Source organism: Caballeronia sp. AZ10_KS36, from assembly GCF_023631105.1.
GTDB lineage: Bacteria > Pseudomonadota > Gammaproteobacteria > Burkholderiales > Burkholderiaceae > Caballeronia.
In genome coordinates, this window is record NZ_JALQDQ010000037.1 from 1 (window position 1) to 55,675 (window position 55,675).

Here is a 55,675-nt window from a genome sequence, read left to right on the forward strand (position 1 = left end):
CCGGCGCTGCGATCTTCGCAAGCGAGCCGCCGAATTTGCCGACCGCGGTGCGCGCGGCCGATACGATCACTACGTCATTCATCTTCAATCCTCGTTGAACAGCAGAACTCGTGAATCACGGTTTTCATGCGCTTCGTCCACGCATTCAATCACGCGCTTTCGATGCAAACGACGCAGCCCATTTACATGGGCTTTTAATAGACTCTCAGGTCGAACAGCGGCCTTCTCCCGGTGCATTCAAGCGCGAATAATGCGCAAGCGCAGATTCACCGCATGCGGTGTTGCAGGCGTGAATGGCATCTGGTCCGGGGAAGTAAGTCAGTGCGTACGCTTGTGCGCCGCACCAATGAGAAGTCATTCTAAACGGAAACTAGCGACAAAAGTTTGCATATTCCTAGGTAATAACCCTAGCCTCAGTAAGAACTGCCGCATGAAAGATACGCCGACATTGGGAAAACGTCGAACGGACGTGCAATACAGCTGCTGTTTAGCAAGGGAAATTGCGTGGATAGTCTGACGAATGCTTTTTGAAAGATTTCGCCGTCGGCTGCGGGAAGCCGTCGGCGGCGGCGCGCGAAGCGCCTGCCGTTTCCCCGAAACACCGAACCAATTCAATGCCAGCTATTCATTATCTACTTAGTATTAGACGATTTTGTCCGCGTCGACTCAGCAACGTCTAACACGTTTATGACGCGCGAATGTATTGCGGCAATTTGTCCCTGCAGGTTTAAATCGCCAATACCAGTCTGATACCTTTGGCTCGTGAACAACACGCCATCATTCTGGTATTCGTTAATCGCTCTTCTTTGGTCAATACAACATCGCGATGATCGACTTCACCGTCCAGCACGCGAATCTCGCACGATCCGCATAGTCCTTCTTCGCAATCGCTTTGGATATCGATGTTCGCGCGCCTGAGCGTGGTGAGAAGCGTCTGATCGGGCGGAACAGTCAACGTCACGCCGGAATCCCGCAGTTCGACTTCGAATGCGTGCTCCGTGGACGGGTCCAGCGCGCCCAGCGTGGATTCAAAGTGTTCGATCTTCAGCGCGCCTTCGGGCCACCGGGCGCTTGCGGCCGACAGCGCGTCCATCATGCGCGCCGGGCCGCACGCATAGACTTGCGTGTCGTTCTCGATGCGAAGCGCCGAAAAGTCGTTGCGCGCGCCCTCCTCCGATACGTACAGGCGCAGCCGTTCGCCATGCAGCGCGCGGAGGTCGTCGAGGAACGCCATCGACGCGCGGCTGCGACCGCTATAGTGAATCTCGTATTCGATGCCCTGCTCGCGCGCGTGGCGCGCCATCGCGCTGATCGGCGTGATGCCGATGCCTCCGGCAATCAGCACGACCCTGCGCGCAGCGGGATCGAGCCGGAAGTGATTGCGCGGCCCGCGAATGCGCCAGTGCGCGCCCGGCTTCACGGTGTCGTGTACCCATGCCGAGCCGCCGCGGCTCGCGGTCTCGCGCAACACGGCGATCTCGTAGGCGGCCGAATCGGCCGGATCGCCGCAGAGCGAATACTGCCGGGAGAGGCCGCTGTCGCCGCAGATGACGTCGATATGCGAGCCCGGCGTCCAGCGCGGCAGCGCGCGGCCATCGGCCGCGACGAGGCGAACACGCGCGATGCGATCCGCGCACATCGACACCGATTCGACGATCACCGCGCGGCTCACCGCATGCGACGACGGCTCGCCGATGCGCACCGTCGCGCGCGGTTCGCGCACCGACGGATTCGTGCGCTCGGGATTCAGCGCCGGGTCCCATTCGACGTAGAGGTGCTCGGGCCCGCGAAACGACGTGTTCGGCACGTACGTAAAGCGCTGCTCGGCGAGGCGCATGTGCGGCAGGCGGCGCGTGAGTTCGTCGAGAAAAATCTGCATCTCCATGCGCGCGAGATTCTTGCCCATGCACTGATGCGCGCCGTAGCCGAACGTCAGCTGATCGCTGGCATTTTCTCGGCGGATGTCGAGGAGGTCGGCGTCCGCGAATTGATGCGAGTCATGGTTGGCGGATGACGTCACGATCAACAGCTTCGCGCCCGCCGGAATGTCGATGCCGCCGATCTTCACGTCGCGCGTCGCGAGCCGCCGCCACGCCGCGACCGATCCGTTGTGCCGCAGGCACTCTTCGACCGCGTTCGGAATCAGGCTCGGGTCTTCACAGATGTCGCGCCACGCCTGGCCGTCTTGCAGCAACAGCTTGATCGCGTTGGCCGCCGCGTTGGCCGTGGTCTCGTGCGCCGCGACGATGCCCGCCATCATCATCGAATGCAGATAGGAGTCCGTAATTACGTCGGGCAGTGTCTGCTGCTTGCGGATGCCGTACTGCATCCAGCCGGGGCCGGACGGGTCCTCGCGCATGTTGTCGAGCACCTTGCCCGCGTACTGCCAGAACTTGCCGACCGCGTGCGCGACCGCCACCTGCTCCTCCGGCTTCGGCCGGCCCCACGTATTCACCGTATGCGCGATCGAATATTCGCGCAGCGTGTCCATGTCCTCCTCGGGCACGCCGAGAAAGTGCAGCGCGACGGTCAGCGGCACTTCCCACAGCATCTGATCGACGAGATCGGCGCGGCCATCGTCGATGAAGCGATCGACATACTCGCGCGTGAGCGCGCGCACCATCGGCTCGTGATGCGCGAGCGCCTCGGGCGTGAACGGGTCCATGAGCGCGCGGCGGCGCGGCATGTGCGCCGGTTCGTCCTCGTTGACGAGCGTGCGGTTGAGCGCGAAGCCGTACGACGCGAGCACCGCGTTCGCTTCCGGCCCGGTCGGCGTGATCTTCTCCAGCGCGATCGACGGGCTGAACGTGAGGTTGTCGCGAAAGATCGCCTTGATGTCGTCGTAGCGCGTGACGACCCAGTAGCCGAGCTTCGGGCTGTAGAAGACCGGCTCCTGTTCGCGCGCCCAGCGCACGTACTCGGGCGGGTCTTGCTGATAGCCGTCGCTGAACGGATCGAAGTCCGCGGCGCGCGCGCTCACCGGGCAGCCGTTCGGCGCGGTCGGATGGAAGGGGCATTGCGTCGCCGGTGTCGTCCCGGATGTCGCGGTGTTTGCGTCGGTCATCAGTTCGTCTCCTTATTTATATATTTGTGTGTCAGACCGGCTTTCCTTCGCTCGATGCCCAGTTGCGCATCAGCGTGTTGCTCGGCCGCGTTTCGTCGATCATCTTGCGCGCCGTTTCGCGACCGGCGACAGGCAAGCCGGTCGGATCGAGCACGCCGATCTGCACCAGCACCGACGCCTGATCCCAATAGATGTGTTCGTTATAGAGCTTGTCGCCGCGAAAACGGACCACCGCGAGCATCGGCACTTCGAAATAGCGGCCCGTGGGCGCGAGGCCCGGCAGCAGCCAGTCGATTTCGCGATCATGCGTCGCGCAGAACACGAATTCGTCGACGATCCGGTCCGCGCCGATCGTGCGCGAAACCGGAATCAGCTTCGTGTCTTCCGGGTTCGAGTGGACGAAGTGGTATCGGTAGAAGCGTTTGAGCTCGGCGTAGCCGACGCCGCCCGTCATCGTCGGAACATGGTTGACGTACGGCTCGGCGACCATGGTCGGCATGACGGCGTCGACATCGCGCGTCGCGAATTCGAAATAGCAGTGCTGTTCCCACAGGCGGTCGAGGTCGTAGACCGGACCGAGCACCTCGCGCAGCAAACCGAGCGTGCGCGAGTAGGCCATCAGCGCGGCGGGTTTGTCGTACGGCGACTCTGCGGACGTGGCGGACGTGGCGGACGTGGCGGGCGCGGCGAAACCGGGCGCGCAGCTGCTATATATATAGCGCTGTATCTGAGGCTTGCCGGCGAAGGCGTCGCTGGCTTGCGTTTCCGCGAAATGGAAGACCATCGGGCAGCGGATGGTGCGCAGGTCGTCGAGGCAGGCGGCGAGGTCGTCGGGATAGTAGGCCACCGCGCAGTCGATGTCCGCGTTCGCCGCCGCCTGCACGGCAAGCCCCCCGCCCGCGCCGAAGCCGACCGCGCCGACTTTGCCCGCATGTTCCGGCAGCGCGCGCAGGGCTTCGATGACCGCCGCCAGGTTTTCCATCGACACGCCGCCGCCCCGAAGCTCGCGCCCCGCCAACTCCGGCGCCAGCACGACATAGCCCTCTTCGGCGAAGCGCTCGGCGGTCGATTGCGCGAAGTCGTCGAGGCCCGCGGCATCGTGCAAGAGTATCAGTCCCGGTCCGGAGCCTTGCGCCGGGCGTGTCACGTACGCGCGAATCGGGCTGCCTTCGCGGATGGCGATGTCAATGAAAGTCCCAGCCATGTCAGGCGTCTCCGGAATCGTCGGTCAGGAAAGCAGCGTATCGGCAAGCAGCTTCACATTCAACACGACAATCACGCCCGCGACCAGCCACGCGAGCGCCGCCAGCCATCGGCCGATCACGAGGACGCCCATTTTCTGGCGGTCGGAGACGAAGCGCACGAGCGGCACGACGGCGAACGGCAGTTGCATCGACAGGATCACCTGGCTCAACACGAGGAGTTGGCCGGTAGCTCTTTCGCCGTAGATCGCGGTGACGGCGATCACGGGCGTGATGGCGATCGAGCGGGTCAGGAGGCGGCGCGCCCAGTTCGGCAGGCGCAGCCGGAGGAAGCCTTCCATCACGATCTGGCCGGCCAGCGTGGCCGTCACCGTTGAATTCAGACCCGACGCGAGCAGCGCGACCGCGAACAAGGTCGACGCGATACCGAGACCGAGCAGCGGCGACAGGAGATGGAACGCATCGGCGATTTCCGCCACCTGATCGTGACCGCTCGTATGGAAGACGGCCGCCGCCACGACGAGGATCGCGGCGTTGATGAACAGCGCGAGCGTCAGCGCGAGGGTGCTGTCGATCGTCGCCCAGCGGATGGCGTCGCGGCGCGCATCCACCGAAGCGCCATAGGCGCGCGTCTGCACGACCGACGAATGCAGATACAGGTTGTGCGGCATGACCGTCGCGCCGAGAATGCCGATCGCGAGGTACAGCATCTCGCGGTTCGTCACGATTTGCGGCGACGGCACGAAGCCGCTCAGCACCTGCGCGACCGGCGGCGCCGCCGCGGCGATCTGTAACGCAAAGCAGACCGCGATGACGGCCAGCAGCGCGATGACGAATGCTTCGAGGAAACGGAACCCTCGGTTGACGAGGAGCAGTAGAAGGAAGGCGTCGAGCGCCGTGATCAGCGCGCCGAGCACGAGCGGAATGTCGAACAGCAGCTTAAGCGCGATGGCGGTGCCGATGACCTCGGCGAGATCGCACGCGATGATCGCCATTTCGCACGCGAACCACAGCGCCAGATTGACGGGCCGGGAGTAATGATCGCGACAGGCCTGCGCGAGATCGCGCCCCGTCGCGACACCGAGCCGGACGGCCAGTGCCTGCAGCAGAATCGCCATCAAGTTCGACAACAGGATGACCGCGAGCAAGGTGTAGCCGAAGCGCGATCCACCGGCGATGTCCGTCGCCCAATTGCCGGGGTCCATGTAGCCGACCGAGATCATGTAGCCCGGGCCGGCGAACGCGAGGAGTCGCCGAAACCAGCTGCCGCCAGCAGGCACTCGCACCGACGCGTAGACCTCCGGCAAACTCGGGCGCAAATCGTCCTGTCGAGCATCTTTGTACGCGGGGCGAGGGTCGCGCATCGGCACGTGCCTCCAGTAAGGCGCTTGTCAGTGAACGAATATGCGCCGGGCGGATAAAAGATACAAGCTCCGGGCGGTTCGTCGACGTCGGCTGCTGATAATGCGACTTATCAGACGTAGCGATTTAGGTTGTCAATTTCAGACGGAGTTGATAACCTCGCCGCAAATGGCTGATATCAAAGACAAAATTTCTCGTTCTCAAGTCCCGCTGCACGACGGCTCGGCGTCGCAACGACTCACGCGCCAGCATTTCGCCCTGTATCGCGGGTATCTCGACGGCGTGTCGGAAGCGCAGCTTCACGCATCGTATGGCGACTCGGGCGGCGACGTGCGCAGCACTCGCCGGCTCATCGCTGCGCTGCGCGACATGCTGTCTGTGCTCGCGCGCCGCGCGCAGGATATCGAAGCCGCCCATCTTCTTCGGTTGCGTCCGGGGAGCATTCCGTCGACGCCCGCCGAACTCGCCGCGAGCGCGCCTTCGCTCGAGGCATTCCGCGAGCGCGTCGACCCGGATGGTGTATTCGGTGAAGCCGAGTTGCTCGCGTTGTACCGCGAGGCGCATCCCGCGGACGCGTCGCCCGCCGTGGACCGGCGGACCGCGCGAAACATGCGCCTGCGTCGGCGTCAGGCGGACGCGCTCGCGCGAATGGAAGCGACGCTCGTCCACGATCCGAAGCCAGAACATCCGGTCGATGGATGGTTCGAGCCGGCGGTCGCGGCGCGGCTCGCGGCGGCTGGAATCGAGACGATCTCGGATTTGATCGCGTTGGTCGAACGCCGCGGGCATCGCTGGCACACGGCGGTGCCGCGACTCGGTCCCAAGGGCGCGCAGCGGATCGTCGACTGGCTGCAGCTTCACGCCGATGCGCTCGGGCACAGACTTTCGCAACTGGCGCTGGTGCCGCGACGGCAGTGGGCGGCGGATGCGCCCGCGCGCCCCGCTGCCGATGGGGATACGGTTGCCGTCGCGCCGCTCGAAGCAGTTCGCGTCCCCGCTCCGCTCGACGGCTCCAGCGGGACGAATCGGGCCAGTGGCGGGAACTGCCGTCTCCGTACGGATATCGAGGCGATCACCGCCTGGCTCGACGCGCGTTCGGCAAGTGAGCATACACGCCGGGCATACCGACGCGAGGCGGAGCGGCTGCTGTTGTGGGCATTGGTCGAGCAGAACAAGCCGCTGTCGTCACTGACTTCACTGGATTGCTGCGATTACGTTCATACGTTTCTCGTGAACCCGCCCCCCGCGCGTTGGGTGGCGAAAGAGCGTGTCGAGCGTTGCCTCGCCGGCTGGCGGCCGTTCGCCGGGCCGTTGTCGGACCGAAGCCGGGAGACAGCGCGCGCGATACTCAACGCCATGTGCCAATGGCTGGTCGAAGTCGGTTATCTGGCGACGAATCCGTTCAGTGGCTTGGAGCGTGCGGCGACGCCACCCGTTTTCGATGCAGAGACGCGCTCGCTCCACTTCGAGCAGTGGAAGTACGTTTTCGACGCCGTGACCCGGCCTCAGTACACCTTCACGGAACACCGCGACCGCCTCGCACTCCTGCTCGCGTACGCCACAGGATTGCGCCGCGGCGAGTTGGCGAGCGCGACGACCGACATGCTGTCAGTCGGGCGTCTTGCGGGCGTCGATGCGCCGGTTTGGCGGTTGAGCGTCAGCCCTGCATCGCGGGGAAGGAGGAGCCGCTCGGTACTTCTGCCGCCGATCGTGATCGAGGCGCTACAAGACAACCTCGCCATGCGCGGACTTCCCGGCGCGCTGGATTGCCCGGAAGGCACGCCGCTACTGGCCCAGGCGCGAAGCGGCGGGTCGATCACGCCCGACGGCATCGGCAAGCTGTTCAAAGCGATCTTCGCGAGTGCCGCCGCTGCGGCCGAAAAAGAAGCTCCCGGGTCAGGGCGTCGTCTTGCGCTCGCGAGTACTCACTGGCTTCGGCACACGCATTCCGCGCATGCGCTGGCGCAGGGCGCGGACATCGTCCAGATCGGCAAGGGCCTCGGGCATGCAAGCCTCACGACCACATCGCTCTACTTGCAGGACGGCGGTTCGCGGCGTTTACTTGGCGTCGAGCGGCTTCTGAGGGAGACTTTGGCCCTCGGATCGTCGTCAGAATCCGCTTAAGGCTGTCGGCGGGGGTTCGGAACGTTGTAAAAATGCCTGCGCGGGCTCGGGAAGGACTTCAGAGTTTACTTGAGGTTTACCGGTTGGGCGTTTATTCTTCGGTTTGCAGTATGTTTTCCACAAACCGAAGAATTATTTGCTTACCCAGGCCCGCCAGTGACTGCGAACTCCATGTTAAGCGCCCGGCTTCCCGAAGTCGATCAATCCGTTTCCATCGAAACGCTGCTGGGGGTGGCCGCCCAAGCCACTGACATCCTCAATCAGATCCGCGACGCGATGCTCGAGCCGTACCCTCGGAAGAGCGCGCCGACTTTCACAAGCGCGCAAGTTGCGTCACTGTGCGGCATCGACAAGCAACGGTTTCAGTATCTGACGACCAAGGGTGAGCTGCCGGCGGGAACGTCGAAGGGCGCGGGACGGAGCAAAGAGTTCACGTTGGAGGAAACGCTCACGTGGGTTCGCGCGACGAAGGAACGCGTCAGGCGCCCCGAGGGCAAACGCGGACGTATCGTGACGGTCGCAAACTTCAAGGGCGGCGTCGCGAAAACCACGACTGCCGTCTCGGCTGCGCAGGCGCTAACGCTGCTCGGCCGACGCGTGTTGGTGATCGACTGTGACCCCCAAGGCACCACGACGCAGCTGTGCGGGTGGGCTCCCGACGCCGAGATCTCCGACGACCAGACGCTCTTGCCGCTCATCTATGGCGACCAGGAGACGCTGCGTTATGCCGTACAAGAGACGTATTGGCATAACCTGGATCTCATCCCGGCCTCCTCTTCGCTTTTCGACGCAGAGTTCGAGATACCGGCGAAGGTGCTCAACGACAGTACGTTCGAGTTCTGGGAAATCGTCCGCAAGGGCTTGCTACCATTGACAGACGAATACGATGCGATCGTCATCGATACGCCGCCCGCGCTCAGTTATCTGACCATCAACGCCCTGCTGGCGTCCGACGCCATTCTCCTGCCTTGCCCGCCCGAGGCGCTCGACTTCGCGAGTTCGACCCAGTTCTGGCATCTATTCGCGGACATTGCGAAGAAGCTTCCGGGCGTACTCGAACAGAAGCGGTTCGACTTCGTGAATGTCATTCTTACGAAGGCCAAGTCCGACGACGTTTCCCGCGTTGTTCGGGGCTGGTTGCAAAAAGCTTACGGCGATCGCGTGTTGCCGTTCGAGATTCCGGAGTCCACGGTACCTAAGGGCGCGTCTGCGCAACTCTCGACGGTCTACGACTTGTCGAAGCCTGACGGAAGCACGGCCGCTTACAACAGATTCAAGGAGCCGCTCGACCGGCTAGCAGAACACCTCGACGCGCAGTTCGTGCGCGCATGGAACCAGAAGGAGGAATAAATGGGGATTGGCGACAGGCTCCTCGCGAAGACGGCGAATGTCGGGAGCAAGCCGTCGGAGACGGCGCAGCGGCCCGCGAACACCGAGCCGCGCACATCGCCCGGCCGATTGATGGATGCGCAGCATCGTATCAATACGGCTCAGGCACGCATCAAGGAACTGGAATCGCAACTGGAAGAGCGGGCGGCGCTTGAAGTGCCGCTCGACGCGCTCGTGGAAGTGCCGGGGCGCCGCCGTAAGCTTACAGCCGAACAGTTTCAGGAACTGAAGAGTAACCTCGCGCAGCACGCGTTGGCCACACCGATACTCATCCGGTCCATCGCAGACGGGCGTTACGAAATCGTCGCCGGGCACAATCGGGTCGCGGCTTACCGAGAACTGGGGCGCAGCAGTATCCGCGCTAACGTGGCATCCATCGACGAAGGTGAGATCGAGTTCGCCGCTTTTTTCTCGAACCTTCTATCGCCATCCCTCACGGATTTCGAGAAGTACTGGAATTTCAAGCGGCTTCAGGAGTTGAGCGGACTCTCGCGGACAGAGATCGCCGACAGCGCCGGATTGAGTAAAAGCCACGTGAGCCGGATTTTCTCGTTCGATGCGTTACCGGACGCAGCCAAAGAAGTTCTGGCGACGAAGCCGGAGCGACTCGGAAGCAATGCTGCCCAGAAGCTTGCCGCCCTGGCAGAAGCGGGAAAGGCCGAGAAGGTTGTCGAAGCAGTTCGGCGCCTCGTCGACGACGAGAACTTTACGCAGGACAAAGCGGTTGCACTGGTCGCAGATAAACCGAAGGCGACCCCGCCGAACTCAACGGTTGTTCGCGCCGGGCGGCGGAAAGTTTGTGAAGTGACAAGCCGGAACGGGGTGGTGGGAGTCCGGTTCTTCGAAAAAGACGCGAATGCGGCAGACGATTGGGGGCAGCGGATTGCGGACTTCATCAGCAAGTCGCTTACTGAAGAAGCCGGGGAGGAGTGACCTACTAGGTACTCGTTAGAAATCAAGGACTTAGCGTTTGACTAGCCCCGAAACATTAACACCCTTCCGGACCAGTACCAGCACATCACTTGGCCGAGGTAGCCATGTAACCAATACCCTATAAAAGACAAAAGCCTTCGGCGCCAACCGAAGGCTTTTGAATTCGGGCTTAACTGCTGTTCGCCCGGTTCGCTTCCCGACGCCAATCGGGTCACGAGTGCACATCTCGAAGTTTAGCGGATCGCGATCGGCAGTCAAGCGTTTGCCCCTCCATTTCTCGAAATGGACGCACTTGACATGCATATCGCGCAACTTTCCGTTGCTGGCGAGGGTAGTTCTCGTCTGCAACACCATGAAATCCTCCGCGGACCAGAAGACCAACAGGCGCTGGACGAATACGCTTGTGATCGGTCGAACCTCCCTTGGGTTGTCTTTCGTGCGGCACATCGCGCGAATCACTTGTCCGCGCTACCGGCTCGCGCGCGGGCGGTCCTCGCCGCTCTGGCGCGGACAGTCGATGCTGCGCGCCCATTCGCAGCCATATTCGCCCGACGCGAGCTTTTGACAGGGCGAGCACTGCAATCCATGCGGACGTTCTATCGCAGCCTCGACGATCTCGAAGCAGCCGGATTCATTACCCGCCCCCCGCAAGCAAGGTACGGGAGCGCTGGTCTTTTTGGTCGCGCCTATCTCCACCTAACAGCCAAAGCGGCCGACCTGCTCGGCCTGACTGAGAAGCCACAAGACGCGTCCACTTCTTCGCACGAGACGCGACGCGCCCCTGCGCATAGCCAACGCGAAGTTTCGTTGGCTACACCGTCTGTCACCCTGGCAGACGGTGCTATATATAAGGATCTATCCCCTACTAATCAAAAGAGACAACCGGGACGCCTCCCCGCCGACCTCACGCGCCTGCGCCTCCTCGGATTTCGTGAATTCTTTATCTTCAAACTCATGGGCGAAGCTCGCCAACACGGAAAGCGTCTTTCCGACGTGGTAGAAACGACCTGGGACCATCTCAAGCGAGCCAAGCACCCCGTCAGCTATCTTCGCGCTCTGCTGCGAAAGCCCGTCGACTACGCGTATCGAGTTCGTATGCATCGCGCTGAATCCGCCGAACAAGAAACGCGCGAGTTGAACGACCTGCACGTCCATCGGGCCGCGAAGGCGATCGCAGGCAAAGCGTTCACAAGCAGCGACGGGCTCACGCGCTATTTCGTGTCCGCCGACGCAACAGAATTGACCGCGCATCACTGCGATGAAGCGCGTCCTCGCATACGCATAGGCTCCTGGGCCAGCGAATTCGTCGCCGCACTGGATGCCGGCCGCATCGTGCCCGTTGCCGATACCGCTTCGAACGCCGCGGCCGCGTTACCGCGTCGCACTGCGGCCGATCGGAGCGACGTCGCAGTCGCGCAGCACCCGTGGCCTAGCACGACACATGTTAATGAACTCAAGCGCTTCCTCAAGTTGAAAACGGGCGGCATCGCCCTCAGATCGTCTTCAAGCGAGAAGTCCGGACGCATGCGCGCGAGCGGTCTCTCACCGGAGCGCCCCGCAATGTCTGACGTTTCGCCGCAACGCGCAGACCTTATGAAAAACCTGCTGCGTCGCAACAAACCCTGATATACTCTAAGGTTCCGCCTCTAGAGGCGATTGAAATACGCAAGCTGCGCGACTAGCCGGTTTGCGCGCTTTGCTCGATGCGATTCTCAGCAAGCCGTCCGTGATCGAAAGTCATTCGATATCCATGCGGGCCGTACGCTCGCTTCCGGGGACCTGTCATCGCCGAGCAAACCCGTCGAGGAGAAAGTATGGCAAGTTTTGATCGGGAAGATTCGGAGCTGGATATCGTCGCGCCGGCGCGCAAGTCGCCGGGCCGACGCGCAGGCAAAGCAAAGGGCCAGACCGGCAACGTGCAGCCCGATGTCGTGATGACGGCGGAGCAGGACGAAGAGCGGCAGCGTCAAATGCGCGCGTTGATTCAACTGGGCAAGGAGCGCGGCTATCTAACGCATGCCGAGATCAACGACCACTTGCCCGACAACTTCGCGCAGACGGCGGCGATGGAAACCATCGTCAGCACGTTCAACGACATGGGCGTGGCCGTCTACGAGCAAGCGCCGGACGCCGAAACGCTGCTGTTGAGCGACAACGCGCCGACGGTGGTGACCGATGAGCAATCGGAAGAGGAAGCCGAAAACGCGCTTTCGACCGTCGATTCGGAATTCGGCCGCACGACCGACCCGGTTCGCATGTACATGCGCGAGATGGGCGCGACGGAACTGCTCACGCGCGCGGGCGAAATCGCTATCGCGAAGCGCATCGAAGACGGCTTGCACGAGATGATCCAGGCGATCGCCGCGTGCCCGTCGACGGTGGCGAGCATCCTGGGGGACGCCGCGCAGGTCGAATCCGGAGAGCTCAAGATCGACGAACTCGTCGACGGTCTCAAGGAAGACGACGCAGCGGAAGAAGAAATTTCGGCATCCGAAGTGACGGAATCGACCGACATCGATACGGACGCCGAAGAATCGGATAGCGACGAAGACGACGACGGCGACATCGAAGGCGGGGACGCCGGTGCATCGAACGAAGCGCGTTTGAAGCAACTGAAAGCGGACTGTCTCGAAATTTTCGCTCGCGTGCGCGAGTTGGCCGAACAAGCCAGTCATCCGAAAGGTTCGGGCGCCGCAGCAACCAAGGCGGTCGAACGTGCGCGCGCGGAAATCCAGCGCGAACTGGGGTCGATCCGCTTCACGGCGAAGACCATCGACCGTCTGTGCGCGAACGTTCAGCAGCAAGTCGCGCAAGTTCGCGAGATCGAACGTCGCATTCTGCAGATCGCCGTTGATCGCTGCGGCATGCCGCGCGAGAAGTTCGTCGAGTCGTTCCCGGGCCATGAAACCGACCTCGAATGGACGGCTCGCACGGCGGCAAGCGCCAAGCAATACGGTGCATCGCTCGAACGCAGTTTGCCGGCCATTCAGGCAGAGCAGCAAAAGCTCATCGACATCGAAGCCGCAGTCGCGATGCCGCTCAAGCAACTCAAGCAGATCAACCGTCAGATGACGGCTGCCGAGCTGAAGATGCGTCAGGCGAAGCGCGAGATGATCGAGGCGAACCTGCGTCTCGTGATTTCGATCGCGAAGAAGTACGTCAATCGCGGCATGCAGTTCCTGGATCTGATCCAGGAAGGCAACATCGGTCTGATGAAGGCGGTGGACAAGTTCGAATATCGCCGTGGCTGGAAGTTCTCGACGTATGCGACGTGGTGGGTCCGCCAGGCCGTGACGCGCTCCCTCGCTGATCAGGCTCGCACGATCCGCGTGCCGGTTCACATGATCGAAACGATCAACAAGCTGAACCGCATCTCGCGCGAGATTCTGCAGCAGACCGGTCAGGAAGCGCATCCGTCGGTGCTCGCCGAGCGCATGGAAATGCCCGAGGAGAAGATCCGCGGCATTCTCAAGATCGCGAAGCAGCCGGTGTCGCTGGAAACGCCGGTCGGTGAGGACGCCGATGCAACGCTCGGCGACATGATCGAAGATCAGGGCGCCGCGTCGCCGGCGGATGCCGCCGTGCACGCGAACATGCGCGCCGCGATCGACGACGCACTCAACGCGCTGTCGCCGCGCGAAGCGAAGGTTCTGCGCATGCGCTTCGGTATCGACACGGCGTCGGACTACACGCTCGAAGAGCTCGGCAAGCAGTTCGATGTGACGCGCGAGCGCATTCGCCAGATCGAAAGCAAGGCGATGCGCAAGCTCATGCATCCGAGCCGCGCGGACAAGCTGCGTCCGTTCCTGGATCGCTAAGCTAGAACAAGCAGGTCGAGTAGGGCCATAAACGCGTGCCGTCCCATGGACGGCACGCGTTTTTTTTCGCCTGCGCCGCTCAGCCGCGCGTGGTGCCCTTCGGCGCCGATGCCGCCGCGCACGCCTGCAGGGCGACGATCGCCTTTCGCGCGAGCGTCACCGTCTCTTCGCAAGCGTGAACGTTGGCGAAGATCGAACATCCCCCGCCCGCGTCGATTTTCGAAACCGCGCGGCGCACCCGTTCCAGCGCCGATTGCGGCGAGCCGCTGTCCTTCACGATGGCGGCGACGTCGAATGCGCTGCCGCCATCCGTCTCGACATAGCCGGGGCATTGACCGACCGCCTGCGCGTGCGCGCCCGCGCACATGAAACCGACGAGCGCAACGACGGCGAGCGTTCGCGGGCAGCGCCTACGAAGATGGAAGAAGCGAAGAGTGTTCATGGCGTCGCAATCCAACGGAGCATCGTATCGAGACTGGCGCGCCGGGCTCATCGATAGCTGTCGCAAAGCACCGCGTTGTCCACAGTTTCCGTGCACAAGCGTGTGGATATCCTGAGCATCGCCGAGCCAACGCGTTGATGCGAAACGTGTTTCACCCGTCGTGCGAAATGCGCGCGTGAAACGGCTATTGTGGACCGGTTCAAAAAAGCGCGTTCGCTCTCGTGTCTTTCGATCGGCTCCCACGAAGACGCAATGTCGTTGTCCACAATTTCAGTGGTCAACCATGTGGATATCCTGAGCATCGAGCGGCTAACCTGTTGATGCTCAACGCGTTTCCCCAGACGTCGCGCAATCATGCGTCGCGCGACGATCTCAGCGCATCGTCGCTACTAGGACTCAATCGCGCTTCGGAATGTCGAGCCCGCGTTGCACCGCCGGCCGTGCGACGAAGGCATCCAGTGCGCGCTGCACATGCGCGTACGCGTCGAACTGAACGAGATCGCGCGCCTCGTAGAAGCCGACCAGGTTACGCACCCACGGAAAGACCGCGATATCCGCGACGCTGTAGTCGTCGCCCATGATCCACTCGCGGCCGGCGAGCCGCGCGTCGAGCACGCCGAGCAGACGCTTGCTCTCCGCCACGTAGCGATCGCGCGGCCGCTTGTCCTCGTAGTCCTTGCCCGCGAATTTGTGGAAGAAACCGAGCTGGCCGAACATCGGACCGATGCCGCCCATTTGGAACATGAGCCATTGAATCGCTTCATAACGGCGCGCCGGGTCTTCGGGCAGCAACTGGCCGGACTTATCGGCGAGATAGATCAGAATCGCGCCCGACTCGAACAGCGCGAGCGGCTCACCGCCGGGTCCGTTCGGGTCGATGATCGCGGGAATCTTGTTGTTCGGATTCAGCGACAGGAATTCCGCAGACATCTGATCGTTCGTATCGAAGCGCACCAGATGCGGCTCGTAGGGCAGGGCGGTTTCTTCCAGCATGATCGACACTTTGACGCCGTTCGGCGTCGGCAGCGAGTAAAGCTGAATACGGTCGGGATGCTGCGCGGGCCATTTGCGGGTGATCGGAAAGTCGGAGAGCGCGGGCATGGCGGGTCCTGTTCGATGGGAATCGCTCAATATAGCGAGTTCGACCACGCGACGCAGAAGCGCGCGGATGGCGCTTTCCCATGGCACCGCAACGCTCGCCGTGCCGCAGCTCCCAAAAGCTGGCTCGGAAATTGCGGCATTCGCCACGCTTTCCCGACGAAGACCGGCGCCCACAGCCGGGATCTCAACGACCAGACTCCTCAACCGCTGCCTTGCCGCTGCCATGAAAACCGTTCCTCTCGCAACGCTTACCGCGCTCGCCGCTGTGGCTGGGGGATTGCTGCCCAGCGTGTCGCAGGCTTACCCGCTCGAACAACAACTCGACTGCAAGTCGAGCGCCCATCGATTCATCGCGCCGCTGCGCGACGAGCAGTACATCGACGCCAGCCCGATGCGTGTCGAAGCCAACTCCGTCAACGCGTTCCGGCCGACGCACGGCAGCGATCTCACCGCGTACGGTTTTCGCGTCTACGCCGTGCTGGGCTACGAACACGGCGACGCGCTCTTCAAGCAGGGCAAGGGCGAGCCGATCAACGATTCGGCGTACGGCGTCGTCGTGGTCGGATCGAAGGAGTCGGTCGAGGCGCGCGTGCGCGATGCAGGCAGCACGGCCGTGGTGCACGAAGTCGTGCCGATGCTCATGACCGCCATCTTCTGCAACGGCAGCCCGATGCGCAACACGGCCGGCACGGTCGCAACCGACACGACCAGCAGTCATTGAAACGGCGTTGCAAGGCATATCGCCGATAATGTTCCCCTGATCGACGACGCGCGCACTGTCGCGCGCCACCCAACACTTCCACACAAGGAACCGGAGGACGACGCTCGCGCGCCCACTCCGGTCGACAGGAGAACGGAGACATGCCTGAAGCAGCCAACACGAATTCGAAGATCGCGGTTGTGACCGGGGCGGGTAGCGGCATCGGACGCGCGGCGGCGCTCGCGCTGCTCGGCGATGGCTGGTCGGTGGTGCTGGCGGGCCGCCGCGCCGCGCCGCTGGAATCGGTCATTGCCGAATCCGGCGCGGGCGAGCGCGGACTCGCCGTGCCGACCGACGTGGCCGATCCGCAATCGGTCGAACGGCTCTTTCAGGCGGCGGTGGAGCGCTTCGGCCGCGTCGATCTGCTGTTCAACAATGCGGGGGTGAGCAATCCGCCCGGCCCGTTCGAGGACTGGACGCCGGAGCAGTGGCAGGGCGTCGTCAACGTCAATCTGAACGGCATGTTCTATTGCCTGCAGCAGGCGTTTCGCACGATGCGCGCGCAGTCACCGAGGGGCGGGCGCATCATCAATAACGGTTCCATTTCCGCGAGCGCGCCGCGTCCGAATTCGGCTGCCTATACCGCGACGAAGCACGCGGTCGCCGGCCTGACGAAATCCGCATCGCTCGATGGCCGCAAGTACGACATCGCGGTCGGCCAGATCGATATCGGCAACGCGCTCACCGAACTGTCCGAGCGCATGTCGCGCGGCGTGCCGCAGGCGAACGGCGAGATCGCCGTCGAGCCGATGATGGACGTGAAAATCGTCGGCCAGTCCGTGCTGTACATGGCGAACCTGCCGCTCGAAGCGAACGTGCTGTTCCACACCGTGATGGCGACCAAGATGCCGTTCGTCGGCCGCGGCTGACGCGCTATTCGGTGCGATACCAGACGCGAATGCCCGAGTACCAATGGCTCACGCTGGTATCGTCACCGGCGCCGAAGGTGGAGAGACTTTCCACGTTCAACACGTCGATGCGATTCTCCGCGATCCACCGGTTCGCGCGTTCGACGAGCGCGGCGCCGTTTTCGTACACGTTGCCTTTGATCAGGTGATGCTGCACTACCTGCCGCTCGAAATCTTCGTAGGCGATCTTCGTCATCGGTCGTCTCCTTCTCGATGTTCTTATCGCCGGCTTCGGCAAGCCGACGTATGTCTCGCGTGACTGATTCGAACATCATATGGCCTGAACGATGAAGCGCGCGGGGCGGTTTACCCGCGGTTCGAATGCTCGCGGCTTGTGCCAATCGCGCCGGCCGCCTCGTCCGAACCGGTGTAACGCGAAGCCGCTGCACGCATTTGGCCGCCGCCGCCGATCTTCGCTACCATCTCCCGGTGGCGTCGATACCGGCGCGGCCCTCACGTGACCCCATGTCCTTCGTTTTGCTCGATCCCGCCATGCTTGCCGGCGATCCGCTCGACGCCGAGGAAGCACTTCTTGCGCGCGCCGCATCGGGCGATGCCGTCGCGCACATCTGGACCGCGCCGCTCTCGCTCTCGGTGCCGCGCAGCTATCAACGCTACCCGGCGCTCGCCGATGCCCGCGCGAGCTTCGCGCGGCGCGGCTGTCCGGTGTGGCAGCGTCTGTCGGGCGGCGGCCTGGTGCCCCAAGGACCGGGCATCGTGAACCTGAGCCTCGCGTATCCCGTGCGCGCGCCGATGGGCGCGCTCGCCGAGACGGTCTATCTGCACTTGTGCGGCATTCTGGCCGACGCGCTGCGAACACTCGGCGTCCTCACGCATTATCAGGCGGTGGACGGCTCCTTCTGCGACGGACGCTTCAATCTGGCGTGGGGGCCCGGCAACGATGCGCGCAAGATCGCGGGCACCGCGCAGTACTGGCGGCGCGCGCCGCAACCATCCGATGAGCGCGATACGCCGCTTTACGCCGTGCTCGCCCACGCCGTGTTGCTGGTGAATGCCGACCCGGTCGAGATCAACGAGCGCGCCAACGCGTTCGAAGCGCTCATCGGCAGCGGACGTCGCTATCAGGAGATGAAAGTGGTCACCGTCGCGCAGGCGCTCGCGTACGAATGCTTCGAGATTCCCGCCAACCTTCACGCGCGCGTCTGCGATGCGCTCGCCGCGCGTCTTGCGCTGGCTTCGCTGCCCGAGACAGGTTGAGCGTCTGGTCGCTGTCCGTTTCAACCGCATCGAGGTGGCCATGCCGCTCAGACGTGCATCGAACGGCTTCTTTTTTGCGCTGTGGGTCGCCGTCTGCGCGGCCGCGCCCGAGTTTCTGTGGCAAGGACTCGTTTCGCTTGTCGGACACTTCTCGCTGACCGACGCCGCCGCGGCGCTTCTGATCGGCGCAATCCTCGCGTTCTTCGTCGATCCGGTGCTGGAGCGCGTGCGCGCACTCGGCGAGGATGCGACGCATCGACGGTCCGACAAGTCGCCCGCCTTCGCCGCATGCGAAGCGTTGAGCTTCGCCGTCGTGGCCGTGTGCGTGCACGAGGCGATCGCGGTATATGTCGCCGCGAGCCATTCCAACGAGCAGGCCGGCGAGAATCTCGCGAAAGCGGTCGCGCAGGCGGTTCAATGGGCGGCGATGCCTTTCTTCATCACCCTCGCGTGGCTCACGGCGCGCGGGCCGCGCTGGACGGCATGGCCGGCGGCATTGCTCGCGGTCGTGATCGGCTATCTGTGCGGTTTGACGTTCGAGTGGGGCGGGCGCGTCATCGCGACGACGCTGATTCCTTCAGTGCTGATTCTGATCGCGGGTTCCGTGGTCGTGCGCGAGCAATGGGACCCGTCCACGTTTCGCCGCTGCGCCCGCGCGACGGCTGTCGTCGCGGTGACGTGGCTCGCGTTGACCGGCGCGCTGCAAGTCGCGCTGTGGCTCGCTCACGTGCAGAGCTTTCGCATCTACACGAACGCGGAGTTCTGGAGCGACCTGCGGTTCTACATCGGCTGGGTGACGGGACTGCTGGTCGCGCCCGGGATGGTCGCTCCGCTCAATCCGCACGTACGCTCCGCCGACGATAGCTGGCGCCGACGCCGTTGATTCGACTCAGGTCGAAGGCGGCGGAGGCGGCTGGATGCCGGGCGGCGGTGGTGGCGGCGGAGTTGTGTAAGCGCCATTGGGCGGGACGGTTCGCACAGCGCCACTGACGGGCACTTTGTCGCCCGCCGCGTACATGCACTGGAGATACGCGTAGTCGTAGCTGCGCTGCACGCCGTAGCCGGACGACTGCGCCGCGCCGACGCCGAACGCGCTGCCTGTCAGCAGGCCCGCGCCCGCGCCGATGGCCGCGCCCGAGCCGCCGCCGAACGCCGCGCCCGCCGCCGCGCCGATCGCGGTGCCCACGACCGCGCTTCCAACCGCGCTGTTGGTCGCGGCCTGATCGGCGCTGACGCCGCCGACCTGCTGGAGCGCGAATTGACGGCACGAGGCATCGTCGGCGCGGAATTGGTCGAACGTCTTGGTGGAGCCGGGAAGCGCCATGACGCTCGGCCCGCTCGGCATGACGGTGCATGCGGACAGGCCGGTGAGCGTGAGAAGAAATACGAGCCTTCGGTAGTTCATGGACGTGACTTCGTTAGCACTTCATCATTGATTCGACGGCGGGGGCGGTTGCGCCGGCACTTCGCGCCAGCCGCCCGGGCACTCCTTCACATACGGGTAGTACGTGCGCGATCCGTCGCAGTAGTACCAGGAACCGCTCGGCTGCGCGGGAGCGGCCTGTCCTTGTTCGACATACGTGGTCGGCGCGGCGGGCACCGCGACCACCGGCGCGGGCGGATAGTAGTAGTACGGCACGGGCGCCACCGGGTAATACAGCGGCGCGCCGAACCAGATTCCGACACGGCCGCCATGCGCGCTCGCGGTTGTCGCCACACCGGCGGTAGCGAGCACCGACATCGCGATAAAAGCCTTCAGGCGATTCACGACTTTCTCCAAAAAAATTCTTGCTTGGTTGCTTCGGGGCAGGAAACTTCCGACTTCCACATGGCCGCGACGCGTGCATTCTTCTACGCTATTCCAGTCGCGGAAGAATTTCAATTACGGCACGGCGCCGCATTCTTTCGGCGTGTTACCCGGTAATAATGCGTGTCAAGAACACCCGAAACCGAGGCGACCATGACGGATGCAGGCGGCACGAAAGAACGCGTTCGCGTTGTCGAGACAGTCACGCTGTCCGACGACTGGTACGTGCTCAGAAAAGTGATCTTCGATTTCCGGCGCCGCGACGGCACCTGGCAGCGGCAAAGCCGCGAGACCTACGACCGCGGCAATGGCGCGACCATCCTCCTGCATAACCCGCGTACCGGCACGGTGCTTTTTACGCGCCAGTTCCGCATGCCCGCGTTCGTCAACGGCCATGACGGCATGCTGATCGAAGCGCCCGGCGGATTGCTAGACGACGCGACGCCCGATGCCCGCATCCGCGCCGAAGTGGAGGAGGAGACGGGCTACCGCGTGGGTCACATCGAGAAGATCTTCGAGGCGTTCATGAGCCCCGGATCGGTGACGGAGAAGCTCTATTTCTATGTCGGCGAGTACGACGGCGCGATGCGCGTCGGCGACGGTGGCGGCGTGATCGACGAGGGCGAGGAAATCGAGGTGATCGAACCGCCGCTTGACGAAGCGATGGGGATGATCGAACGCGGCGAGATCATGGACGGCAAGACGATCATGCTGTTGCAGTATCTCGCGCTCAGGCGAGCAGCGACACGGCCTTGACCTGCGCCCACACCGGCATGCCCGGCGCGATCTGCAAGCGATCCAGCGAGTACCGCGTCACGCGGGCGAGCAGCGGCGAGCCGTCCACGTCCAGCCGCACGACTGCCTGCGACGGATTGGCGTCTTCGGCAATGGCCTTCACCGTCGCGGGTAGCACGTTCAGCACCGTGCTCTGCGCATGATCGTGCTCGCCAGTGATCAGGCTCACGTCGCGCGCCTTCACCGCGACGCGCATCGGCTTGCCTTGCGCGACGGGATCATGCAGCACGCGCAGCGTCGCGCGTCCTCCGGGCAGCGCGAGCGTCAGCAGCCGATACCGCGCGTCGTAGCCAGCGACCGTGCCTTCTAGCACGACGGAGGCATCGTCGGCGAGGGCGATCGGCAAGTCGAGCCGCGCGAGCGTCTCGCTAATCGGACCGCTTGCCAGCGCGCGACCCGCGTCGAGCAGCACGAGATGATCCGCAAGTCGCGCCACTTCCTCGGGCGCGTGGCTCACGTAAAGCATCGGAATATCGAGCTCGTCGTGCAGGCGTTCGAGATACGGCAGGATTTCGAGCTTGCGCTTGTGGTCCAGCGAGGCGAGCGGCTCGTCGAGCAGCAACAGACGCGGGCTCGTCAGCAGCGCCCGCGCGATGCCCACGCGTTGCCGCTCGCCGCCCGACAAACCCGCCGGCATTCGTTCGAGCAAATGCGCGATCCCGAGCAGTTCCGCGACGTGCGCGAGATCGACGCGGCGCGTCGCGGGCGGCACGCGCTTGAGCCCGAATCGCAGGTTATCTTCGACGCTCAGGTGAGGAAAAAGGCTCGCTTCCTGGAAGACGTAGCCGAGCGCGCGCCGATGCGTCGGCAGGAAAACGCGGCGCTCGGTGTCGAGCCATACGTCGCCATTCACGACGAGCCGCCCCCGTGTCGGACGCGCGAGGCCGGCGATGCAGCGCAACAGTGTGGTCTTGCCCGAACCGGACTCGCCGAAGATCGCGGTGACGCCGCGCCCCGGCAGATGCAAATCGACATCGAGGGAAAAGCCGCTGTGTTCGACGACGAAGCGCGCTTCGATGGCCGCGTGCGTCGCGCCGCTGCGTGCGCCGTCGACCCCGAGCGAAGATGACGTGAGTTCAGACATGAACCGCCGCCGTCCGTCGAGTCGAATAGAGCAGAAGAAGCACGGCGAACGAAAACAGCACCATGCCGCCCGCGAGCCAGTGCGCCTGCCCGTATTCCAGCGCTTCGACGTGATCGAAAATCTGCACGGAGACCACGCGCGTGCGCCCCGGAATGTTGCCGCCGATCATCAGCACGACGCCGAATTCGCCGACGGTATGCGCGAAGCCGAGAATCGTCGCCGTGACGATGCCCGGCCGCGCGAGCGGCAGCGCCACCGTGAAGAACGTGTCCCACGGACCCGCGCGCAGCGTCGCGGCGGCTTCGAGCGGACGGCGGCCGATGGCTTCGAACGCGTTTTGCAGCGGCTGCACGACGAACGGCAGCGAATAGATCACCGAACCCACGACGAGCCCGGCGAACGTGAACGGCAACAGACCGATGCCCGCCGCCTGCGTGAGCTTGCCGACCATGCCGTTCGGCCCCATCAGCACGAGCAGATAGAAGCCGATGACCGTCGGCGGCAGCACGAGCGGCAGCGCGACGACCGCGCCGACCGGGCCCTTCATGCGCGATGCGGTGCGCGCGAGCCACCACGCGACCGGCGTGCCGATGACGAGCAGCAGCACCGTCGCGAGCGAGGCGAGTTCCAGCGTCAGCGCGATGGCCTGAAGGTCGGCGGTATCGATCGGCATGGTCCGCTCAGAGCTGATAACCGAACGATTTGATGACCGCGGCAGCCTTCGGACCCTTCAGATAGTCTTCGAACTGCTTCGCGACCGGATTGTCGCGGCCCTTGCTCAAGATCACCGCATCCTGCTTGATAGGCTCGTGCAGCGAGGCGGGCACGATCCACGCCGAACCGCCCGTGATCTTGCCGTTCTTGTAGATCTGCGACAGCGCGACGAAGCCGAGTTCCGCGTTGCCCGTGGCCACGAACTGCTGCGCCTGCGAGATGTTTTGTCCTTCCACGATCTTCGACGCGACGGCCTGCGTCAGCCCGAGCTTGTCAAGCGCCTGCGTCGCGGCGAGTCCGTAGGGCGCGGCCTTCGGATTCGCTATCGCGAGGTGCGTGAACTGGTTCTTCTTCAGCACTTCGCCTTTGTCGTCAACGTAGCCTTTCCTCGCCGACCACAGCGCGAGCGCGCCCGTCGCGTAAGTGAAGCGGCTGCCCGGCAGGGTCAGACCTTCGCTTTCAAGCTTGGCGGGCGTGGTGTCGTCGGCGGCGAGGAACACTTCGAACGGCGCGCCGTTCTTGATCTGCGCGTAGAACGGGCCGGTCGCGCCGTACGAGGCGACGACCTTGTTGCCCGTGTCCTTCTCGAAGTCGGCGGCAATGGCCTGCATGGGCGCCGTGAAATTGGCGGCGACGGCGACTTGCACTTCGCCGGCGAACGCAGCGGACGCGGCCATGCCGGCTGCCAGCGGAAGCAACGTGCCAAGCATCGCGCGCATGAAACGGGTGTTCACGTAACGGCTCCTGTTCGTGGTCGTGTTGGTGTGTCGCGGCGTCTTTGGCCGGACGAGCCTGCGTAATATAGCCGAATATATGACGCGCGTTCGTGACATGATGAGGGTCGAGCGGGCGCTGGCTTTGTGTGAGCCTGCCTCACAGGAAGCGATTGACCGCGATTACCGTTATCGAGGAAACTGTGCCGCATGGCGCGAGTTCGCGCCCGTGAGAAATGAGCGCTACTCACATGCTGCGGCAAACGAGGAGACAAGACATGAGCGATGCAATGAACCTGCAACGCCTGAAACTCGCCGTCGATGGCCCGATTGCCCGCGTGACGCTCGATCGGCCGGACGTGCGCAATGCGTTCGACGACGCGGCTATCGTCGAGCTGACCGCCGCGTTCCGCGCGCTCAACGACGACGCCAACGTGCGCGCAATCATCCTCGCCGCGAACGGCCCGGCCTTCTGCGCGGGCGCGGACCTGAACTACATGAAACGCATGGCGAGCTTCACGGACGCGGAGAACCGCGCCGACGCGCTCGGTCTCGCGACCATGCTCAACACCATCTATACGAGCGCGAAGCCGGTCATCGCGCGAGTGCAGGGCGACGCCTACGCGGGCGGCGTGGGCCTCGTGGCCGCATGCGATATCGCGGTGAGCGCGGACACGGCGCACTTCTGCCTGTCGGAAGCCAAGCTCGGCCTGATGCCCGCGACCATCGCGCCCTACGTGATCCGCGCGATGGGCGCGCGCGCAGCCCACCGCTATTTCGTGACGGCCGAGCGCTTCGACGCGGCCGAGGCGCTGCGCATCGGTTTCGTGCATCAGGTCGTCGCAGCCGATGCGCTCGACGCCGCTGTCGACGGAATCGCCGCGAGCATCGCCGCGAACAGCCCGAACGCGGTGCGCGAATGCAAGCGGCTCGTCGCGGATCTGGCGGGCAGCGTCATCGACGAGACGCTCATGTCGGACACGGCGGATCGCATCGCGCGGATACGCGCATCGGACGAAGGGCGCGAGGGCGTGCGCAGCTTCCTCGAAAAGCGCAAGCCGTCGTGGCTCGCCTGAGCGAGGAAGCGCGGCGATGATCACGCTCCACCACTGCGTCAGCGCGCGCTCGTTCAGGCCGCTGTGGGCGCTCGAGGAAATCGGTCTGCCGTATGAACTGAAGATGCTGCCGTTTCCGCCGCGAATGATGGCGCGCGCCTTCATGGACGTGAATCCGCTCGGCACGGTGCCCGCATTCTCCGACGATGCGCTCTTCATGACCGAATCCGCCGCGGTCTGCCAGTATCTGGCGGCGCGCTATTCGCCCGGCGTGCTCGATGTCGCCGCGCACGAGGCCGACTTCGGCCGTTATCTGAACTTCCTGCACTTCGGCGAGGCGACGCTCACGTTCCCGCAGACGCTCGTGCTGCGCTACACGCATTTCGAGCCGCCCGAGCGCCGGCAGCCGCAAGTCGCTGAAGACTACGCGCGATGGTTCCACGCGCGGTTGCGCGCGCTCGCGCCGCTTCTGGAACGCCAGGACTTTCTATGCGCGGGCCGCTTCACGGCGGCGGACATTTCGGTCGGCTATGCGTTGATGCTGGCGGAGCATCTGGACTTGAGCGCGCGCTTCGCCGAACCGGTCGCGCGTTACTGGGCTCGGCTGCGCGAACGCGACGGCTTCATCCGCGCGATGCGCGCCCAGGACGCCGCCGCCCGCGCGCAAGGCGTCTCGCCGGTGCCCGCGCCGGACACGCGCTGACCGGGCGCTTCCCTCCTTCACGTCCCTCCCTCCGTGGGGCTGTGCGACCCGCCCCGACGCTTTACTCTGCGCGTCAGGCGCTGACGTTCGACGCGCCTGTCCCGACGAAGCGTTCTTTGGCGAGGTGCCGGCGATGTACGTCTTTTCGTGGTTCTTATCGATGATCGTGGCGCTGGTCGCGACGGGCACGATCCTTTACGCGCTGCCGGGGTCGGCTGCCGAAGAGTTGAGCATCGCGACCGCGCCGCAGGCGATATTCGCCGCCGACGTGAGCCGCGCTCAGGCGATGGTTTTGTCGTGCGCCGGCGATGGGAAGTGAGCGGGTGCGTTGTGAAGCGGTGGTGGTAAGTGCTTCCGGGTCAACGGTTTAGGCCATTCGTCAGCGCGTTGTCCACAGGCTTTTCCCCGGTTTCTGTGGATAGTCTTGCCGCAAAGCCCAAAAAAAAACCCGCTCGAGAGAGCGGGCTTGAATCCACATCGGTTGAGACATGGAGGAGACAAGAGCTAGTATAAACCCTTAGTCCGCCAAGTCAAGCGTTCGTTTCGAAAAATCGAACGCCCTTACTGCTTGCCGAGGCTGTGGTAATAGCTCGCCAGATTCGCGACGTCCGTATCCGACAAGCCTTTCGCCACCACCGACATCATCTCGTTCTGCCGCGCGCCCGAGCGGAAATCGTTGAGCGCCTTCACGAGATATTCCTCCGTCTGGCCCGCGAGATTCGGCGCTTCCGGCAGCTTCGACATGCCGTCGAGCCCGTGGCACGCCTGACACTGCGCCGCCTTCGCGCGTCCCGCCTTGAGATCGCCCGCCGCGAGCGACGCGTCCGATACTGCCGCAAGCATCGTCACCAACGCCGCGAGCGCCGCCGTCTGCTTCACGCGCCTCATTTGGCCCCCGAGTACGAGATGCGGTAAATGGCGCCGGCGTAGTCGTCCGAGACGAGCAGTGACCCGTCCTGAAGCATCTGAACGTCGACCGGGCGGCCCATGTATTCGCCGCTCTGCGTGAGCCAGCCTTCCGCGAAGACTTCCGTCTCACCGGCGGTGCCGTCCTCCTTGATCGGCGTGTACATGATGCGCGCGCCAATCGGCTTCGTGCGATTCCAGGAGCCGTGCTCCGCATCGAAGATGCCGCCCTGATACTTCTGCGGGAACATCTTGCCGGTGTAGAACGACATGCCGAGGTCGGCGGCATGCGGGGCGAACTCCACTTGCGGAAACACGACGCCCGCCGGCGGGTTCTGGTCCTTGTATTCCACCGTGCGCACCTTGCCGCCGCCGTACCACGGAAAGCCAAAGTTCTCTCCCGCCTTCGTCGCGTGGTTCAACTCGCCGGGCGGCGTGTCGTCGCCCATGCCGTCCACCTGGTTGTCGGTGAACCACAAGGTCTTGTCCTTCGGATTGAAGTCGAGGCCCACCGAATTGCGCACGCCATGCGCATAGACTTCGCGGTTCTTGCCGTCCTGATCCATGCGGATGATGCCCGCGATGCCGTTGCGGTCGAGTTCCGCGAGCTTGTCCTTCGGCGGCACGTTCCACGGCTGCCCGAGCGCGATATACAGCTTCTTGTCCGGTCCGATGCGGCACGCACGCGCGCCATGATTGAAGCTCTCGAACTGCGTCGGAATCAGCTTGCCTTGCGGCACCACGACCGCCGCCGCAACGTCCGATCCTCCTTCGCCGAAGAACTGCGCGGCCGGAAAGCCGAGCACGCGGTTCTGCTCGGCCACGTAGAGAATGCCGTCCGGCGAGAAGCACACGCCGTTGGGCACCTTGAACGACACCGACGAGGCGAACTGCACGACGTCGCTCGCGACCCGCTGCTTCGTCCTGTCCGTCACCTGCCACACGCGATTCTTGCGCGTGCCGACGAACACCACGCCCGTGGATGGCTCGATCGCCATGTGCCGCGCTTCCGGCACGACCGCATAAAGGTCGATCTTGAAGCCCGGCGGCAGCTTGATCTGCTTGAGATTTTCGCGAAGCGCGTCCGCCGTCTGACCGGTTTGCGGGACCGTCTCGGGCGGCTGCGTATTGCCGGTCTGACGGAAGTTGGACAGCGTGCCGACGTTGTCCTGCGCTGCGTCGGCGGGCGGCATGCAGGCGAGCATCGCGCCGACGGCCAATGGCAAGAGCTTGAGCGTTGCGTTCATCCGGTTGTCTCCATTATTTACGGCATCGGAAGATGGTGTTCAACGACACGACTTTCGTCGCCCGGCCCTCGATTAGAAGCGCGCCGCTGGCCCGGTAAAGCAATGTTAGGACACGAAACGCCGTATGTAAGCGGCGCGTGAATAAAGTCGGTGCCGCCGCTACTTCCGGCCATCGAAGATGAAGACGTTGGAGCGGTCCGGGCTCGGCAGCGCGACCAGAAGACGCGCGCCGTCGACGATGGCGCTGCCGTCCACCGTCGCGTCGGGCAGCGGGCAGGGCGCGGGGCCGAAGGTGGCCGACACCGCGTAGGCGTTGACGCCGGGGCGCGGGCGCAGCGTCCCCTTGAAGATGCAGCCGGCGCTCGTCGTGCCGGCGGCGTAGCCATCGGCGGCGACGGTGATGCGCGTCGTCGTCGAGCCGCCGAGCGCCATGCCGCGTCCGCTGTATAGGCCGCCCGCATTGGCGAGCGTGGGTGCGGTGTCGAGCAGCGGCGCCGCCGTCGCGGAGAAGCTTTGGCGCTCGCCGCCGTTGTCCCGCGTGATGGCTCCTTCGACGGCCGGCGCATGCGCGAAGTCCGCCGTGAACGACACCGGCGACGGCGGCGCTTCGCCGATGCGGTAATTTAATGCGGTCGCGCTTGCGAATCGTCCGTCGCTCGTCTGCGAGCCGTTTGTCGCAATGACGACGCCTCCGACGCCCGCGCTGCCGCTCGCATAGAAGAGGTAGGCGGTGCCGTCGAAGAGCACGAGCAAGGTGGCGTCCGCGTGCCCGAGCGTGCCTTTGTAGACGCCGCCGGATGGCAGCGTCGTCGTAACGGCTTGCGCCGGCGGGGCGGGCGGCGGGCTGGTCGAACAGGCGGCGAAGAACAGGGCGAAGGAAAGGGCAAGCGAGGCAGGGAACAGCGCGGCGCGTGTCGTGCTCGTCATCGAAGGCTCCGGTCGCGGTCGGCCGCCTCGCGTGCTCGAAGCGGGAACGTCCTGTATAGGCGCAGCAGTGCGGCGCGTCAAGCGAACCAAGAAGCGAACGAAGGAGCGAACGAAGATCGGACACACAGAGGAAGCTCATTGCTCAATGCCACCGTCGTGATCTTCGGCGCATTCGACCGCCACAACTTCGGCGACATGTTGTTCGCGCATGTCGAGCAGCGCCTCTTTGCCGAACGTCTGCCCGAGGCCAAACCGGTTTTCGCGGGACTGGCCGCGCGAGACCTGCGCCGATACGGCGGCCACGCGGTCGCGGCGCTCGGCACGCTCGCCGGACGCTTGCGCGATGCGCCGGTCACGCTCGTGCATGCGGGCGGCGAACTCTTGACCTGCGACGCGTGGGAAGCCGCCGTGATGCTCGACGAACCCGGAGATGCGCAGGCGACCATCGCGCGATACGGCTCGCGGGCCGAGGAGCGTTCGGCGTATGCGCGCTCGGTGCTGCATTCGGATGCGCTCGCGCCCTATGTCGTCGGCCGCGAGACCTGGCTGCAGGCGTCGTCGATTCGCTTCAACGCGGTCGGCGGCGTGTCGCTCGACGCGCGCGAGGCTGCGCTGCGCAACGAGGTCCTGGGCAAACTGCGCAGCGCCGACGATCTCAGCGTGCGCGACGCGCACACGCAAGCGACGCTGCGTGCCGCGGGCATCGAAGCGAGGCTCGTTCCGGACCCTGTGACGATGATCGCGGAGCTCTTCGATTCACGCATCGCCTCGCGCGCCCGCCACGGCCCGGTGGCCGATGTGCGACGGACGTGTCCGCGCGGCTATCTCGCGGTGCAGTTCAGCGCCGACTTCGGCGACGACGCCACGCTCGACCGACTGGCGCGCGAACTCGATGCGCTCGCCGCATCGACCGGCCTTGGCATCGTGCTGTTTCGCGCGGGCGCGGCGCCGTGGCACGACGACATCGACGCATACGAGGGGCTCGCGGCCCGCATGCATCATCGCGCGCTCGTCTTTCGGTCGCTGGACATTTGGGACATCTGCGCATTGATCGCGACGAGCGCGGGGTACGCGGGCAGCAGCCTGCACGGACGGATCGTCGCGATGGCGTATGGACTGCCTCGCCTCAACATGCTTCATCCGGACGAAGCGGCGCGAACCGGCAAGCAGGCCGCCTACGCGAGGACCTGGGACGACGCGAACGCGCCGGGCGCCGTGTCGATCGACGAACTCGAAGCCGCCATGCGCGATGCGTTGAGCGCCGACCGCGACGCGCTCATACAGCGTGCCTTCGAACTGGCGCGCTTGTATCGGGCCGATGCCGCGCGCCGCGCCTTCGACTAACGCGAGTGCTGCCTGAAGCCCTCGCCGCGCATCGCCGCCCGATCCACGGCGGCAATCCGGTTGCGTCCGTTCTCTTTCGCCTGATACAACTGCGCGTCGGTGAGATTGATGAAGGCCGTGATATCCATGCCGTCGCGCGGCAGCACCGTGCCGACGCCGAAGCTCGCCGTCACGCACTGACCATGCGGCGAGCGCAGATGCGCGATGGCTTCTTCGGCGATGCGCGCGCGGCACCGTTCCGCCACGGCCAGCGCGGCATCGGCGTCCGTATCGGCGAGCACGAGGACGAACTCCTCGCCGCCGAAGCGTCCGAGAAAGTGCGCGGGCCCGGCCGCCTCGCCGAGAACCGGCGCGATGCGCTTCAGGCACTCGTCGCCTTGCACATGGCCGTAGTAGTCGTTGTAAGACTTGAAGAAGTCGATGTCGGTCAACACGAGCGAGAGCGGTTGCGCCGTCGCCTGGGCCGCCTTCCATTCGCGTGCGATCACGCTGTCAAACATGCGGCGATTGCCGACGCCGGTGAGACTGTCGCTGAACGACAGGCGCTCCAGTTCCGCCTGCAATTGCAGCAGTTGCTCCTCCGTGCGCTTGCGTTCGCTGATATCGAACATGAAGCCGATGAGCGCCTCGACATTGCCGTGCGCGTCCCGCGCGACATGCACGACGTCGCGCAGCCAGACGTAGCCGCCGTCGCGCGTGAGGGCGCGGTAATCGGCCTCGTGATCGGCGCCCGCTTTCGATTGGGACACGCAGAAATTCACGACCGCATCGCGATCGTCGGGATGCATGCGTTCGGCCCAGTCATGGACCGTTTTCCACGATGACGGCGGCCAGCCCAGCAGCCGTTCGATCTGCGGCCCGATGTAGCTGAACTGCATGGTGGCCCAGTCGATCTTCCACGGGATCGCCTTTGTCGATTCGAGCAGCGTGCGATAAACGGCGCTGTCTTCTTCGCCGAACGCGCGGCCGGACGGCGCGAGCGATGCTTCGTGACGCAGAAACGCGGCTTTGAGCGGACTGTCGGGCTGCATGAGGCTCATTCGGTTGACGCGCGGCGCGCGGGGAACGTGAGCCTGTGTTTACGGCGGCGGCGCGGCAATCCTGAGCAAGCGCGGCATGCTGCGCTTGCTCAGCGTTCGTCGGAGAGCATCGTGCCCCGGCAATTGGACGCGAGGCAGCGGCACGCGTAGAGGCGCTTGAGCGCCGCCGTGCGCCGTCCTTCGACCGTGAGCCGATAGTCGATGAACAACTCCTGCCCCTTGCCGATCGGGCGAAGCGAGCGGATGAAGACGCGCTCGCCGTCCTGCTCGGCCTCGCAATTCGGCGCGCAACTGTGATTGAGCCAGCGAGCGGAATTCCCGCCGCGGGCACCGTCGATCACGCGGCCGTCGTCGAGTCCGAAAAGAAACGTATGACCGTCCTCGGCGTTGGAGCGCTCGTACATGCGCTGCGCCTCCTTCCACGAAAGACGCTGGCCCTTGTATTCGAAGAGCAGCGCGCCCGCGGGCAGATCCGCGAGGGCGAAGACGCCCCGGCCATGAACGGGCGATGTACGGACAGTGATTCGACGCATGGTGTGGCGAGTCGCAGTGTTTAAGTGAAGGTCGGCTGTGGACCGGCGTCAGGTTCGCGCACGCAGCGATGGACGCGCAGTGCTCGCGAGCTATCGTAACTGTATTGCCGGGCGATGGGGCGGCGCGTGTGACGATTCGTTCCGTTTCCTCTGCTGCCCAACTATGTTTGCGGCTCGATTCGCGCGTCTTGAGCACGACGAGCGCCGAGGGCTTCGGCGAGTGCGACTGATTGTGTGAGCCCGCTTCGCAACGAAGCGAAAACGATTCGTTTGCGCCGTGCGCTCACGCTCGACTAGGCTCGGTGAACGATCTCACTGCACGAAGGAGTCGCAATGATCTCGCCCATCGATCTGACGACGATCGTTCACACGCCCAACGACGGTTATCTCAATCGCATCGTCGCCACGGTCAACGATCATGAAGTCCACATAAGCGTGATGACCTCGCCATACGAATGGCATCTGCATCCGGATTCGGACGAGACGTTCATCGTCACGGAAGGCACGCTCGTGATCGAACTCGAAGACGGCTCGATAGACGTGCACGCCGGGCAGCTGCTGACGGTCCCGGCGGGCGTGCGCCATCGCACGCGTCCGATGGGCGCGCGCTCGGTGAACCTGACCGTGGAACGGCAGCACGCGACGACCGTGTTCTGCGACGACCCGCGCGCATAGCCGAAGCGCGCGTCTTGGACAGCCGATCCGGCTTGGCAATTGCTCACTGTAAACGCAGCGGCCTTTTCTTTCCTACGTTCGTTTCCGACGGCAGGTGCAGCGTGGATCGCATCGCGATGCGACGAGCCGCGCCGCGCTGACTCGCCCGAAACGAACGCATAGGTTCACGCGCGTTCAACCGGTGATTTTCGTGACGTATTCGAGTGGCAGACGCCCCAAGCTAGTTTATTTCCCCACCCGCATCGTCGCGCCGACGCCTGGCGCGAGTGAGAGTGATTTCCAGATTTACGCGTCTTACCGCGGCAGTGCGGCAAGCGGCTATTACGGCACCTTGAAGGTCGTGCGAAAAACGGACGGGCGATTGCTGTTTCCGTTCGAAGGCGCGGACACGCTTGGGCCCTACGCGTCGAAGTCGGATGCGATCGAAGCGGCGCAGCGGCGCGGCGATGAGGTCGTACAGGCCGATCTCGCGCGGCCCGAGCTGTGAATGGTTGTCGTATGTCGGTGGAACCCGCCAAGCTATCGCCCTCGAAGCGATGGCTAAGCGGGAGCGTGACTTGCTACCATGTCGCTCTTCGCGCTTATCGAGTCCCTTTTTCCGCCGGCGGCCACCATGACCACTCAACTCAGTGACGTATGCAAATCACGGCTCTTTCGCGTGACGCTGACAGCGCCTGTCGAGGGTATCGCGTTCGTCATGGCCGACAGCCGCGAAGCCGCCTGGCGCATGGGAAAGACGGTCATTGCGGTCGTGCACGGCGTCGGTATTCAGAATGTCGCCATCGCGGGCGTGCATTCGTTCGGCGAGCTCGTGAGCATGGGCACGTGCGATGACATGGACATGCGCGTCTTCGAAGTCGCGAGCCCGGACGGCAAGAACACGGATTTCGCGGAAGCGCCTTACTTCCTCACGAACGATGCGTCGCTGCTCGGCAAGTGGGCCGAGCTCCGCGCGGATCTCGCGGCCAATGTGGCGCGCGCGCTGATCCGGCGGGCTAAGTAAGCGCCGCTTGGTCCATTCGGTCTTGGCTGACGCCCGCTGGCAGAGCGTGCGTCGATAGGCGGGAAACTACGGCCGTCGGATGGCTCAGAAGGCCCAGACGGCTCAAACGGTTCAGGCGGCCACGCGGCGGTTCTGCTTCTCTTGAGCATCGGCGGCGGCGGAGCCGAGCGCCGAATCGAGCAAAGCCAGCTTGCGTTGCAGCGTGGCGACGCGCTGGCTTTGCGAGGGCACGAGTTCGTAGTCGCTGTCGAGTTGCGCGACGCGCATGTCCCAATACTTCGTCGGCAGACGTCCCGGTGCGGCGCTGCCTTCCACGAAACTCGCCAGGATCAGTTCGAGGTGTTTGAGTTCTCGCTCTGCGAGCTGGGCCGGGCGACGCTGTCGGAAGGCGGGGGCGGCGGCAAGGGTTCGTGTCATAAGGAAGCGTCCAGCGTGAATTCGGAAAGCAACTACAAGAGCAAGGTGCGTACCTTCGTCAGCTTTTCTCACCGATAAATGTGTTTCGAAATGAAACGGACGTGCGCCGAGGCCCGCCAGTGTTAGCGTTCACCCTTATTCGTCTGGACGAATATGGCCGATGCATCCGACGCCAAATGCACCGGTGCGTCGGCTAGCGCACGGACCGATGCGAAAAGATTTACACACGGCATGGTGGTTTCTTCAAACGTTTGCCGTGGGTCTGGCGCTTGCTCCTTTCGCCGCGTGCCATCCCTCCTTACCGAATCCACCGGATGCGAACCGCGCAGCGCGCCACTCGAACCCATCGACATGAACGACACCACCCGCAGCATCGCCACCCGCGCGCGCAAACCGCTCGACCGTGAACTCGAAACCGCCCTTCGCAAAGTCTTCGGCTTTCCTCATCTGCGGCCGGGGCAGGACGAAGTGATCCGCAGCGTTCTCGACGGCAACGACACGCTCGCCGTCATGCCTACCGGCGCGGGCAAGTCCCTGTGCTATCAACTGCCCGCCTTGCAACTGGACGGCATGACGGTCGTCGTGTCGCCGCTCATCTCGCTCATGCGCGATCAGGCCGCAAAGCTGACCGAAGCCGGTGTAGCGGCGTTGGTCCTCAACAGCACGTTGTCCACGACAGAAGAGCGCGAAGCCATGCAAGCGGTCACGCAAGGCGAGGTCCGCATTCTCTTCGTCACGCCGGAGCGGCTCGTGAACGCGGAGTTCACCGCGACGCTCACTTCGAAGGACATGCCGTCGGTGCCGCTCGTCGTCATCGACGAGGCGCATTGCATCTCGCAGTGGGGCCACGATTTCCGCCCGGCCTATGTCGAGTTGATCCACGCGGTGAAGACGCTCGGCCGCCCGCCCGTGCTCGCGCTGACCGCGACGGCGACGCCCGCCGTCATCGAGGACATCGTGCGCGAATTGCAGATGCGGCACGCCAACGTCATCCATACGGGCGTGTATCGCGACAACCTGCATTTCTCGGTCGAGCAACTGACGAATCCCGAAGACAAGCGCCGGCGCGCCATCGAGCTCGCGAGCACGCTGGAAGGCAGCGGCATCATCTATTGCGCGACGGTGGCCGAATGCGATGCGCTGCATGCCGCGCTCGGCGAGGCGGGCGTCGTGGCGCAGCGCTACCACGGCAAGATGGCGGCGAACGCGCGGTCCGAAGCGCAGGACGCGTTCATGGCCGACGAAGCGCGGGTGATGGTCGCGACCAATGCGTTCGGCATGGGCATCGACAAGCCCAACATTCGCTTCGTGCTGCATGCGCAGGTGCCGGGCAGCCTCGACGCTTACTATCAGGAAGCCGGGCGCGCGGGCCGAGACGGCGAGCCGGCGCAGTGCATCCTGCTTTTCGAACTGAAGGACAAGCAGGTTCAGCAGTTCTTTCTCGGCGGGCGTTATCCGAGTGCGGAGACGATACGCCGCGTGGCCGAGACGGTGCGCGACCTCGCGCGCGAGAACACGAGCCAGACGCTCGAAAAGCCGCTGGAACGACTGCGCGAAGCGTTGCCGCATGTCGGCGTCAACAAGCTGCGCGTGGCCGCCACGCTGCTCAACGACATGGGCGTGACGCGTCGCACGCGGCGCGGCGGTATGAAGCTGATCGACGACGGCGCGGCCATCGCGCAACTGGACGATGCCGCCCAGGGCTACGCCGCGCGGGCCGGACGCGATCGCGCGGTGCTCGAACGGATGATCACCTATGCGCAGAGCGCGCGCTGCCGCTGGCGCATGCTGCTCGACTACTTCGCCGACGACGTGGACGACGACGCTGCGCAGCCGTCCGCGGCCAAGCAGGAAGTGAACTATCGCGCGCCCGACGACGAACTCGGCGGCGGCGCGTGCGGTTCCTGCGACAACTGCCTGCATCCGCCGGAAGTGCAGGAAAGCCCGCGCGAAGTGCGCGAACAGGCGCTGTCGGAAGAGCACGAGAAAGAAGCGAAGCCGAAGCGCAGCGCACCGACGTTCACTCAGGGCGACCGCGTGCGCGTGCGCCGCTATGGCGATGGCGTCGTGGAGATGGTGAGTGCGGATCGGGTGGCGGTGCGCTTCCCGGACGACGAGACGCGCACCTTCATCGCGCGCTATGTGAAGCGCGCGGCGTGACGGAGAGCAGAGGGCTTACGTGTTGGTCGGCTCGCCCGGATCTTCGACGCCCTTCTCGATGTTGTCCTTCTGATCGCCGTAGTCCTTACGGTTCGCGCCGTTGGTGATCTCGACATCGCCCTTCAACTTGCGGTCCTCGTCGCCGGTCACGGTGCCGATGGCCGTATCCACCCAGCCCTTCACCTGTTCCTTGATGCCTTCGGTCGTGTCCTTGTTCATGTGACTCTCCTTTCGGGATTAGCGGTTTCAACACATGGTTCGTCGCAACGGTTATGCCCGAGCTTACGGGCGCGGGCGTTGCTGAATCGTCGTTCGATCAACCTTCCCGGGAGTCAGACGATGAAAGCAGTCGTGTTTCACGGCATAGGCGACATATCGCTCGACAACGTTGCTGACCCGACGATTCAGCACGATCACGACGCGGTGGTCCGGCTCACCGCGAGCGCCATCTGCGGCACGGACCTGCACATGGTGCGCGGCACGTTTTCCGGCATGGTGCCGGGGACGATCCTCGGCCATGAAGGCGTGGGCATCATCGAAGAGATCGGCAAGGGCGTGCGCAACCTGAAGCGCGGAGATCGGGTGCTGATTCCGTCGACCATTTCGTGCGGCTGCTGCGGGTACTGCCGGCAGGGCTACACCGCGCAATGCGACCTCGCGAACCCGAACGGTCCGTCCGCGGGCACGGCGTTCTACGGCGGACCGAAAGCCACCGGTCCCATCAACGGCCTGCAAGCCGAATTCGCGCGCACGCCGCTCGCGAACGCGAGCCTCATCAAGCTGCCGGAGAACGTCGATGACGAGCGCGCCATTCTCATCTCCGATATCTTCCCGACCGGCTTTTTCGGCGCGCAACTGGCGGAAGTGCGTCCGGGCGATACCGTCGCCGTGTTCGGCGCGGGGCCGGTGGGCCAGTTTGCGATTGCAAGCGCATGGATGCTGGGCGCGGGCCGCGTGATCGCCGTGGACCGCTTGCAGGATCGTCTCGACATGGCGCGCGCGCAGGGCGCGGAAACGGTGAACTTCGATCAGGAAGACCCGGTGCAGGCGATTCTGGAACTGACGAACGGCATCGGCGTGGATCGTGCAATCGACGCGGTCGGCGTGGATGCAGTGCATCCCGAAGGCGGGCCGGCGGCGTCGGAAGACAAGATCAAACAGGCGGAACAGGAAAGCCGGACGGTCACGCCCGAGCGCAATCAGGACGGCAACAACTGGACGCCGGGCAATGCGCCGACGCAGGCGCTCGACTGGGCGGTTGCCGCGCTCGCGAAGGCAGGCACGCTGGGCGTGATCGGCGTGTATCCGCCGAACGACCGCTTCTTCCCGCTCGGCATTGCGATGAACAAGAATCTCACCATCAAGATGGGCAACTGCAACCATCGCTCGATCACGCCGGCCTTGATCGAGCGCGTGAGCAACGGTTCGTTCGATCCGCTTCGCGTATTGACGACGCGCGAGCCAATGATGAATGTCATCGACGCCTATAAGGCATTCGATCTGCGCCAGCCGGGATGGATCAAGGTGAAACTCGATCCCGCTGCTTGATCCCGCCGCCTGACGAGCGATGTGAAAAGCGGGGCGGTCTCCTCTCGCGAAACCGCCCCGTGTCCTCAGACTGCAACTCGTGTCAAAGACTTTAGACCTTCGAAAGATTAACGAGCGCGATTGCGTCAATCAACGCGCTCATCTGCAAAGCACCTCTCCAGATGGCGCATGAATAACGTGGTCCGTGTGCAACATCCAAATCATCGACTGTTAAGTTTCGATGACACTAAGCAATTGACCGCAAAGCATTAACACGCGCTCGAGCGTGCTCATTCCAGTTTTAGCAATAGTTTCTTACCCGGCAAAACGCGCCGAATAACGCGACGTATGCGAGCGCTTTGCTTAAAGTGTGTCGAGCCTTCCGGGGACAAGGCGCATCGCCCCGGGAAGCCTTTGCTCTAAATCAGGACACACAGCAACCATGAAAAGAAATCTCCTCATTGTGGGCGTGCTCGGCGCCTTTGCGGCTTCGGCACAGGCACAAAGCAGCGTCACGCTATACGGCATGCTGGACGCCGGCCTCGTGTACGCCAATAACGCTGGCGGCCACAGCAATTGGCAACAAGGCAGCGGTTCCGTCTCCGATACGTATTTCGGCTTGCGCGGCAGCGAAGATCTGGGCGGCGGGTTGCACGCGCTCTTCAAGTTGGAGAGCGGCTTCAACCTGAATAACGGTGGCTTCAATCAGGCCGGCATGTTCAACCGTCAAGCGTATGTCGGTCTGCAAAGCGATCAGTTCGGTACTGTCACGCTGGGCCGTCAATACGATTCGATGGTCGATTTTCTCGGACCGATCTCCGAAGCGGGCGCGGGCTATGGCAACAACCTGAGCGCGCATCCGTTCGATAACGACAATCTCGACAACTCGTTCTCGATCAAGAATTCGGTCAAGTATCGCAGCGCGAATTACGCGGGCTTCAAGTTCGGCGGTCTGTATGGCTTCAGCAACGACGCCGGCCAGTTCTCGAATAACCGCGCATGGAGCGCCGGCGCGTCGTACACGGCCGGCCCGCTGAACTTCGCGGCGGCTTACCTGCAAACGAACAACTCGCGCAACTTCAATTCGGGCGGCGCGGTATCGGCGGGGCAGAGCAACAAGGGCAACCTGACGGCGGACCTGCAACGCACGTTCGGCGCAGGCGTGAACTACGCCTACGGTCCGGCGACGGTGGGCTTCGTGTGGACGAACACGCACTATGACGGCCTGATCGCGGCGTCGCAGGGCGGCGCGTCGTTCACGCTCCCGACCGGCACGAACCTGCATCTGAACAACTTCGAGCTGAACGGCCGCTATGCGCTGACGCCGGCTTTGAACCTCGACGCCGCCTACACGTACACCGACGGCAAGCTCACCGGTTCGAACGGCACGGGCGATCCGAAGTGGCATACCGTCTCGCTGCAAGCCGACTACTCGCTGTCGCGCCGCACCGATGTCTATGTCGAAGGCGTGTATCAGCATGCGTCCGGCCAGCTCGGCAACGCAGGCGCGAACGTCGCGATCATCAACACGCTGTCGCCGTCGACCTCGCAGAATCAGGTCGCCGCTGCGGTGGGTCTGCGTCACCGCTTCTAAGCTGCACTGAGTTTCACCAACGCTTCACCAAAGCAAACGGCCGCGATCGTAACGATCGCGGCCGTTTGTTTATTCGGCGTCGTCGCGCGATGGGCGCGTCAGACTGCCTTGCCCGAGCCCAGGTCCGCGCCCGTCACGGGGTCGGCGGCGGGGTCGGACGCAGTGCGCGTCGCCATCGTGGTGAGCGCGTCCTTCTCCAGCTCGCTCACGGTCACGCTCGCCGTGCCGTCGCCGCCATCCACTGCGGGCTGCGGGTCCTCGACGAACTTCCAGTCGCCGCCTTCGTTCCACGGACCGCGTGCGTCGTCGCCCTTGGACATATTGAAGTACACGCTCGTGAACTCCGGCACGCCCGGCAGCTTGCCTTGCGGGAAGTTCGGCTGAATGGAATGCAGCGCCTTCTCGAACGACTTCTGATGCGCGATCTCACGCGTCATCAGAAAGCCGAGCGCGTCCTTGATGCCGGGATCATCCGTCACGTTGATCAGGCGCTCATACACGATCTTCGCGCGCGCTTCGGCTGCGATGTTCGAGCGCAAGTCGGCCGTCGGCTCGCCGATGGTGTCGATATACGCCGCCGTCCACGGCACGCCGGCCGAGTTCGTGAGCGGCGTGCCCGCGCCGTAGAGAATCGCGGTCGTGTGCGAATCGTTGCCGTTGCCCGTCATCGAGCGATACAGCTCGGCTTCCTGCTCCACCGCTTCGGCGAGCGCACCCTTCGCGCCCTTGTTCAGCATCGCGACGATGCTGCCGATCACTTCGAGGTGGCTCATCTCTTCCGTCGCGATATCGAACAGCATGTCCTTGCGGCCCGGATCGTCTTCGGTCACTGCTTGCGTGAAATAGCGCATGGCGGCGGCAAGCTCGCCTTGCGGGCCGCCGAACTGCTCGAGGAGCAGATTGGCTAAGCCGGGATTGGGCGCGGCAACGCGCACCGTGTATTGCAGACGTTTGTTGTGTATGAACATGGCAGGCTCCTTCGATGAAAGTGCGAGAGTTCCAAACAAGCGATGCGGGGAAGCGCCATCGAGCGTCCAAGGTTAGATCCGGATGGGCGCATGGATTGATTAGCAGTGGGTATTCCCACGGCGCGCCCCGGTCGTTGGATTTTTCCAATCGCGTCGATAGGGGCGACGCGCGGCGCGGCTCACGCGGCGGTTTTCCCAAGCGTGGGGCATTTGTCGGCTAGGGCGATCGCACGTCTGCGTCAGTCGCGTCGTTGCATTGCTTACCTGCTGCACGCGATGCCCACGTGTGTCATGGACATCCGCAGTGCGGCAAGGCGGAACACGCGTTGCTGCACCTGCGTTGCGGTCGACGCTCTTGCTACTCAGCGATTCGACTCGCGACCCGACCTTTCACTCCCGCTGGAGGTAAACAATGAAGGCGCTGATTTGGCAAGGCAAGAAAGACATCCGCTACGAGACAGTCCCGGACCCGGTCATCGAGCACCCGCGCGATGCCATCATCAAGGTATCGACGTGTGCAATCTGCGGTTCGGACCTGCATCTCTTCGACGGCTTCATGCCTGGCATGGAATCCGGCGACGTCATGGGCCACGAGTTCATGGGTGAGGTGGTCGAGGTCGGCGCGGGGAACAGCGCGCTCAAGAAGGGCGATCGCATCGTCGTGCCGTTCACGATCGTTTGCGGCGAGTGCGATCAGTGCAAGCGCGGCAATTTCTCGGTGTGCGAACGCAGCAACCGGAACAAGGATGTCGCGGACAAGGTCTTCGGCCACACGACAGCGGGCCTCTTCGGCTACACGCACCTGACGGGCGGCTATCCCGGCGGACAAGCCGAATACGTGCGCGTGCCGTTCGCCGACAAGACGCACGTCAAGATTCCGGATGGCCTGACCGACGAGCAAGTGCTCTTTCTCGGCGATATCTTCCCGACCGGCTGGCAGGCCGCCGTGCAATGCGATATCGAACCGACGGACACGGTCGCGATCTGGGGCGCGGGCCCGGTCGGACAGATGGCGATTCGCAGCGCGGTGCTCCTGGGCGCGAAGCAGGTGATCGCGATCGACTGCGTGCCCGAGCGCCTCGCGATGGCGCGCGCGGGCGGCGCGACCGTCATCAACTTCAAGGAAGAAAGCGTGCTGGAACGTCTGGCCGATCTCACGCAGGGCAAGGGTCCGGAGAAGTGCATCGACGCCGTGGGCATGGAATCGCACGCCACGCGTTCCGTCGATGCCATGTACGACCGCGCGAAGCAGGCCGTGATGCTGGAGACGGACCGCCCGCACGTGCTGCGCGAGATGATCTACGTGTGCCGTCCGGCGGGCACGCTGTCGGTGCCGGGCGTGTACGGCGGACTCATCGACAAGATTCCGTTCGGCGCCGCGATGAACAAGGGACTGACGTGGCGCATGGGTCAGACGCACGTGAACCGCTGGACCGACGACCTGCTCAGGCGCATTCAGGAAGGACAGATCGATCCGTCGTTCGTCATCACGCACACGGTGTCGCTCGCGGACGGACCGGCCATGTACAAAACGTTCCGCGACAAGGAAGACGGCTGCATCAAGGTGGTGCTGAAGCCGTGAACGCGTGATGCGTCGCGCGCGGGTAAGCTGAGTGGTCCGCTTACCGTGCGCTTTCGCACATTCGCGCCGGACGCACGCTGGCGGGCCGGACCGCCGCCGATATATAGTCGGCGGCCCAGCAACGGACAGCATCGGAGGCGGCGTGACACACGCTGACACGGACATTGACACGGCGCGGCGCGGCTTGCCTGCCCGCCGCGTCGAGAGTCGGGCCATGCGCCTTCGCGGCGCATGACGCGTCTTTTTCCGCCGATGCGCGCGCTGGCCGTCGCGGTGGCGGCTTTCTGCGCGCAGATGGGCGATGCCGCCGCGCAGGCTTATCGCGATGTCGCGCCGATTGCGCCGCCCGCCGCCGAGCGCCCGCGCGCGCCGCAGCCGCCGCAGCCAGCGGCCGACGAGTCGCAGGCCGTCGCCATCGAAGACTTGCGCGGCATTGCGTTCGCGCGCGCAGGCGAGGCCGCATCGGGCAATCGCCAATCCGCCGCGCAGGGCGCGATCACGTCCACGGACCTTCCGCTCGTCGACGCCGCGTTTCTCGACACCTTCGCTGCCGATCTCGGCAAGCCGCTCACCTTCGCGCGTCTCGCGCAGATCCGCCGCGCGGTCGTGCAGCGATATCGCGACGCGGGCCAGCCGCTCGTCGATGTCTACGTGCCCGAGCAGGACGTGAGCAACGGCGTGGTGACCATCGCGGTCGCCGAGTTCCGCGCGGGGCGCGTGATGGCGAAGGGCAACCGCTATTTCTCCGATGCGCTGCTCACGCGCGAGATGCCGCTTGCGAGCGGCGAGCCGATCCACGAGGCCGATGTCGCAGCGGGGCTCGCGCTGCTCAACGCGAATCCGTATCGCCGAGTCGATGTGATCTATGCGCCGGGCGAGGCGCAGAACACGACCGACGTCGTGCTGCAAACCGAAGACCGCCTGCCGCTGCGCGTCTACGGCGGCTATAACAACGACGGCGTGCGCGATCTGGGACGCGACCGCTTTCTCGCGGGCTTCGACTACGGCAACCTGTTCGGCATCGACGCGCGCATCGGCTATCAGGCGACGGCGAGCAACGACCTCTTTTCGGGCAACCCCGACATCGAAGGACGCCCCGACCGCCCGCGCTTCGTCGCCCACGCGTTCAACTTTTTTGCGCCGCTGCCGTGGCTCGATCGCATCGAACTATTCGGCGTGTTCGCGCAAAGCACGCCGCGCCTGCCGGACAGTTACGGACAGACCGGCACCAGTTCGCAGGTGAGCTTTCGCTACGACCGCGTGCTTGCGCCGCTCGACAACGCAGGCGCATGGCAGCAGCAAGTTCAGCTCGGCTATGACTTCAAGCGCTCGAACAACGACCTCGAATTCGGCGGCTTTCAGGTATTCAACGCGAACACGCATATCCACCAGTTCGTGCTGGCCTACGATCTCACGAACAGCGACCCGGCGCGCGGCACGCATCTGAACGCGTCGCTCTTTGCGAGTCCCGGCCGTCTCGACAGCAGCAACAACGAAGCCGCCTTCGATGCCGCGCGGCTCGGCGCGACGCCGCGTTATCAGTACTTCCAACTGTCGGGGCAGCATGAGTCGCTCTTGGGCGCGTCGGGGTTTTCGGTGTCCGCGCGGGCGCTTTTCCAGTGGACCGGCAACACGCTTTTGCCGAGCGAAGAGCTCGGGCTAGGCGGCGACGCGACCGTGCGCGGCTACGAGCCGTATGCGGCGCAAGGCGATCGCGGCTGGAACGTGCAGACCGAAATGCGCGCGCCCGCGCTCACCTTAGGCGTCGCGGCGATGCAGCCGTTCATATTCTTCGATGCCGGACACGTGTGGAACCGCATTCCCGAAGCGGGCGAGGTCAACAACGCGTCGCTTGCGAGCGTCGGCGCGGGCATTCGCTTCCAGATGGGGCGCTTCGTCAGCGTGCGGGGAACGTTCGGCTTTCCGCTGAAAGCGGTCGTGCCGAACGGATCGAAGGCGCCGCTCGGCGAAGTGTTCGTCGTAATCGGAAGTTGAAGGGCGGGCGGCTGCCCGCCCTTCAACTTCCTGCGAGACGCGTCAGGGCCGCGCCTTCTCCCAGCTCAGAACCGGATGCGTCGCGTTCGCCGGCATCGTCCACGCGCCGCCCGGGCCGAAGTTCCACGACGCGAAGTTGCCCGGCACGCGCATTTGCGGGTTCGAGAGCCCGTTCGCGTCGCCCGGCGCGGTGCCGTTGTCGACGGCCACGGCGCTCGTGCGCGTCGTCGTGTCGCGGTTCCAGTAGACGTTGTTGCCGATCACGCCCTCGTTCAACGCCGCGATGCCGCCGTACGCGGCAAACGGCGGTCCGCCGCCGCCGACCTGACCGACCGCGAACGATTCGTTGATGACGCCCGCGCTGCCGTTGTCGTAGACGAGTCCGCCGTCGCCGGTCTGGCCGCCGGTGCTGCCGGTCGCGTAGGACTGCGTGATGGTGCCGTTATTGAAGGCGACGAGCCCGCCCACCGATGCGTGCGAGCCGCCGGTCACATTGCCCGTCGCATACGACTGCGCGATGGTTCCGGTGTTCACGCCCACGAGGCCGCCGGACGGGCCCTGAAACCCGACCGTCGCGCTGCTCGACGAACGCTCGATGCGGCCGTTGTTCGCGCCGACGAGCCCGCCGTTGCCTCCGCCGCCGAAGCCGCCGAACGACAAGTCGCCCGAGGTTGACGCATACGTGATCAGGCCGTTGTTCTGCGCGGCGAGCAGGCCGTAGGTTCCGGGCGCGCCGCCGCCCACGCTGGCGTTCGTCAGCTTGATGTCGCGCACGACGCCGCTCGCGCCGATCACCCCGAACATGCCGACATAGCCCGACGACGAAGAATCGCTGACCGCGAGCCGGTCGATGCCGTGGCCGAAACCGTCGAACTGGCCGGTGAACGGCGTGTCGGGCGTCGCGCCGATCGGCGTGAAGAAGTTGGGATACGCGGTCGCGCTCGCGTCGATGTCCTTGCCGAGCGCATAGTTGCCCGCGAGGTTTTGCGAGACGCCGCCGAGATCGGCGAGCGTGTTGACGAGCTTGTACGCGGTGATCTGCGTGACGACGCCGCTATACGGCGCGGCCGTCCAGCCGGCGTGCGTGAGCAGCGTGCCGGGCGCGTAGCTGCCGTTCATGTCGTAGAGTGCGCTCACGATGCCCGTGCTGCCCGACCAGTCGATCTTGCCGCGATTGGTCACGCTGCCGCCGTTGTCGACGCCGTTCGCATCGGCGCGCAGCGTGAGATTGCCGCCGCCCGTGTTCGCGATAGTGGATGCCTGCGCCACCGTGACGTCATGCGCCGCGCCGAGCGTCAATGACGCGTTGCCGTTCCATCGCACGTTGCCGTTCACGGTCAGATCGCCGCCGGACTGCGCAATCACGGACGTGCCGTTGGCGAGGCTGCGCGACACCGCATTCGCGGTGGCGCTGTCGATGGCGAGCGTCGGCGACGCGAGCGACCACTCGCCTGCGACAACGTTTGCGTTCGCGACGTCGAGCGTGGCCGCGCGGGTTTCGACCGTGCCGCCGCTGCCGTTGGCATTCGTCGCGGCGAGCGTGCCCGCCGCGTGCACCGCGCCCTGATCGGCGACGAGCCACACGTGGCCGTCGCGCTTCGCAGTGCCGGTCGCGCGGATCGCCGCGTTGTTGCCCGCGAGCGCGTAGACGTTGCCGTCGGCGGCCTGAAGGCTCGCCTGCGCGGCTCGGATCACGCCCGCGTTCGCGACCGTGCCTTGGCTGCCCGTCTGCACGAAAATCTGCTGGCCGCTCGATGAATCGTGCAGCAGCACTTGTGCGCCTGTCGCCAGTTCCGCGCTGCCTTTGGGCGCGTCGATGGAGCCGGCGTTGACTGCGGCCGTGCGCGAGACGAGGAACACATCGCCGCCGCTCGATCCGATCTTGCCGAGATTCGCCACGACGCCGCGGCCGTCGCCGGAAAACGTGAGGTCGCCGCCTTTCATGAAGGCCGCGTCGCTCACGTTCAGCGACGACGCGACGAAGCGCCCGCCCGTCGCGACCACGCCGCCCGGCCCGATCACCACGCCTTGCGGGTTAATGAGATACACGCTGCCGCTCGCCGTGAGCTGGCCGAGAATGGTGGACGGATCGCCGCCCGTCACGCGATTGAGCGTCGCGCCGTTGCCGTTGTTGAACGTGACCTGGCGGCCGCTGCCGATGGAAAAGCTCTTCCAGTCGATCACGCCGCGCGTCGAAGTCTGATCGATCACGAGCGACCGGCCGCCGCCGGTGATCGAACCGCTGCCCGCGGCGAACTGGCCGCCGCTCGGCAGCGGCGGCGCGGCGTGCGCGGCGTGAAGACCGACGATGAGCGGCACGATGGCCGAGAGCGGCCGAAGCCGCGAGGCGCGACTGAAAGAACCGATGCTGCACTGCATACACCCTCCGGACTGTGTCGATTTGTTTTTCGTTTGGCCGCTGACGGTGTAGCCGCGCCGTCATCGACTAGCGAGAGGGCGAACATCGATGTGCGAGCAGGCGGCACGAATTTAGCAACGCGCCCGAACGCCGAAGTGTGTGCTACCGCACATTGGTGCCGCAGAAAAAATACGCACGGTCGAAGGCTTGCTGCAAGGCGCTGGCAACCGGCTTGTCAAGCGAAATAAGCGTGGGGCGAAAGGGCGTTCTGTCGGACGAAAACAACGCCGCGCGCGTGGTTGCGCGACTTCAGCGCGAGGGCCGCCGCCGGTCCGTCAGCTGAACGACGCACGCGTGGAAGATGCGCTGGACGAGCTCGCTCTCGTAGTCGAGGTCGTCGCCTTCGATGATCTTTTCGATGGCGCTGCGGCCTGCTTCGGTATCGAGCAGCGGACAGAAGCGCGACGCGAGCGCCTGCGCGGTAACGGAGAGTTTCGCGGTCTCGATCCAGTCGGCGGCGCGGTTGTGGTTATCCAGCCAGCGATGCGCGGCGCGCACCTGAAACGACGGTTCGGGCCACGCGCCTTCGAGATAGAACGCGCCGAGAAAGCCGCATGTGAGCCAGCAGAGAAGATGCACCCGGTCGTCGGGTCCGAGCGGATAGCGGACTTGACTCATGATGGCACCACATGACACGGCGACGCGCGACGGCTTGAAGATAGCACGCCGCGGCGTTGGCGCGGAGCCTCAGTCCTCTTCGAACAAGTCCCTATATTGATGCGGCTGCGAGCGCAGATACTGCTTCGGCGCGCGCACGTGCGCGCCCAGTTGCGCCGCCGCGTGCCACGGCCAGCGCGGGTCGTAGAGGGCGGTGCGGGCAAGCGCGATCATGTCCGCGTCGCCGGTTCCGATAATGCTTTCCGCCTGCTCGATGCCGGTGATCAGACCCACCGCGACGACCGGCATCTTCACCGCGCCCTTGACCGTGCGCGCAAGCGGCACCTGATAGCTGGGACCGACGGGAATCTTCTGCGCCGGGTGCAGGCCGCCGCTCGACACGTGGATCGAATCGCAGCCGCGCGCCTCCAGCGCCTGCGCAAACGCGATGGTCTGTTCGATATCCCAGCCGCCTTCCACCCAGTCCGTGCCGGACACGCGCACCGTCACCGGCCGGTCCTCGGGGAAGGCGCCGCGCACGGCGTCGAAGACTTCGAGCGGAAAGCGCATGCGGTTTTCGAGCGAGCCGCCGTATTCGTCGTCGCGCCGGTTGGAAAGCGGCGACAGAAACTGATGCAGCAGATAGCCGTGTGCCGCGTGAATCTGAATGAGGTCGATGCCGAGTCGCGCGGCGCGTTGCGCCGAGGCGGCGAAGGCGTCGCGGATGCGTTCGAGCCCCGCGCGGTCGAGCGCGACCGGCGGCGTTTCGCTCTCTTCGTACGGCACGGACGAGGGCGCTTCGGTCTGCCAGCCATGCGCGTGGTCGGGCGCGAGCTGCGCGCCGCCTTCCCACGGCACTTCCGTCGATGCCTTGCGGCCCGCGTGGCTCAACTGAATCGCGATCGGCATGTCGGACCAGCGGCGGATGCCCTTCAGCGTGCGTTCGATGGCGGCTTCGGTCTCGTCATTCCATAAGCCGACATCCGCCCACGTGATGCGGCCTTCGGGCAGCACGGCGGTCGCCTCGATGGTGAGCAGCGCCGCGCCCGACAGCGCGAGCTGGCCGAGATGAATCAGATGCCAATCGTTCATGCAGCCGTCTTCGGCCGAGTACTGGCACATCGGTGCAATGACGATACGGTTCGCCAGTTCGAGGTTGCGCACGCGCGTGGGAGTGAACAAAGCAGCTTGTGCCATAAGGATTCTCCGGAAGAGCAGGGGGTCGAAAAGGGCAGCAATCGATATTCCGGCATGCCGGCGCCACGATGCCCCGCATGCATTGCATGCTAAATGAAGGCCGGCTCCTAAGCATTTGTTAAGGAACCGTTCCCGAAAATGCAGGTTGGCCCGCCCGCGGGCGCCCCACAAAACAACCTGCGAGGTGGCCGCCATGCCGCATTCCTTTGCCCTTCGACCGAGCCTGCATGCGTGATGCAAGGCGTCTGCACTTCTTTCCCGCTGAAACTCGCCGATGACGCCGTGTGGCGTTATCACGACCTCGCCAAATCGCGCGCCGTCGACCGGCCGCCCGCGAGCGGCGAGCTGTGCCTCTGGCTCGTCACGAGCGAATTCCGTTTTGCGTCGGCGTCCAATGTCGGAAGCTGGCTGAGTGTCGCAGAGCGCAGGCGCGCGCGGCTGCATCCGCATTCGGCCATCGGGCGGCGTTTCGGCGTGGCGCGCGCGACGCTGCGGCTCGTCGTCTCGCAGATGTTCGACTGCCGTCCGCAAGAAGTCCAGGTCGAGGACGGCCCTGACGAACGCATCATCGCCACCGATCCGCGCGGCGAACGCAGCGTGCATGTCGATGTCGCGTACTCGGGCATCTGGATCGTGATCGCGGTAGGCGCGGCGAGCGTCGGAGTGGGCCTTATGGCGGATGCGCTCGCGGATGCGGCGCGTATCGCGAAGACGCGCGCCGAACGCAGCGAGAGCGGCGCGGATGCATCGTGGCACGCGGTCGTGCTGCCGATGCCCGGCGAAATTCGCGGCGTCGTGGCGGTCGGCGGCGCGGTGACGGAGGTGCAGGCGTTCGGCTGGGAGAAGCCGGCCGAAGCCGCTCCGGTGAAGTCGGGGCGGTGACGGCGGAACGGGGCGAGGCGCGGTCGGCGCTCCGCTCGGATCGTTCGCATTTCGAATGAATGCGTCGGCCTTTAACGGAAGTTATCCTAACGAACCTGCCGTCTACCATCCCAAGCGCGGCCAAACATCAGGCGAATGCGAAACGCGAACGGGCTTTCACATCGGATGAAACACCTTAGGCATAATACTCGTCACCCCGAGGATACTGAGCGCGCTTGCCTATGACACGCCCCGCACTGGAATGCCGCCGCCTTCACAAAACCTATGGTCCCGGCAGAACCATTCTTGCAGGGCTGGACTTCACGCTCGGCGCGAGCGAATTCATCGCGATCATGGGCGACTCGGGCGTGGGCAAATCCACGCTGCTCAATCTGATCGCGGGCCTCGACGCCCCCGATAGCGGCGAGATTCTGATCGACGGCGTCCCCATCTCCGCGATGAGCGACGAAGCCGCCACCAAGACGCGGCGCGAGAAGCTCGGCTTCGTGTTTCAGGCGTTCCACGTGCTGCCGCATCTGACGCTGGTGCAGAACGTCGCGGTGCCGCTGCTTCTGAACGGCCTGCCGACGACACCCGCCCACGGCATGCTCGCCGCCGTCGGTCTTTTCAATCGTCAGAACGATCTGCCGCGCCAGCTTTCCGGCGGCGAACTTCAGCGCGTCGCCATCGCGCGGGCGCTCGTGCATCGCCCGCGGCTGATACTCGCCGACGAACCGACCGGCAATCTCGATCCGCAAACCGCCCACGAAATTCTCGGGCTCTTCCACGCCGAAACGAAAGCGACCGGAGCGGCCGCGATCATGGTCACGCATTCCGAAGCCGCCGCCGCGTTCGCGGACCGCGTGCTGATCCTCGCCGACGGCACGCTGCACGAAGCCGCGTCGCTGGCGGCGTTCAACGAGTCGCGCGCACGATGACGGCGCGCGCCGCCGGTCATCGCATGCTCGCGCGCTGGCTGCTGGGCGCTCAATGGCGCAGTCATCGCGGGCGGGCGCTCGTCGCCGTGCTGACGATCGCGCTCGGCGTCGGGCTGGGTTACGCGGTGCAACTCATCAACAGCGCGGCCTTCAACGAGTTCTCCGCCGCCGCGCGCAGCCTGTCGGGGCAGGCGGACTTGCAGGTGCGCGGCGCGCAACAGTTCATCGACGAGCGCCTTTATCCGATGCTCGCCATGCGCCGGGGCGTCGTCGTGGCGAGCCCCGTGCTGGAACTCGACGTCGCGGTGCCGAAGCAGACCACGCCGCTCAAGGTGCTCGGCATCGACGTGTTCCGCGCGAAGCGCATCGCGCCCGATCTGACCGGCGTGCCGTCGCCGCAGACGCCGCTCGACGTCTTGTCGGACGACGCCATCTTTCTCTCGACCGCCGCGCAGCAATGGCTGAACACGCGCGTCGGCGCGGATGTCGAATTGCAGAACGCCACCTCGCCGGTGCGCTTGCGGGTGGCGGGCGGCATCGTGCGGGCCTTGCCCGGCCAGCGTATCGGCGTGATGGATATCGCCGCCGTGCAGTCGCGTTTCGGCGTGCAGGGACGGCTTTCGCGCGTGGATATTCAACTCGCGCGCGGCGTCGATCGCGAAGCGTTTCGCCGCGCGTTGCAGGACGAACTGGGCCCGCGCTTCGTCGTCGCGGAGACGCGCGACACCGAAAGCCGCACGGACAGGCTGTCGCGCGCTTACCGCATCAACATGAACGTGCTCGCGCTCGTTGCGCTCTTCACCGGCGCGTTCCTCGTCTTCTCGACGCAGGCGGCGGGCGTCGTGCGACGCCGCGCGCAATTCGCGATGCTGCGCGTGCTCGGCATGACGCGCGGCCAGCTCGTGCGGCAGATCATGACCGAAGGCGCGTTGCTCGGCGTGGCGGGCGCGCTGTTGGGCATCGCGCTCGGCTTCGCGGTGGCCGGACTCGCGCTGCGCTTCTTCGGCAGCGATCTGGGCGGCGGCTACTTCCCGGGCGTGCAGCCGCGTGTGCATTTCGAGCCGGTCTCGACCGCGATCTTTCTCGCGCTCGGCTTGGGCGTCGCGCTCGCGGGCACGTTCGTTCCCGCGCTCGAAGCGGTCCGCGCGCGCCCCGCGCCGGCACTGAAAGCGGGCAGCGAGGAAGCCGCGCTCTCGCCGCTTTCGACGCCGTGGCCCGCGCTCCTGTGCCTCGCGGCGGGCGCGGCGCTCACGCAGGCGCCGCCCATCGACGATGCGCCTATCGCGGGCTATCTCGCCGTCGCGCTTCTGCTGGTGGGCGGCATCGCGCTGATGCCGCGGCTCACGGCGATGGTCTTCGGCGCGGCGAGCGCGGCGTACGCCTGGCTGCGCCGCAACCGTAGCCGCAGCGCGGTGGGCACGCTCGCGCTCGCGCGGCTCGCGAACGCGCCGGGCCAGGCGTCGATCGCCATGGGCGGCGTGCTGTCGAGCTTCACGCTGATCGTCGCGATGGCGATCATGGTGGCGAGCTTCCGGATATCGGTGGTGGACTGGCTGGAGCATCTGCTTTCCGCCGATGTCTATGCGCGGCTCGCATCCACCGGCGATACGGGAGGCCTCACGCCGCAGCAGCAGGCGCAGATCGCGGCCACCGGCGGCGTCGCGCGGGCGGCGTTCTCGCGCTCGTCGCAGGTGACGCTCGATGCCTCGAAACCGCCGGTCGCCGTGATCGCCCGCGAGATCAACGGCGCGGACCCCGGCGCGATGCTGCAAATGACCGGCGCGACGCTGCCGCCCGAAGCGTGGCGCGCCGACGAAACGCCCGTGTGGGCGTCCGAGGCGATGGCCGATCTGTACGGCTATCGCACCGGCCAGCGCGTCACGCTGCCGCTCGGCGGCGCGGACGAACATTTCGTCGTGGCGGGCATCTGGCGCGACTACGTGCGGCAGACGGGCGCGCTGCAATTCCGGCTCGCGGACTATCGGCGGCTGACGGGCGACATGGGCGCGACCGAAGTGGCCATCACGTTGCGGCCGGGCGTGCGGGCGGGGCAGGTCATCGCGGCGCTGCAAAGCCTGCCGTTCGGCGACGCGCTTGAGTTCTCGCAGCCCGGCGACATCCGCTCGCGCACGCTGACCATCTTCGACCGCAGCTTCGCGGTGACGTATCTGCTGGAAGCGGTGGCGATCGTCATCGGCTTGTTCGGCGTCGCGGCGACGTTCTCGGTTCAGACGCTCGCGCGCTCACGCGAATTCGGCATGCTGCGCCATGTCGGCGTGACGCGAAAGCAGATCCTCGCGCTGCTCGCCTCCGAAGGCGGCCTGCTGACGCTGCTCGGCATTGCCATGGGCTGCGTGCTCGGCTTCGCCATCAGTCTGATCCTCGTTTTCGTGGTCAATCCGCAATCGTTCCACTGGACCATGTCGCTGCATGTGCCGTGGACGATGCTCGTCGTCATCGGCGTGGTGATGCTCGTGTCTTCCTGCACGACGGCGGTGCTGGCGGGGCGGCGCGCCGTATCGGTCGATGCGGTGCGCGCCGTGCGGGAGGACTGGTGATGCGCCGCTTCGGCTTCTTCATCGCGATGCTCGTGGCGCTGGCCGCGTTCTCTTCGACGAGCGCGCTCGCCGCCGATGCGCCGTTCGCGGTGGTCGTGCCGGGCCGGGCGATCGACTGGCCGCAGGACAGCGGCGCGCACCCCGCGTACCGCACGGAGTGGTGGTATGCGACCGGCTGGCTGCAAACGCCGGACAAGAAGCCGCTCGGCTTCCAGATCACCTTCTTTCGCTCGAACACGGGCAAGGGCGGCGGGGGCGCGTTCGATCCATCGCAGGTCATCGTCGCGCACGCCGCGCTCTCCGATCCGGCGTTCGGGCGGCTCGTGCACGATCAGGACATCGCGCGGCAGGGCTTCGGGCTCGCGTATGCGGCGAACGGCAACACCGACGTCAAGCTCGACGCATGGCGCATGGTCCGCGAAGCGGATGGCCGCTACACCGTGAGCGCAGATGCCGCCGGCTTCGCGCTGCATCTCACATTCACGCCGACGCAGCCGCCGATGATTCAGGGCGAGGGCGGTTACTCGCGCAAGGGGCCGTCGCCGGAAGAAGCGAGCTATTACTACAGCGAACCGCAGTTGCAGGTGACGGGAAGCGTCACGCGGCCCTCGGCGAAAGGCGCGGGCGATACGGTGGATGTCACCGGCAGCGCGTGGCTGGATCACGAGTGGTCGAGCACCTTGCTGCCCGCCGACGCCGCCGGCTGGGACTGGCTCGGCGCGAACCTCGACGACGGTTCCGCGCTGATGGCCTTCAAGGTCCGCAGCCGCGACGGCCGCGCGGTCTGGGCGCACGCCGCGCTGCGCGACCGCGATGGCCGCGCGACGCAATTCGGCCCCGGCGACGTCGAGTTCACGCCGGAACGGCAGTGGCGCTCGCCACGCACGAACACGCGCTATCCGGTTGCGATGACGGTGCGCGTCGGCGCGATGCGCTGGCGTCTCGCGCCGCTCATCGACGATCAGGAACTCGACTCGCGCGAATCGACCGGCGCGGTGTACTGGGAAGGCGCCGTGACGGTGTCGGGCCAAGGCGAGGCGGAAGGCAAGGGTGGACGCGGCTATCTCGAACTGACGGGCTACGGCAAGGAGGCCGAAGCAGGGAAGCGGTGACCAAGCGGTGAAGAAGCGGCGACTAAGCGGGCGACGAAGCGGCCGCCAGCAAGAACCCCGAAATAGGCCGACAATATAGGGGTTTACGCAAATTCACCGCCTCGACTCATCATGTCCGACCTAGCCAGCCCTCTTCGCCGCCGCACCGAGATCAACCCCAAGCCGTTGACCGTCGCCGGCCTTCTTCTACTCGCCGGTGTGCTCTATCTCGCGCAGACTGCGGGCGCGCGTCAGGCCGCGTTGTATGTGGTCGGCGCGCTGCTCGGCGTCGCGCTCTATCACGCCGCATTCGGCTTCACTTCCGCGTGGCGTGTTTTCATTGCCGATGGCCGCGGCGCCGGCCTGCGCGCGCAAATGCTCATGCTGGCCGTGGGCGTCGCGTTGTTCTTTCCCGCGCTGTCCGCCGGGTCGCTATTCGGCATGCCCGTGACCGGGTTGGTGTCGCCTGCGGGAACGTCGGTGATCGTGGGCGCGTTCATGTTCGGCATCGGCATGCAACTGGGCGGCGGCTGCGCATCCGGCACGCTCTATACGGTTGGCGGCGGCAGCACGCGCATGATCGTGACGCTTGCCGCGTTCATCGTCGGATCGGTGATCGCGACCGCGCATATGCCGTTCTGGACCGCGCTGCCTTCGTTGCAGCCCATCTCGCTCGTGAAGTCGCTGGGCCTCGCGCCCGCGCTCGCGGTCAACTGGATCGTGTTCGCGCTGATCGCCGCGTTGACGGTCGTCATCGAGAAGCGCCGGCACGGCAAGCTCGTCGCCGCGCACGTGCAGCCCGCGCACACGTCGCCGTGGCTGCATGGCCCGTGGCCGCTCTTGGCTGGCGCGCTGGCGCTCGCGGTGCTCAACTTCGCCACGCTCGCGCTGTCGGGCCGGCCGTGGGGCGTCACGTCCGCGTTCGCGCTGTGGGGCGCGAAGGCGGCATCCGCCATCGGCTTCGACGTCGCGAGCTGGCCGTACTGGATGAGCAAGCCGAACGCCGCGACGCTCGCCGCGCCGGTCTCGCACGATGTCACGTCCGTGATGGATATCGGCATCGTGCTCGGCGCGATGCTCGCCGCCGCGCTCGCGGGCCGCTACGCGCCGGTCTGGCGCGTGCCGATGCGCTCGCTGATCGCCGCCATCGTCGGCGGTCTGCTGCTCGGCTACGGCGCGCGTCTCGCGTACGGATGCAATATCGGCGCGTACTTCAGCGGCATCGTATCGGGCAGTATGCACGGCTGGCTGTGGCTCGTGGCGGCGTTCTTCGGCAACGTGCTCGGCACGCGCCTGCGCCCGCTGTTCGGGCTGGAAGTGGAACGCGTCAGGCCGACGGCCTGTTAAGCGTTCAACGCGCCGGCCACCGGTTCTCGTAGACGCATTCTTCGTGCGGCCGGCGCGTGGCCCAGCCCTCGGTTTCCAGCATCGGCGCGTCGTAGTACCGCTCGACGTGTCCGACGCAGAGGATCGCCACGGGCCGCGCGCCCGCGGGCATCGCGAGCAGCTCCGCGATTTCCTGCGGGTCGAAAAGCGACACCCATCCCATGCCGATGCCTTCGGCGCGCGCCGCGAGCCACATGTTCTGAATGGCGCAGGCCACCGACGCCAGGTCCATCTCCGGCAGCGTCCGGCGGCCGAACACATGGCGCTCGCGGCCGTCCATCAGCGCCATGACGAGCACCTCGGCGCAATCGCGCATGCCCTCCACCTTCAGCTTCATGAACGCATCGCGCCGCTCGCCGAGCGCATCGGCGGTGAGCAGACGCTCGCGCTCGACCGCCGCATGGAGTTGCGCGCGAACGTCCTTGCACGTGATCCGGACGATGCGCCACGGCTGCATGAAGCCGACGCTCGGCGCATGCAACGCGGCGTCGATGAGCCGCTGCATCACGGCCGGCGCGACGGGAGCGCTCACGAAATGGCGCATGTCGCGGCGCTCCTGAATGGCGCGGTACACGGCGTTGCGTTCCGATTCGCTGAAGGTCTGGTTATCCATGATCTCGAAGAAATTGCGGTAGCGCCACTCTATCCGCATCGCGCGATGTCGCACAGCCGCCATTCGCGGAACAGTCGCGGTGACCTTCGCTCAGTACGCCTTGCATTTGCATAACGGTGCGGTAGCCCACCTTCGCGGCGAGGAAAATCAGCGAACATGCGCGAGGCTGTCCGGAACAGTCGCCTGACCGATATCAGTCTCGTGCCGAGCTGCGGGGCTGGGTCGACACATCGTCTGGAGATCGCCATGTTCAACGAACCCGTTCTGCGCCGCGGTGTACGCTGGATGCTGCTCGTCGTGATGTATTACCTAGTCGCGGCGGCATCGTACAACGGTTATTTCACGAAGTGGCAATTCCGCGACCAGACGCCGGAATTTGCGTTGCCCGCGATGCTCGACGGCACGATCGATCGTCCCTTTGTCTATCGCCAGTTATTGCCGATGCTGGCGAACGGCGTCGAACGCGCGATGCCGGAAAAGCTGAGGACCAAAGTCGACGCGCTTCTGATGGACGACAACCGGACGCATCATCCGATCACGTGGTTCTACCCGAGCGCCGTCGATGCGCGTAATCCGCAATACGCGCTGCGCTATTACCTGATCTTCGGCATGTCGTTCACGGCGCTCTTTCTCGCGATGTTCGCGATGCGCGCGGTCTGCATGACTTTTCAGGCGGATCGAACCGCGAGCACGCTCGCACCGATGGCGCTGGCCGCGATATTCCCGCTCATATTGACCGACGGCGCCTATTTCTACGACTTCCCCGAACTGCTTTTCATGATGCTCGCGGTATGGCTCGCGGCGACCGGCCGGGCGTTATGGCTGATTCCGCTCACGGCCATCGCGACGCTGAACAAGGAATCGTTTCTCTTCTTCTCGCTCACGTTATTTCCATTCCTGCATGC

Annotated in this window: 51 protein-coding genes (1 of these 51 cut by a window edge); 28 read left to right on the plus strand and 23 right to left on the minus strand. The window is 65.0% G+C overall.

Annotation, left to right across the window (positions count from 1 at the left end):
- Window positions 1–727 precede the first annotated feature (727 nt).
- The 3 genes from NCR35_RS22545 to NCR35_RS22555 are packed head-to-tail and all read right to left on the minus strand — an operon-like array spanning window position 728 to window position 5,630.
- A complete protein-coding gene (locus NCR35_RS22545) occupies window positions 728–3,064 on the minus strand; it encodes a cytochrome P450/oxidoreductase (RefSeq protein ID WP_250536170.1) in 2,337 nt (778 codons plus the stop codon).
- 31 nt (window positions 3,065–3,095) lie between these two features.
- A complete protein-coding gene (locus tag NCR35_RS22550) occupies window positions 3,096–4,268 on the minus strand; it encodes a dienelactone hydrolase family protein (RefSeq protein WP_250536171.1) in 1,173 nt (390 codons plus the stop codon).
- A 24-nt stretch (window positions 4,269–4,292) separates the two neighbouring features.
- The gene (locus NCR35_RS22555) at window positions 4,293–5,630 is read right to left on the minus strand and encodes an Nramp family divalent metal transporter (protein ID WP_250536172.1); all 1,338 of its coding nucleotides are present in this window, start codon (window positions 5,628–5,630) and stop codon (window positions 4,293–4,295) included.
- Window positions 5,631–5,796: 166 nt separating this feature from the next.
- Here NCR35_RS22555 and NCR35_RS22560 point away from each other — a divergent pair, with 166 nt between their 5' ends.
- The 5 genes from NCR35_RS22560 (at window position 5,797) to rpoD (ending at window position 13,892) form a co-directional block, all read left to right on the plus strand.
- On the plus strand, window positions 5,797–7,752 hold the full coding sequence (locus NCR35_RS22560) for a site-specific integrase (protein ID WP_250536173.1): 1,956 nt from the start codon (window positions 5,797–5,799) through the stop codon (window positions 7,750–7,752).
- A gap of 171 nt (window positions 7,753–7,923) precedes the next feature.
- The gene (locus NCR35_RS22565) at window positions 7,924–9,102 is read left to right on the plus strand and encodes a ParA family protein (RefSeq protein WP_244850704.1); all 1,179 of its coding nucleotides are present in this window, start codon (window positions 7,924–7,926) and stop codon (window positions 9,100–9,102) included.
- The gene (locus NCR35_RS22570; RefSeq protein WP_250536174.1) at window positions 9,103–10,074 is read left to right on the plus strand and encodes a ParB/RepB/Spo0J family partition protein; all 972 of its coding nucleotides are present in this window, start codon (window positions 9,103–9,105) and stop codon (window positions 10,072–10,074) included.
- 297 nt (window positions 10,075–10,371) lie between these two features.
- Window positions 10,372–11,700, plus strand: a complete 1,329-nt coding sequence (locus tag NCR35_RS22575) for a replication protein O (RefSeq protein ID WP_250536175.1) — start codon at window positions 10,372–10,374, stop codon at window positions 11,698–11,700.
- 188 nt (window positions 11,701–11,888) lie between these two features.
- The gene (gene rpoD / locus NCR35_RS22580; RefSeq protein ID WP_250536176.1) at window positions 11,889–13,892 is read left to right on the plus strand and encodes an RNA polymerase sigma factor RpoD; all 2,004 of its coding nucleotides are present in this window, start codon (window positions 11,889–11,891) and stop codon (window positions 13,890–13,892) included.
- Between the two features lie 79 nt (window positions 13,893–13,971).
- On the opposite strand, the gene NCR35_RS22585 is transcribed toward rpoD, so the two are convergent.
- Together NCR35_RS22585 and NCR35_RS22590 are read right to left on the minus strand one after the other, a co-directional pair.
- Window positions 13,972–14,334: a hypothetical protein gene (locus NCR35_RS22585; protein WP_250536177.1), complete on the minus strand. Its 363-nt coding sequence runs from the start codon at window positions 14,332–14,334 to the stop codon at window positions 13,972–13,974.
- A 396-nt stretch (window positions 14,335–14,730) separates the two neighbouring features.
- Window positions 14,731–15,435 (minus strand): glutathione S-transferase N-terminal domain-containing protein, encoded by a 705-nt coding sequence (locus tag NCR35_RS22590; RefSeq protein ID WP_250536178.1) that lies wholly within the window; start codon window positions 15,433–15,435, stop codon window positions 14,731–14,733.
- A 223-nt stretch (window positions 15,436–15,658) separates the two neighbouring features.
- On the opposite strand from NCR35_RS22590, the gene NCR35_RS22595 reads away from it, so the two are divergent.
- The gene (locus tag NCR35_RS22595) at window positions 15,659–16,156 is read left to right on the plus strand and encodes a hypothetical protein (protein WP_244850698.1); all 498 of its coding nucleotides are present in this window, start codon (window positions 15,659–15,661) and stop codon (window positions 16,154–16,156) included.
- 140 nt (window positions 16,157–16,296) lie between these two features.
- Window positions 16,297–17,064 (plus strand): SDR family oxidoreductase, encoded by a 768-nt coding sequence (locus tag NCR35_RS22600; RefSeq protein ID WP_250536179.1) that lies wholly within the window; start codon window positions 16,297–16,299, stop codon window positions 17,062–17,064.
- A 4-nt stretch (window positions 17,065–17,068) separates the two neighbouring features.
- On the opposite strand, the gene NCR35_RS22605 is transcribed toward NCR35_RS22600, so the two are convergent.
- Complete coding sequence (locus tag NCR35_RS22605; protein WP_175945753.1) at window positions 17,069–17,299, minus strand: hypothetical protein; 231 nt, start codon at window positions 17,297–17,299, stop codon at window positions 17,069–17,071.
- Between the two features lie 269 nt (window positions 17,300–17,568).
- On the opposite strand from NCR35_RS22605, the gene NCR35_RS22610 reads away from it, so the two are divergent.
- Together NCR35_RS22610 and NCR35_RS22615 are read left to right on the plus strand one after the other, a co-directional pair.
- Complete coding sequence (locus NCR35_RS22610) at window positions 17,569–18,321, plus strand: lipoyl protein ligase domain-containing protein (RefSeq protein ID WP_250536180.1); 753 nt, start codon at window positions 17,569–17,571, stop codon at window positions 18,319–18,321.
- Window positions 18,322–18,361: 40 nt separating this feature from the next.
- Window positions 18,362–19,204 (plus strand): hypothetical protein, encoded by an 843-nt coding sequence (locus tag NCR35_RS22615; protein WP_250536181.1) that lies wholly within the window; start codon window positions 18,362–18,364, stop codon window positions 19,202–19,204.
- A gap of 6 nt (window positions 19,205–19,210) precedes the next feature.
- Here the strand turns inward: NCR35_RS22615 and NCR35_RS22620 are convergent, their stop codons facing one another.
- Window positions 19,211–19,726, minus strand: a complete 516-nt coding sequence (locus NCR35_RS22620) for a glycine zipper family protein (RefSeq protein WP_250536182.1) — start codon at window positions 19,724–19,726, stop codon at window positions 19,211–19,213.
- Window positions 19,727–19,750: 24 nt separating this feature from the next.
- On the minus strand, window positions 19,751–20,089 hold the full coding sequence (locus tag NCR35_RS22625) for a hypothetical protein (RefSeq protein ID WP_250536183.1): 339 nt from the start codon (window positions 20,087–20,089) through the stop codon (window positions 19,751–19,753).
- A 192-nt stretch (window positions 20,090–20,281) separates the two neighbouring features.
- On the opposite strand from NCR35_RS22625, the gene NCR35_RS22630 reads away from it, so the two are divergent.
- On the plus strand, window positions 20,282–20,884 hold the full coding sequence (locus NCR35_RS22630) for an NUDIX domain-containing protein (protein ID WP_250536184.1): 603 nt from the start codon (window positions 20,282–20,284) through the stop codon (window positions 20,882–20,884).
- Here NCR35_RS22630 and modC read toward each other — a convergent pair.
- The 3 genes from modC to modA are packed head-to-tail and all read right to left on the minus strand — an operon-like array spanning window position 20,859 to window position 23,440.
- Entirely contained in the window at window positions 20,859–22,007 is a 1,149-nt protein-coding gene (gene modC, locus NCR35_RS22635) for a molybdenum ABC transporter ATP-binding protein (protein ID WP_250536185.1), read from the minus strand. The two genes, NCR35_RS22630 and modC, sit on opposite strands and share 26 nt — an antisense overlap.
- On the minus strand, window positions 22,000–22,680 hold the full coding sequence (gene modB, locus NCR35_RS22640; protein ID WP_250536186.1) for a molybdate ABC transporter permease subunit: 681 nt from the start codon (window positions 22,678–22,680) through the stop codon (window positions 22,000–22,002). Before modB ends, modC begins: the two co-directional genes overlap by 8 nt.
- Before the next feature lie 7 nt (window positions 22,681–22,687).
- Window positions 22,688–23,440 carry a molybdate ABC transporter substrate-binding protein gene (gene modA, locus NCR35_RS22645; RefSeq protein WP_250536526.1) on the minus strand — a complete coding sequence of 251 codons (753 nt, stop codon included), beginning with the start codon at window positions 23,438–23,440 and terminating at the stop codon, window positions 22,688–22,690.
- Between the two features lie 284 nt (window positions 23,441–23,724).
- Between modA and NCR35_RS22650 the strand changes: the two genes are divergently transcribed.
- The 3 genes from NCR35_RS22650 (at window position 23,725) to NCR35_RS22660 (ending at window position 25,511) form a co-directional block, all read left to right on the plus strand.
- Window positions 23,725–24,510 (plus strand): enoyl-CoA hydratase/isomerase family protein, encoded by a 786-nt coding sequence (locus NCR35_RS22650; protein ID WP_250536527.1) that lies wholly within the window; start codon window positions 23,725–23,727, stop codon window positions 24,508–24,510.
- A 16-nt stretch (window positions 24,511–24,526) separates the two neighbouring features.
- On the plus strand, window positions 24,527–25,192 hold the full coding sequence (locus NCR35_RS22655) for a glutathione S-transferase family protein (protein ID WP_250536187.1): 666 nt from the start codon (window positions 24,527–24,529) through the stop codon (window positions 25,190–25,192).
- 133 nt (window positions 25,193–25,325) lie between these two features.
- A complete protein-coding gene (locus NCR35_RS22660; RefSeq protein WP_250536188.1) occupies window positions 25,326–25,511 on the plus strand; it encodes a hypothetical protein in 186 nt (61 codons plus the stop codon).
- 242 nt (window positions 25,512–25,753) lie between these two features.
- Here NCR35_RS22660 and NCR35_RS22665 read toward each other — a convergent pair whose 3' ends face one another.
- The 3 genes from NCR35_RS22665 to NCR35_RS22675 all read right to left on the minus strand — a co-directional run bounded on the left by NCR35_RS22665 (window position 25,754) and on the right by NCR35_RS22675 (window position 28,272).
- Window positions 25,754–26,080, minus strand: a complete 327-nt coding sequence (locus NCR35_RS22665) for a c-type cytochrome (protein WP_502801714.1) — start codon at window positions 26,078–26,080, stop codon at window positions 25,754–25,756.
- Window positions 26,077–27,345, minus strand: a complete 1,269-nt coding sequence (locus NCR35_RS22670; RefSeq protein ID WP_250536189.1) for a PQQ-dependent sugar dehydrogenase — start codon at window positions 27,343–27,345, stop codon at window positions 26,077–26,079. Before NCR35_RS22670 ends, NCR35_RS22665 begins: the two co-directional genes overlap by 4 nt.
- 159 nt (window positions 27,346–27,504) lie before the next feature.
- Window positions 27,505–28,272 carry a hypothetical protein gene (locus NCR35_RS22675; RefSeq protein ID WP_250536190.1) on the minus strand — a complete coding sequence of 256 codons (768 nt, stop codon included), beginning with the start codon at window positions 28,270–28,272 and terminating at the stop codon, window positions 27,505–27,507.
- Between the two features lie 138 nt (window positions 28,273–28,410).
- Here NCR35_RS22675 and NCR35_RS22680 point away from each other — a divergent pair, with 138 nt between their 5' ends.
- The gene (locus NCR35_RS22680) at window positions 28,411–29,616 is read left to right on the plus strand and encodes a polysaccharide pyruvyl transferase family protein (protein WP_250536191.1); all 1,206 of its coding nucleotides are present in this window, start codon (window positions 28,411–28,413) and stop codon (window positions 29,614–29,616) included.
- Here the strand turns inward: NCR35_RS22680 and NCR35_RS22685 are convergent.
- Complete coding sequence (locus NCR35_RS22685) at window positions 29,613–30,656, minus strand: GGDEF domain-containing protein (protein WP_250536192.1); 1,044 nt, start codon at window positions 30,654–30,656, stop codon at window positions 29,613–29,615. The genes NCR35_RS22680 and NCR35_RS22685 overlap by 4 nt on opposite strands.
- A gap of 89 nt (window positions 30,657–30,745) precedes the next feature.
- Window positions 30,746–31,189: an SET domain-containing protein gene (locus NCR35_RS22690; RefSeq protein WP_250536193.1), complete on the minus strand. Its 444-nt coding sequence runs from the start codon at window positions 31,187–31,189 to the stop codon at window positions 30,746–30,748.
- 333 nt (window positions 31,190–31,522) lie between these two features.
- Between NCR35_RS22690 and NCR35_RS22695 the strand changes: the two genes are divergently transcribed.
- The 3 genes from NCR35_RS22695 to NCR35_RS22705 all read left to right on the plus strand — a co-directional run bounded on the left by NCR35_RS22695 (window position 31,523) and on the right by NCR35_RS22705 (window position 32,867).
- Window positions 31,523–31,864 (plus strand): cupin domain-containing protein, encoded by a 342-nt coding sequence (locus tag NCR35_RS22695; RefSeq protein ID WP_250536194.1) that lies wholly within the window; start codon window positions 31,523–31,525, stop codon window positions 31,862–31,864.
- A gap of 190 nt (window positions 31,865–32,054) precedes the next feature.
- A complete protein-coding gene (locus tag NCR35_RS22700; RefSeq protein ID WP_370650741.1) occupies window positions 32,055–32,351 on the plus strand; it encodes a DUF6723 family protein in 297 nt (98 codons plus the stop codon).
- A 126-nt stretch (window positions 32,352–32,477) separates the two neighbouring features.
- Complete coding sequence (locus tag NCR35_RS22705) at window positions 32,478–32,867, plus strand: hypothetical protein (RefSeq protein ID WP_250536195.1); 390 nt, start codon at window positions 32,478–32,480, stop codon at window positions 32,865–32,867.
- A gap of 111 nt (window positions 32,868–32,978) precedes the next feature.
- On the opposite strand, the gene NCR35_RS22710 is transcribed toward NCR35_RS22705, so the two are convergent.
- Window positions 32,979–33,284, minus strand: a complete 306-nt coding sequence (locus NCR35_RS22710) for a hypothetical protein (protein ID WP_175945727.1) — start codon at window positions 33,282–33,284, stop codon at window positions 32,979–32,981.
- A gap of 351 nt (window positions 33,285–33,635) precedes the next feature.
- Here NCR35_RS22710 and NCR35_RS22715 point away from each other — a divergent pair, with 351 nt between their 5' ends.
- The gene (locus NCR35_RS22715; RefSeq protein WP_250536196.1) at window positions 33,636–35,444 is read left to right on the plus strand and encodes a RecQ family ATP-dependent DNA helicase; all 1,809 of its coding nucleotides are present in this window, start codon (window positions 33,636–33,638) and stop codon (window positions 35,442–35,444) included.
- Between the two features lie 15 nt (window positions 35,445–35,459).
- Here the strand turns inward: NCR35_RS22715 and NCR35_RS22720 are convergent, their stop codons facing one another.
- Complete coding sequence (locus tag NCR35_RS22720) at window positions 35,460–35,663, minus strand: CsbD family protein (protein ID WP_244850679.1); 204 nt, start codon at window positions 35,661–35,663, stop codon at window positions 35,460–35,462.
- 120 nt (window positions 35,664–35,783) lie between these two features.
- Between NCR35_RS22720 and NCR35_RS22725 the strand changes: the two genes are divergently transcribed.
- Together NCR35_RS22725 and NCR35_RS22730 are read left to right on the plus strand one after the other, a co-directional pair.
- Entirely contained in the window at window positions 35,784–36,992 is a 1,209-nt protein-coding gene (locus tag NCR35_RS22725) for a zinc-dependent alcohol dehydrogenase (protein WP_250536197.1), read from the plus strand.
- A 421-nt stretch (window positions 36,993–37,413) separates the two neighbouring features.
- The gene (locus tag NCR35_RS22730; RefSeq protein ID WP_250536198.1) at window positions 37,414–38,565 is read left to right on the plus strand and encodes a porin; all 1,152 of its coding nucleotides are present in this window, start codon (window positions 37,414–37,416) and stop codon (window positions 38,563–38,565) included.
- Window positions 38,566–38,663: 98 nt separating this feature from the next.
- Here the strand turns inward: NCR35_RS22730 and NCR35_RS22735 are convergent, their stop codons facing one another.
- The gene (locus NCR35_RS22735; RefSeq protein ID WP_244850676.1) at window positions 38,664–39,533 is read right to left on the minus strand and encodes a manganese catalase family protein; all 870 of its coding nucleotides are present in this window, start codon (window positions 39,531–39,533) and stop codon (window positions 38,664–38,666) included.
- 412 nt (window positions 39,534–39,945) lie between these two features.
- On the opposite strand from NCR35_RS22735, the gene NCR35_RS22740 reads away from it, so the two are divergent.
- Window positions 39,946–41,115: a zinc-dependent alcohol dehydrogenase gene (locus tag NCR35_RS22740; RefSeq protein WP_250536199.1), complete on the plus strand. Its 1,170-nt coding sequence runs from the start codon at window positions 39,946–39,948 to the stop codon at window positions 41,113–41,115.
- A 252-nt stretch (window positions 41,116–41,367) separates the two neighbouring features.
- The gene (locus NCR35_RS22745; protein ID WP_250536529.1) at window positions 41,368–43,110 is read left to right on the plus strand and encodes a ShlB/FhaC/HecB family hemolysin secretion/activation protein; all 1,743 of its coding nucleotides are present in this window, start codon (window positions 41,368–41,370) and stop codon (window positions 43,108–43,110) included.
- A 42-nt stretch (window positions 43,111–43,152) separates the two neighbouring features.
- Here the strand turns inward: NCR35_RS22745 and NCR35_RS22750 are convergent, their stop codons facing one another.
- The 3 genes from NCR35_RS22750 to NCR35_RS22760 form a co-directional block, all read right to left on the minus strand.
- A complete protein-coding gene (locus tag NCR35_RS22750) occupies window positions 43,153–45,489 on the minus strand; it encodes a two-partner secretion domain-containing protein (RefSeq protein ID WP_250536200.1) in 2,337 nt (778 codons plus the stop codon).
- A 289-nt stretch (window positions 45,490–45,778) separates the two neighbouring features.
- Window positions 45,779–46,147, minus strand: a complete 369-nt coding sequence (locus NCR35_RS22755) for a hypothetical protein (protein ID WP_244850673.1) — start codon at window positions 46,145–46,147, stop codon at window positions 45,779–45,781.
- A gap of 69 nt (window positions 46,148–46,216) precedes the next feature.
- Entirely contained in the window at window positions 46,217–47,323 is a 1,107-nt protein-coding gene (locus NCR35_RS22760) for an NADH:flavin oxidoreductase/NADH oxidase (protein ID WP_250536201.1), read from the minus strand.
- A gap of 234 nt (window positions 47,324–47,557) precedes the next feature.
- Between NCR35_RS22760 and NCR35_RS22765 the strand changes: the two genes are divergently transcribed.
- The 5 genes from NCR35_RS22765 to NCR35_RS22785 all read left to right on the plus strand — a co-directional run bounded on the left by NCR35_RS22765 (window position 47,558) and on the right by NCR35_RS22785 (window position 54,118).
- Window positions 47,558–48,205 carry a 4'-phosphopantetheinyl transferase family protein gene (locus tag NCR35_RS22765; protein WP_250536202.1) on the plus strand — a complete coding sequence of 216 codons (648 nt, stop codon included), beginning with the start codon at window positions 47,558–47,560 and terminating at the stop codon, window positions 48,203–48,205.
- 221 nt (window positions 48,206–48,426) lie between these two features.
- Entirely contained in the window at window positions 48,427–49,122 is a 696-nt protein-coding gene (locus tag NCR35_RS22770) for an ABC transporter ATP-binding protein (protein WP_244850670.1), read from the plus strand.
- Window positions 49,119–51,680 (plus strand): FtsX-like permease family protein, encoded by a 2,562-nt coding sequence (locus NCR35_RS22775; protein WP_250536203.1) that lies wholly within the window; start codon window positions 49,119–49,121, stop codon window positions 51,678–51,680. The genes NCR35_RS22770 and NCR35_RS22775 overlap by 4 nt, the downstream gene beginning before the upstream one ends.
- On the plus strand, window positions 51,680–52,792 hold the full coding sequence (locus NCR35_RS22780; RefSeq protein ID WP_502801715.1) for a lipocalin-like domain-containing protein: 1,113 nt from the start codon (window positions 51,680–51,682) through the stop codon (window positions 52,790–52,792). The genes NCR35_RS22775 and NCR35_RS22780 overlap by 1 nt, the downstream gene beginning before the upstream one ends.
- A 111-nt stretch (window positions 52,793–52,903) precedes the next feature.
- Window positions 52,904–54,118 (plus strand): YeeE/YedE family protein, encoded by a 1,215-nt coding sequence (locus NCR35_RS22785; protein ID WP_250536204.1) that lies wholly within the window; start codon window positions 52,904–52,906, stop codon window positions 54,116–54,118.
- A 4-nt stretch (window positions 54,119–54,122) separates the two neighbouring features.
- On the opposite strand, the gene bluB is transcribed toward NCR35_RS22785, so the two are convergent.
- The gene (gene bluB, locus NCR35_RS22790; RefSeq protein WP_250536205.1) at window positions 54,123–54,770 is read right to left on the minus strand and encodes a 5,6-dimethylbenzimidazole synthase; all 648 of its coding nucleotides are present in this window, start codon (window positions 54,768–54,770) and stop codon (window positions 54,123–54,125) included.
- 246 nt (window positions 54,771–55,016) lie between these two features.
- Here bluB and NCR35_RS22795 point away from each other — a divergent pair, with 246 nt between their 5' ends.
- Window positions 55,017–55,675: the 5' portion of a hypothetical protein gene (locus NCR35_RS22795; RefSeq protein WP_250536206.1), read on the plus strand. 523 nt of this gene lie beyond the right edge of the window; only the first 659 of its 1,182 coding nucleotides appear in the window; its start codon is at window positions 55,017–55,019; its stop codon lies beyond the right edge, outside the window.

What these genes read in the sequence shown, in the direction of transcription:
- NCR35_RS22545 (WP_250536170.1), bottom strand. Translation starts at nt 3,064, where the DNA reads ATGACCGACGCAAACACCGCGACATCCGGGACGACACCGGCGACGCAA.
- NCR35_RS22550 (WP_250536171.1), bottom strand. Translation starts at nt 4,268, where the DNA reads ATGGCTGGGACTTTCATTGACATCGCCATCCGCGAAGGCAGCCCGATT.
- NCR35_RS22555 (WP_250536172.1), bottom strand. Translation starts at nt 5,630, where the DNA reads ATGCGCGACCCTCGCCCCGCGTACAAAGATGCTCGACAGGACGATTTG.
- NCR35_RS22560 (WP_250536173.1), top strand. Translation starts at nt 5,797, where the DNA reads ATGGCTGATATCAAAGACAAAATTTCTCGTTCTCAAGTCCCGCTGCAC.
- NCR35_RS22565 (WP_244850704.1), top strand. Translation starts at nt 7,924, where the DNA reads ATGTTAAGCGCCCGGCTTCCCGAAGTCGATCAATCCGTTTCCATCGAA.
- NCR35_RS22570 (WP_250536174.1), top strand. Translation starts at nt 9,103, where the DNA reads ATGGGGATTGGCGACAGGCTCCTCGCGAAGACGGCGAATGTCGGGAGC.
- NCR35_RS22575 (WP_250536175.1), top strand. Translation starts at nt 10,372, where the DNA reads ATGCATATCGCGCAACTTTCCGTTGCTGGCGAGGGTAGTTCTCGTCTG.
- rpoD (WP_250536176.1), top strand. Translation starts at nt 11,889, where the DNA reads ATGGCAAGTTTTGATCGGGAAGATTCGGAGCTGGATATCGTCGCGCCG.
- NCR35_RS22585 (WP_250536177.1), bottom strand. Translation starts at nt 14,334, where the DNA reads ATGAACACTCTTCGCTTCTTCCATCTTCGTAGGCGCTGCCCGCGAACG.
- NCR35_RS22590 (WP_250536178.1), bottom strand. Translation starts at nt 15,435, where the DNA reads ATGCCCGCGCTCTCCGACTTTCCGATCACCCGCAAATGGCCCGCGCAG.
- NCR35_RS22595 (WP_244850698.1), top strand. Translation starts at nt 15,659, where the DNA reads ATGAAAACCGTTCCTCTCGCAACGCTTACCGCGCTCGCCGCTGTGGCT.
- NCR35_RS22600 (WP_250536179.1), top strand. Translation starts at nt 16,297, where the DNA reads ATGCCTGAAGCAGCCAACACGAATTCGAAGATCGCGGTTGTGACCGGG.
- NCR35_RS22605 (WP_175945753.1), bottom strand. Translation starts at nt 17,299, where the DNA reads ATGACGAAGATCGCCTACGAAGATTTCGAGCGGCAGGTAGTGCAGCAT.
- NCR35_RS22610 (WP_250536180.1), top strand. Translation starts at nt 17,569, where the DNA reads ATGTCCTTCGTTTTGCTCGATCCCGCCATGCTTGCCGGCGATCCGCTC.
- NCR35_RS22615 (WP_250536181.1), top strand. Translation starts at nt 18,362, where the DNA reads ATGCCGCTCAGACGTGCATCGAACGGCTTCTTTTTTGCGCTGTGGGTC.
- NCR35_RS22620 (WP_250536182.1), bottom strand. Translation starts at nt 19,726, where the DNA reads ATGAACTACCGAAGGCTCGTATTTCTTCTCACGCTCACCGGCCTGTCC.
- NCR35_RS22630 (WP_250536184.1), top strand. Translation starts at nt 20,282, where the DNA reads ATGACGGATGCAGGCGGCACGAAAGAACGCGTTCGCGTTGTCGAGACA.
- modC (WP_250536185.1), bottom strand. Translation starts at nt 22,007, where the DNA reads ATGTCTGAACTCACGTCATCTTCGCTCGGGGTCGACGGCGCACGCAGC.
- modB (WP_250536186.1), bottom strand. Translation starts at nt 22,680, where the DNA reads ATGCCGATCGATACCGCCGACCTTCAGGCCATCGCGCTGACGCTGGAA.
- modA (WP_250536526.1), bottom strand. Translation starts at nt 23,440, where the DNA reads ATGCGCGCGATGCTTGGCACGTTGCTTCCGCTGGCAGCCGGCATGGCC.
- NCR35_RS22650 (WP_250536527.1), top strand. Translation starts at nt 23,725, where the DNA reads ATGAACCTGCAACGCCTGAAACTCGCCGTCGATGGCCCGATTGCCCGC.
- NCR35_RS22655 (WP_250536187.1), top strand. Translation starts at nt 24,527, where the DNA reads ATGATCACGCTCCACCACTGCGTCAGCGCGCGCTCGTTCAGGCCGCTG.
- NCR35_RS22660 (WP_250536188.1), top strand. Translation starts at nt 25,326, where the DNA reads ATGTACGTCTTTTCGTGGTTCTTATCGATGATCGTGGCGCTGGTCGCG.
- NCR35_RS22665 (WP_502801714.1), bottom strand. Translation starts at nt 26,080, where the DNA reads ATGAGGCGCGTGAAGCAGACGGCGGCGCTCGCGGCGTTGGTGACGATG.
- NCR35_RS22670 (WP_250536189.1), bottom strand. Translation starts at nt 27,345, where the DNA reads ATGAACGCAACGCTCAAGCTCTTGCCATTGGCCGTCGGCGCGATGCTC.
- NCR35_RS22675 (WP_250536190.1), bottom strand. Translation starts at nt 28,272, where the DNA reads ATGACGAGCACGACACGCGCCGCGCTGTTCCCTGCCTCGCTTGCCCTT.
- NCR35_RS22685 (WP_250536192.1), bottom strand. Translation starts at nt 30,656, where the DNA reads ATGAGCCTCATGCAGCCCGACAGTCCGCTCAAAGCCGCGTTTCTGCGT.
- NCR35_RS22690 (WP_250536193.1), bottom strand. Translation starts at nt 31,189, where the DNA reads ATGCGTCGAATCACTGTCCGTACATCGCCCGTTCATGGCCGGGGCGTC.
- NCR35_RS22695 (WP_250536194.1), top strand. Translation starts at nt 31,523, where the DNA reads ATGATCTCGCCCATCGATCTGACGACGATCGTTCACACGCCCAACGAC.
- NCR35_RS22705 (WP_250536195.1), top strand. Translation starts at nt 32,478, where the DNA reads ATGACCACTCAACTCAGTGACGTATGCAAATCACGGCTCTTTCGCGTG.
- NCR35_RS22710 (WP_175945727.1), bottom strand. Translation starts at nt 33,284, where the DNA reads ATGACACGAACCCTTGCCGCCGCCCCCGCCTTCCGACAGCGTCGCCCG.
- NCR35_RS22715 (WP_250536196.1), top strand. Translation starts at nt 33,636, where the DNA reads ATGAACGACACCACCCGCAGCATCGCCACCCGCGCGCGCAAACCGCTC.
- NCR35_RS22720 (WP_244850679.1), bottom strand. Translation starts at nt 35,663, where the DNA reads ATGAACAAGGACACGACCGAAGGCATCAAGGAACAGGTGAAGGGCTGG.
- NCR35_RS22725 (WP_250536197.1), top strand. Translation starts at nt 35,784, where the DNA reads ATGAAAGCAGTCGTGTTTCACGGCATAGGCGACATATCGCTCGACAAC.
- NCR35_RS22730 (WP_250536198.1), top strand. Translation starts at nt 37,414, where the DNA reads ATGAAAAGAAATCTCCTCATTGTGGGCGTGCTCGGCGCCTTTGCGGCT.
- NCR35_RS22735 (WP_244850676.1), bottom strand. Translation starts at nt 39,533, where the DNA reads ATGTTCATACACAACAAACGTCTGCAATACACGGTGCGCGTTGCCGCG.
- NCR35_RS22740 (WP_250536199.1), top strand. Translation starts at nt 39,946, where the DNA reads ATGAAGGCGCTGATTTGGCAAGGCAAGAAAGACATCCGCTACGAGACA.
- NCR35_RS22745 (WP_250536529.1), top strand. Translation starts at nt 41,368, where the DNA reads ATGCGCGCGCTGGCCGTCGCGGTGGCGGCTTTCTGCGCGCAGATGGGC.
- NCR35_RS22750 (WP_250536200.1), bottom strand. Translation starts at nt 45,489, where the DNA reads ATGCAGTGCAGCATCGGTTCTTTCAGTCGCGCCTCGCGGCTTCGGCCG.
- NCR35_RS22755 (WP_244850673.1), bottom strand. Translation starts at nt 46,147, where the DNA reads ATGAGTCAAGTCCGCTATCCGCTCGGACCCGACGACCGGGTGCATCTT.
- NCR35_RS22760 (WP_250536201.1), bottom strand. Translation starts at nt 47,323, where the DNA reads ATGGCACAAGCTGCTTTGTTCACTCCCACGCGCGTGCGCAACCTCGAA.
- NCR35_RS22765 (WP_250536202.1), top strand. Translation starts at nt 47,558, where the DNA reads ATGCAAGGCGTCTGCACTTCTTTCCCGCTGAAACTCGCCGATGACGCC.
- NCR35_RS22770 (WP_244850670.1), top strand. Translation starts at nt 48,427, where the DNA reads ATGACACGCCCCGCACTGGAATGCCGCCGCCTTCACAAAACCTATGGT.
- NCR35_RS22775 (WP_250536203.1), top strand. Translation starts at nt 49,119, where the DNA reads ATGACGGCGCGCGCCGCCGGTCATCGCATGCTCGCGCGCTGGCTGCTG.
- NCR35_RS22780 (WP_502801715.1), top strand. Translation starts at nt 51,680, where the DNA reads ATGCGCCGCTTCGGCTTCTTCATCGCGATGCTCGTGGCGCTGGCCGCG.
- NCR35_RS22785 (WP_250536204.1), top strand. Translation starts at nt 52,904, where the DNA reads ATGTCCGACCTAGCCAGCCCTCTTCGCCGCCGCACCGAGATCAACCCC.
- bluB (WP_250536205.1), bottom strand. Translation starts at nt 54,770, where the DNA reads ATGGATAACCAGACCTTCAGCGAATCGGAACGCAACGCCGTGTACCGC.